Annotated in this window: 56 protein-coding genes, 1 pseudogene and 1 riboswitch (2 of these 58 cut by a window edge); of the genes and pseudogenes, 29 read left to right on the forward strand and 28 right to left on the reverse strand. The window is 73.7% G+C overall.

The window, feature by feature from the left end; genetic code table 11:
- Positions 1-130 carry the 5' end (the start) of an Rv2231c family pyridoxal phosphate-dependent protein CobC gene (gene cobC, locus ACFY60_RS14385; RefSeq protein ID WP_388611630.1) on the reverse strand. It extends 1,412 nt beyond the left edge of the window, so the window shows 130 of its 1,542 coding nt (coding positions 1-130); it begins with the start codon at positions 128-130; the stop codon falls past the left edge of the window.
- Between the two features lie 30 nt (positions 131-160).
- Here cobC and ACFY60_RS14390 point away from each other — a divergent pair, with 30 nt between their 5' ends.
- Entirely contained in the window at positions 161-889 is a 729-nt protein-coding gene (locus tag ACFY60_RS14390; RefSeq protein ID WP_388611632.1) for a ZIP family metal transporter, read from the forward strand.
- Positions 890-891: 2 nt separating this feature from the next.
- Here the strand turns inward: ACFY60_RS14390 and ACFY60_RS14395 are convergent, their stop codons facing one another.
- The 7 genes from ACFY60_RS14395 to ACFY60_RS14425 all read right to left on the reverse strand — a co-directional run bounded on the left by ACFY60_RS14395 (position 892) and on the right by ACFY60_RS14425 (position 9,394).
- Positions 892-2,256 carry a cobyrinate a,c-diamide synthase gene (locus ACFY60_RS14395; protein ID WP_388611634.1) on the reverse strand — a complete coding sequence of 455 codons (1,365 nt, stop codon included), beginning with the start codon at positions 2,254-2,256 and terminating at the stop codon, positions 892-894.
- A complete protein-coding gene (gene cobO / locus ACFY60_RS14400) occupies positions 2,250-2,858 on the reverse strand; it encodes a cob(I)yrinic acid a,c-diamide adenosyltransferase (RefSeq protein WP_309051086.1) in 609 nt (202 codons plus the stop codon). Before cobO ends, ACFY60_RS14395 begins: the two co-directional genes overlap by 7 nt.
- A complete protein-coding gene (locus ACFY60_RS14405; RefSeq protein ID WP_388611636.1) occupies positions 2,858-4,951 on the reverse strand; it encodes a putative cobaltochelatase in 2,094 nt (697 codons plus the stop codon). The genes cobO and ACFY60_RS14405 overlap by 1 nt, the downstream gene beginning before the upstream one ends.
- 151 nt (positions 4,952-5,102) lie before the next feature.
- Positions 5,103-6,611: a cobyric acid synthase gene (locus ACFY60_RS14410; protein ID WP_388611638.1), complete on the reverse strand. Its 1,509-nt coding sequence runs from the start codon at positions 6,609-6,611 to the stop codon at positions 5,103-5,105.
- Positions 6,608-7,597 carry a cobalamin biosynthesis protein gene (locus ACFY60_RS14415; protein ID WP_388611640.1) on the reverse strand — a complete coding sequence of 330 codons (990 nt, stop codon included), beginning with the start codon at positions 7,595-7,597 and terminating at the stop codon, positions 6,608-6,610. The genes ACFY60_RS14410 and ACFY60_RS14415 overlap by 4 nt, the downstream gene beginning before the upstream one ends.
- Before the next feature lie 54 nt (positions 7,598-7,651).
- Positions 7,652-7,728, reverse strand: a riboswitch (cobalamin riboswitch).
- A 157-nt stretch (positions 7,729-7,885) separates the two neighbouring features.
- Positions 7,886-8,107: a hypothetical protein gene (locus tag ACFY60_RS14420; RefSeq protein ID WP_388611642.1), complete on the reverse strand. Its 222-nt coding sequence runs from the start codon at positions 8,105-8,107 to the stop codon at positions 7,886-7,888.
- A gap of 12 nt (positions 8,108-8,119) precedes the next feature.
- On the reverse strand, positions 8,120-9,394 hold the full coding sequence (locus ACFY60_RS14425) for an inorganic phosphate transporter (protein WP_345280707.1): 1,275 nt from the start codon (positions 9,392-9,394) through the stop codon (positions 8,120-8,122).
- Positions 9,395-9,764: 370 nt separating this feature from the next.
- Between ACFY60_RS14425 and ACFY60_RS14430 the strand changes: the two genes are divergently transcribed.
- A complete protein-coding gene (locus ACFY60_RS14430; protein WP_388611644.1) occupies positions 9,765-10,892 on the forward strand; it encodes an alpha/beta hydrolase in 1,128 nt (375 codons plus the stop codon).
- A gap of 77 nt (positions 10,893-10,969) precedes the next feature.
- Complete coding sequence (locus ACFY60_RS14435; RefSeq protein ID WP_388611646.1) at positions 10,970-12,382, forward strand: hypothetical protein; 1,413 nt, start codon at positions 10,970-10,972, stop codon at positions 12,380-12,382.
- A gap of 6 nt (positions 12,383-12,388) precedes the next feature.
- Here ACFY60_RS14435 and ACFY60_RS14440 read toward each other — a convergent pair whose 3' ends face one another.
- Positions 12,389-12,790 carry a VOC family protein gene (locus tag ACFY60_RS14440; protein WP_388611648.1) on the reverse strand — a complete coding sequence of 134 codons (402 nt, stop codon included), beginning with the start codon at positions 12,788-12,790 and terminating at the stop codon, positions 12,389-12,391.
- Positions 12,791-12,862: 72 nt separating this feature from the next.
- Entirely contained in the window at positions 12,863-13,753 is an 891-nt protein-coding gene (locus tag ACFY60_RS14445; protein WP_388611650.1) for a neutral zinc metallopeptidase, read from the reverse strand.
- Between the two features lie 266 nt (positions 13,754-14,019).
- Between ACFY60_RS14445 and ACFY60_RS14450 the strand changes: the two genes are divergently transcribed.
- From ACFY60_RS14450 to ACFY60_RS14460, 3 genes are all read left to right on the forward strand, one after another.
- Positions 14,020-15,618 carry an ABC-F family ATP-binding cassette domain-containing protein gene (locus ACFY60_RS14450; RefSeq protein WP_309052809.1) on the forward strand — a complete coding sequence of 533 codons (1,599 nt, stop codon included), beginning with the start codon at positions 14,020-14,022 and terminating at the stop codon, positions 15,616-15,618.
- Between the two features lie 366 nt (positions 15,619-15,984).
- Positions 15,985-16,206: a helix-turn-helix domain-containing protein gene (locus tag ACFY60_RS14455; RefSeq protein ID WP_006123601.1), complete on the forward strand. Its 222-nt coding sequence runs from the start codon at positions 15,985-15,987 to the stop codon at positions 16,204-16,206.
- 129 nt (positions 16,207-16,335) lie between these two features.
- On the forward strand, positions 16,336-17,136 hold the full coding sequence (locus ACFY60_RS14460) for an enoyl-CoA hydratase/isomerase family protein (RefSeq protein WP_309056008.1): 801 nt from the start codon (positions 16,336-16,338) through the stop codon (positions 17,134-17,136).
- 185 nt (positions 17,137-17,321) lie between these two features.
- Here the strand turns inward: ACFY60_RS14460 and ACFY60_RS14465 are convergent, their stop codons facing one another.
- Positions 17,322-18,002 (reverse strand): hypothetical protein, encoded by a 681-nt coding sequence (locus tag ACFY60_RS14465; protein ID WP_388611652.1) that lies wholly within the window; start codon positions 18,000-18,002, stop codon positions 17,322-17,324.
- A 94-nt stretch (positions 18,003-18,096) separates the two neighbouring features.
- On the opposite strand from ACFY60_RS14465, the gene ACFY60_RS14470 reads away from it, so the two are divergent.
- The 5 genes from ACFY60_RS14470 to amaP all read left to right on the forward strand — a co-directional run bounded on the left by ACFY60_RS14470 (position 18,097) and on the right by amaP (position 20,523).
- Positions 18,097-18,573 carry an Asp23/Gls24 family envelope stress response protein gene (locus ACFY60_RS14470; RefSeq protein ID WP_388611653.1) on the forward strand — a complete coding sequence of 159 codons (477 nt, stop codon included), beginning with the start codon at positions 18,097-18,099 and terminating at the stop codon, positions 18,571-18,573.
- A gap of 112 nt (positions 18,574-18,685) precedes the next feature.
- Positions 18,686-18,877: a hypothetical protein gene (locus tag ACFY60_RS14475; protein ID WP_309052341.1), complete on the forward strand. Its 192-nt coding sequence runs from the start codon at positions 18,686-18,688 to the stop codon at positions 18,875-18,877.
- A 6-nt stretch (positions 18,878-18,883) separates the two neighbouring features.
- A complete protein-coding gene (locus ACFY60_RS14480; RefSeq protein WP_388611654.1) occupies positions 18,884-19,240 on the forward strand; it encodes an Asp23/Gls24 family envelope stress response protein in 357 nt (118 codons plus the stop codon).
- Complete coding sequence (locus ACFY60_RS14485; protein ID WP_388611655.1) at positions 19,237-19,932, forward strand: DUF6286 domain-containing protein; 696 nt, start codon at positions 19,237-19,239, stop codon at positions 19,930-19,932. Before ACFY60_RS14480 ends, ACFY60_RS14485 begins: the two co-directional genes overlap by 4 nt.
- A gap of 3 nt (positions 19,933-19,935) precedes the next feature.
- A complete protein-coding gene (amaP, locus tag ACFY60_RS14490; protein WP_388611656.1) occupies positions 19,936-20,523 on the forward strand; it encodes an alkaline shock response membrane anchor protein AmaP in 588 nt (195 codons plus the stop codon).
- 34 nt (positions 20,524-20,557) lie between these two features.
- Here amaP and ACFY60_RS14495 read toward each other — a convergent pair whose 3' ends face one another.
- The 5 genes from ACFY60_RS14495 to ACFY60_RS14515 all read right to left on the reverse strand — a co-directional run bounded on the left by ACFY60_RS14495 (position 20,558) and on the right by ACFY60_RS14515 (position 25,425).
- Positions 20,558-21,313 (reverse strand): SDR family oxidoreductase, encoded by a 756-nt coding sequence (locus ACFY60_RS14495; RefSeq protein WP_388611658.1) that lies wholly within the window; start codon positions 21,311-21,313, stop codon positions 20,558-20,560.
- A 4-nt stretch (positions 21,314-21,317) separates the two neighbouring features.
- Positions 21,318-23,102 carry a glycoside hydrolase family 15 protein gene (locus ACFY60_RS14500; RefSeq protein ID WP_388611660.1) on the reverse strand — a complete coding sequence of 595 codons (1,785 nt, stop codon included), beginning with the start codon at positions 23,100-23,102 and terminating at the stop codon, positions 21,318-21,320.
- 34 nt (positions 23,103-23,136) lie between these two features.
- Positions 23,137-23,979, reverse strand: a complete 843-nt coding sequence (locus ACFY60_RS14505) for an SURF1 family protein (protein WP_388611661.1) — start codon at positions 23,977-23,979, stop codon at positions 23,137-23,139.
- Positions 23,980-24,116: 137 nt separating this feature from the next.
- On the reverse strand, positions 24,117-24,350 hold the full coding sequence (locus tag ACFY60_RS14510; RefSeq protein ID WP_309052348.1) for a hypothetical protein: 234 nt from the start codon (positions 24,348-24,350) through the stop codon (positions 24,117-24,119).
- A gap of 64 nt (positions 24,351-24,414) precedes the next feature.
- Positions 24,415-25,425 carry a DEDDh family exonuclease gene (locus tag ACFY60_RS14515; protein ID WP_388611663.1) on the reverse strand — a complete coding sequence of 337 codons (1,011 nt, stop codon included), beginning with the start codon at positions 25,423-25,425 and terminating at the stop codon, positions 24,415-24,417.
- 164 nt (positions 25,426-25,589) lie between these two features.
- On the opposite strand from ACFY60_RS14515, the pseudogene ACFY60_RS14520 reads away from it, so the two are divergent.
- The 4 genes and pseudogenes from ACFY60_RS14520 (at position 25,590) to ACFY60_RS14535 (ending at position 29,052) form a co-directional block, all read left to right on the forward strand.
- Positions 25,590-26,302 (forward strand): annotated as a pseudogene (locus ACFY60_RS14520) (VIT family protein).
- 123 nt (positions 26,303-26,425) lie between these two features.
- Positions 26,426-27,325 carry a sterol desaturase family protein gene (locus tag ACFY60_RS14525; protein WP_388611664.1) on the forward strand — a complete coding sequence of 300 codons (900 nt, stop codon included), beginning with the start codon at positions 26,426-26,428 and terminating at the stop codon, positions 27,323-27,325.
- Entirely contained in the window at positions 27,322-27,990 is a 669-nt protein-coding gene (locus tag ACFY60_RS14530) for a lysoplasmalogenase (protein ID WP_388611666.1), read from the forward strand. Before ACFY60_RS14525 ends, ACFY60_RS14530 begins: the two co-directional genes overlap by 4 nt.
- A gap of 18 nt (positions 27,991-28,008) precedes the next feature.
- The gene (locus ACFY60_RS14535; RefSeq protein WP_388611668.1) at positions 28,009-29,052 is read left to right on the forward strand and encodes a zinc-dependent alcohol dehydrogenase family protein; all 1,044 of its coding nucleotides are present in this window, start codon (positions 28,009-28,011) and stop codon (positions 29,050-29,052) included.
- 24 nt (positions 29,053-29,076) lie between these two features.
- Here the strand turns inward: ACFY60_RS14535 and ACFY60_RS14540 are convergent, their stop codons facing one another.
- The 3 genes from ACFY60_RS14540 to ACFY60_RS14550 all read right to left on the reverse strand — a co-directional run bounded on the left by ACFY60_RS14540 (position 29,077) and on the right by ACFY60_RS14550 (position 32,587).
- Positions 29,077-29,553: a hypothetical protein gene (locus ACFY60_RS14540; protein WP_388611669.1), complete on the reverse strand. Its 477-nt coding sequence runs from the start codon at positions 29,551-29,553 to the stop codon at positions 29,077-29,079.
- Positions 29,554-29,578: 25 nt separating this feature from the next.
- The gene (locus ACFY60_RS14545; RefSeq protein ID WP_388611671.1) at positions 29,579-30,970 is read right to left on the reverse strand and encodes a CoA transferase; all 1,392 of its coding nucleotides are present in this window, start codon (positions 30,968-30,970) and stop codon (positions 29,579-29,581) included.
- Positions 30,971-31,045: 75 nt separating this feature from the next.
- Positions 31,046-32,587 (reverse strand): S8 family serine peptidase, encoded by a 1,542-nt coding sequence (locus ACFY60_RS14550; protein ID WP_388611673.1) that lies wholly within the window; start codon positions 32,585-32,587, stop codon positions 31,046-31,048.
- A 266-nt stretch (positions 32,588-32,853) separates the two neighbouring features.
- On the opposite strand from ACFY60_RS14550, the gene ACFY60_RS14555 reads away from it, so the two are divergent.
- The 3 genes from ACFY60_RS14555 (at position 32,854) to moaA (ending at position 36,018) form a co-directional block, all read left to right on the forward strand.
- Positions 32,854-33,225 (forward strand): DUF485 domain-containing protein, encoded by a 372-nt coding sequence (locus tag ACFY60_RS14555; RefSeq protein ID WP_309054298.1) that lies wholly within the window; start codon positions 32,854-32,856, stop codon positions 33,223-33,225.
- Positions 33,222-34,862 carry a cation acetate symporter gene (locus ACFY60_RS14560; protein WP_388611675.1) on the forward strand — a complete coding sequence of 547 codons (1,641 nt, stop codon included), beginning with the start codon at positions 33,222-33,224 and terminating at the stop codon, positions 34,860-34,862. The genes ACFY60_RS14555 and ACFY60_RS14560 overlap by 4 nt, the downstream gene beginning before the upstream one ends.
- Before the next feature lie 166 nt (positions 34,863-35,028).
- On the forward strand, positions 35,029-36,018 hold the full coding sequence (moaA, locus tag ACFY60_RS14565; RefSeq protein ID WP_388611676.1) for a GTP 3',8-cyclase MoaA: 990 nt from the start codon (positions 35,029-35,031) through the stop codon (positions 36,016-36,018).
- Here moaA and ACFY60_RS14570 read toward each other — a convergent pair.
- Both ACFY60_RS14570 and ACFY60_RS14575 read right to left on the reverse strand, forming a co-directional pair.
- Positions 36,001-36,234, reverse strand: coding sequence for a hypothetical protein (locus tag ACFY60_RS14570; protein WP_309054991.1), 234 nt, complete (start codon positions 36,232-36,234; stop codon positions 36,001-36,003). The genes moaA and ACFY60_RS14570 overlap by 18 nt on opposite strands.
- A gap of 212 nt (positions 36,235-36,446) precedes the next feature.
- The gene (locus tag ACFY60_RS14575; protein ID WP_388611678.1) at positions 36,447-36,791 is read right to left on the reverse strand and encodes a DUF3099 domain-containing protein; all 345 of its coding nucleotides are present in this window, start codon (positions 36,789-36,791) and stop codon (positions 36,447-36,449) included.
- Between the two features lie 181 nt (positions 36,792-36,972).
- Between ACFY60_RS14575 and ACFY60_RS14580 the strand changes: the two genes are divergently transcribed.
- Positions 36,973-37,248 carry a GlsB/YeaQ/YmgE family stress response membrane protein gene (locus ACFY60_RS14580; RefSeq protein WP_345280649.1) on the forward strand — a complete coding sequence of 92 codons (276 nt, stop codon included), beginning with the start codon at positions 36,973-36,975 and terminating at the stop codon, positions 37,246-37,248.
- Positions 37,249-37,374: 126 nt separating this feature from the next.
- Here ACFY60_RS14580 and tyrS read toward each other — a convergent pair whose 3' ends face one another.
- From tyrS to ACFY60_RS14595, 3 genes are read right to left on the reverse strand one after another with little or no spacing between them, the layout of a single operon-like run.
- A complete protein-coding gene (gene tyrS, locus ACFY60_RS14585; RefSeq protein WP_388611680.1) occupies positions 37,375-38,649 on the reverse strand; it encodes a tyrosine--tRNA ligase in 1,275 nt (424 codons plus the stop codon).
- A gap of 52 nt (positions 38,650-38,701) precedes the next feature.
- Entirely contained in the window at positions 38,702-40,093 is a 1,392-nt protein-coding gene (locus ACFY60_RS14590; RefSeq protein WP_388611682.1) for a metallopeptidase TldD-related protein, read from the reverse strand.
- Positions 40,090-41,601 (reverse strand): TldD/PmbA family protein, encoded by a 1,512-nt coding sequence (locus tag ACFY60_RS14595; RefSeq protein WP_388611755.1) that lies wholly within the window; start codon positions 41,599-41,601, stop codon positions 40,090-40,092. The genes ACFY60_RS14590 and ACFY60_RS14595 overlap by 4 nt, the downstream gene beginning before the upstream one ends.
- A gap of 206 nt (positions 41,602-41,807) precedes the next feature.
- Here ACFY60_RS14595 and fabG point away from each other — a divergent pair, with 206 nt between their 5' ends.
- The 3 genes from fabG (at position 41,808) to ACFY60_RS14610 (ending at position 43,967) form a co-directional block, all read left to right on the forward strand.
- Positions 41,808-42,512, forward strand: a complete 705-nt coding sequence (gene fabG, locus ACFY60_RS14600) for a 3-oxoacyl-[acyl-carrier-protein] reductase (protein WP_309053250.1) — start codon at positions 41,808-41,810, stop codon at positions 42,510-42,512.
- Positions 42,513-42,516: 4 nt separating this feature from the next.
- Positions 42,517-43,293, forward strand: coding sequence for an enoyl-ACP reductase FabI (gene fabI, locus ACFY60_RS14605; protein ID WP_388611684.1), 777 nt, complete (start codon positions 42,517-42,519; stop codon positions 43,291-43,293).
- A gap of 239 nt (positions 43,294-43,532) precedes the next feature.
- Positions 43,533-43,967, forward strand: coding sequence for a hypothetical protein (locus ACFY60_RS14610; RefSeq protein ID WP_388611686.1), 435 nt, complete (start codon positions 43,533-43,535; stop codon positions 43,965-43,967).
- Here the strand turns inward: ACFY60_RS14610 and ACFY60_RS14615 are convergent.
- The gene (locus ACFY60_RS14615; RefSeq protein WP_388611688.1) at positions 43,915-44,616 is read right to left on the reverse strand and encodes a FadR/GntR family transcriptional regulator; all 702 of its coding nucleotides are present in this window, start codon (positions 44,614-44,616) and stop codon (positions 43,915-43,917) included. The genes ACFY60_RS14610 and ACFY60_RS14615 overlap by 53 nt on opposite strands.
- A gap of 64 nt (positions 44,617-44,680) precedes the next feature.
- On the opposite strand from ACFY60_RS14615, the gene ACFY60_RS14620 reads away from it, so the two are divergent.
- The 4 genes from ACFY60_RS14620 (at position 44,681) to ACFY60_RS14635 (ending at position 47,240) form a co-directional block, all read left to right on the forward strand.
- A complete protein-coding gene (locus tag ACFY60_RS14620) occupies positions 44,681-46,198 on the forward strand; it encodes a CynX/NimT family MFS transporter (protein WP_388611690.1) in 1,518 nt (505 codons plus the stop codon).
- Between the two features lie 17 nt (positions 46,199-46,215).
- Positions 46,216-46,332 carry an SGM_5486 family transporter-associated protein gene (locus tag ACFY60_RS14625; protein ID WP_309054261.1) on the forward strand — a complete coding sequence of 39 codons (117 nt, stop codon included), beginning with the start codon at positions 46,216-46,218 and terminating at the stop codon, positions 46,330-46,332.
- 150 nt (positions 46,333-46,482) lie between these two features.
- Positions 46,483-46,701, forward strand: a complete 219-nt coding sequence (locus ACFY60_RS14630) for a hypothetical protein (RefSeq protein WP_309054262.1) — start codon at positions 46,483-46,485, stop codon at positions 46,699-46,701.
- Between the two features lie 20 nt (positions 46,702-46,721).
- Positions 46,722-47,240 carry a SixA phosphatase family protein gene (locus tag ACFY60_RS14635; protein ID WP_388611693.1) on the forward strand — a complete coding sequence of 173 codons (519 nt, stop codon included), beginning with the start codon at positions 46,722-46,724 and terminating at the stop codon, positions 47,238-47,240.
- Between the two features lie 154 nt (positions 47,241-47,394).
- Here the strand turns inward: ACFY60_RS14635 and serB are convergent, their stop codons facing one another.
- A complete protein-coding gene (gene serB / locus ACFY60_RS14640) occupies positions 47,395-48,609 on the reverse strand; it encodes a phosphoserine phosphatase SerB (protein WP_388611695.1) in 1,215 nt (404 codons plus the stop codon).
- A gap of 248 nt (positions 48,610-48,857) precedes the next feature.
- On the opposite strand from serB, the gene ACFY60_RS14645 reads away from it, so the two are divergent.
- Positions 48,858-51,461: an FHA domain-containing protein gene (locus ACFY60_RS14645; protein WP_388611696.1), complete on the forward strand. Its 2,604-nt coding sequence runs from the start codon at positions 48,858-48,860 to the stop codon at positions 51,459-51,461.
- 80 nt (positions 51,462-51,541) lie between these two features.
- Here the strand turns inward: ACFY60_RS14645 and ACFY60_RS14650 are convergent, their stop codons facing one another.
- On the reverse strand, positions 51,542-52,321 hold the full coding sequence (locus ACFY60_RS14650; RefSeq protein ID WP_388611698.1) for a transglycosylase SLT domain-containing protein: 780 nt from the start codon (positions 52,319-52,321) through the stop codon (positions 51,542-51,544).
- A 626-nt stretch (positions 52,322-52,947) separates the two neighbouring features.
- Here ACFY60_RS14650 and ACFY60_RS14655 point away from each other — a divergent pair.
- Positions 52,948-54,093 (forward strand): GAF domain-containing sensor histidine kinase, encoded by a 1,146-nt coding sequence (locus ACFY60_RS14655; protein ID WP_388611700.1) that lies wholly within the window; start codon positions 52,948-52,950, stop codon positions 54,091-54,093.
- Positions 54,086-54,730, forward strand: a complete 645-nt coding sequence (locus ACFY60_RS14660; protein ID WP_388611702.1) for a response regulator — start codon at positions 54,086-54,088, stop codon at positions 54,728-54,730. The genes ACFY60_RS14655 and ACFY60_RS14660 overlap by 8 nt, the downstream gene beginning before the upstream one ends.
- Positions 54,731-54,843: 113 nt before the next feature.
- On the opposite strand, the gene ACFY60_RS14665 is transcribed toward ACFY60_RS14660, so the two are convergent.
- Positions 54,844-55,111, reverse strand: the end of a protein-coding gene (locus ACFY60_RS14665) for a hypothetical protein (protein ID WP_388611703.1). It continues 524 nt past the right edge of the window; the window shows 268 of its 792 coding nt (coding positions 525-792); the start codon falls outside the window, past its right edge; its stop codon occupies positions 54,844-54,846.

Raw genomic sequence — 55,111 nt, forward strand, 5'->3', positions numbered from 1 at the left:
CCCGCGAGTCCAGCGTGGCGAGCGCGCGCACGGCCCCGGCCGTCACCCCCGCCTCCCGCAGGCACTCCGCCACCAGGGCGAGCACCTCCGCCGCCGACACGCCCGACCGGCCGCCCACGCCGACGTGCACGGACGCGCCCCCGTCCGATACCAAGGGGCCATGGCTGTCGTCGTCGCGCTCGGCGCGTTCCTCATGACCCTCTTCGGCGGGTGGGTCGCGCAGCGCGTCACCGACCGGCGCCACCTCGTCCTCGGCCTCGCCGGCGGACTCATGCTCGGCGTCGTCGGACTCGACCTGCTGCCCGAGGCGCTGGAGGCCGCCGGGGACGAGGTGTTCGGCGTCCCCGAGGCCCTGCTGCTGTTCGCCGGCGGCTTCCTCCTCGCCCACGCGGTGGAGCGACTGCTCGCCGTCCGCCGCGCCGGCCACGGGGTGACGGCCGGGGAACGGGTCCCGCAGGTCGGCATGACCGCCGCCGCGGCGATGGTCGCCCACAGCCTCATGGACGGCATCGCCCTCGGCGCGGCCTTCCAGGTCGGCGGCGGCATGGGCGCCACCGTCGCCCTCGCCGTCATCACCCACGACTTCGCCGACGGCTTCAACACCTACACGATCACCAGCCTCTACGGGAACGCCCGCCGCAAGGCCCTCGCGATGCTCGCCGCCGACGCCGTCGCCCCGCTCCTCGGTGCCGCGTCCACCCTGCTGTTCACCCTTCCGGAGGAACTTCTCGGGGGTTATCTCGGATTCTTCGGCGGCGCCCTGCTCTACCTCGCCGCCGCCGAGATCCTCCCCGAGGCGCACCACGACCACCCCGCCCGCTCCACCCTGCTCTGCACGGTCGCGGGCGTGGCCTTCATCTGGCTCGTGGTGGGCCTCTCCGGACACTGAACTCACCCGCAGCGCTCCACGAACCGCGCGGCGACCCCCGGCGCCCCCGCCCAGTGCGTGTGCACGTAACTGGCGTGCACCCCGCCCTGGACGAAGCCCTCGACCCGCCGCTCAGGCTGCCGCAGCCCCCAGGCGGGCGAGGCGCCGGCGCCCGGCTCGATCACCGTCCGGTGGAACTCGTGGCCCCGCATCCGGGTCCCCGCGGCGGCCAGCACGCTGTCGCTCACGGCCACCGCGTCCCGGTAACCGAGCGTCAGCCGCTCCGACATCCGCGCGTCGGCGTCCAGCACGCCGCACATGGGCCGCCCGTCCAGCGAACGCGCCAGATAGAGCAGGCCGGCGCATTCGGCGGCGACCGGCGCGCCCGAGGCCGCGAGGTCCGCCACGGCCTTCCGCAGCGGCTCGTTGGCGGACAGCTCGGCCCCGTACACCTCCGGGAAACCGCCTCCGACGACGAGCCCGGAGGTCCCCTCCGGCAGCGCCTCGTCCCGCAGCGGGTCGAAGGTCACCACCTCGGCACCGGCGGCCCGCAGCAGCTCGGCGTGCTCGGCGTACGAGAACGTGAACGCCGCCCCGCCGGCCACCGCCACCAGGGGCGCCCGCCGCCCGGCACGGCCGGCTCCCGCCGACTCGGACGCTCCCGCCGCCGCCGGATCCCACGCCTCCGTACGCAGCTCCGGCGCGCTGCGGGCCAGCGCCAGCAGCGCCTCCAGATCGCAGCCCGCCCGGACCTGTTCCGCCTGCGCGGCCACCGCCTCCACCGCCAGCGCCTGCCGCTCCGCGACCGGCACGAGGCCCAGGTGCCGCGAGGGCGTCGCCACACCGGGCGCCCGCCGCAGGACGCCGAGCACCGGCACCCCCGACTCGCCGAGCGCCTCCCGCAGCAGGTGCTCGTGCCGGTCCGTGGCCACCTTGTTGAGGATCACCCCGCCGATCCGGACCTCCGGATCCCAGGACGCGAAACCGTGCACCAGCGCGGCCACCGACCGCGACTGCGAGGAGGCGTCCACGACCAGCACCACCGGCGCCCTGAGCAGCTTGGCCACCTGCGCGGTGGACGCCAGCTCGCCCTGGTCGGCGGCCCCGTCGTACAGACCCATGACCCCCTCGACCACCGCCAGGTCGCAGCCGCGCGAGCCGTGCGCGAACAGCGGGGCGACCAGCCCGGTCCCGCACATGTACGCGTCGAGGTTCCGGCCCGGCCGGCCGGTCGCGAGCGCGTGGTAGCCCGGGTCGATGTAGTCCGGGCCGACCTTGTGCGGGGAGACGGCCAGACCACGCCCGGCGAACGCGGCCATCAGGCCGGTCGCCACGGTGGTCTTGCCCGCGCCCGAGGACGGCGCGGCGATGACGAGACGTGCTACCACTCGATGCCCCGCTGGCCCTTCTGACCCGCGTCCATCGGGTGCTTCACCTTCGACATGTCGGTCACCAGGTCCGCGAAGTCCACCAGCTCCTGGGGGGCGTTGCGGCCGGTGATGACCACGTGCTGCTGCCCCGGACGGTTCCTCAGCACCTCCACCACCTCGGCGGTGTCGATCCAGCCCCAGTGCAGCAGGTACGCGAACTCGTCCAGGACGTAGAACTTGTACCGCTCCTCGGCGAGGTCCCGCTTGACCTGCTCCCAGCCCTCGCGCGCCTTCTCCTCGTGCGACTGCTCGCCCTCGGCGACCTCGCGCTGGATCCAGGACCAGCCCTCGCCCATCTTGTTCCAGACGACCGTGCCGCCCTTGCCGGTCTCGCCGAGCGCCTTCAGCGCGTTCTCCTCGCCGACCCGCCACTTGGCGGACTTGACGAACTGGAACACCCCGATCGGCCAGCCCTGGTTCCAGGCGCGCAGCGCCATGCCGAAGGCGGCGGTCGACTTCCCCTTCCCGACGCCCGTGTGGACCATCACCAGCGCGCGGTTGCGCCGCTGGCGGGTGGTCAGTCCGTCGTCCGGAACGACGGTCGGCTGTCCCTTGGGCACTACGCGGCCCTCCTCATCGAGTCCTTCGGGCTGTTGCCCTGTCCCTGTACGTCCCTGACGAGCCCGGCGATCGCGTCGGCGCGCAGCTCGTCCAGCGTCACCGCGCTTCCGCCCAGATCACGGGCGAGGTTCCCGGCGAGCCCGAGCCGGACCGGCCCCGTCTCGCAGTCCACGACCACCGCGGCCGTGCCGTCGGCGGCGTGCAGCCGTGCGGCACGGGCGGCGAGCGCCACCGGGTCGGCGCCGCCGCCGGTCGCCCGGCCGTCGGTCACCACCACGAGCAGCGGACGCCGCGAAGGGTCCCGCAGCCGCTCCACGCGCAGCACGTCATGGGCCTTCAGCAGCCCCGCCGACAGCGGGGTGCGTCCGCCCGTCGGCAGCTTCTCCAGGCGGGCGGCGGCGGCGTCCACCGAGGAGGTCGGCGGCAGCGCGACCTCGGCGTCCCGGCCCCGGAAGGTGACGAGGCCGACCTTGTCGCGCCGCTGGTAGGCGTCGAGCAGCAGCGACAGCACCGCGCCCTTCACGGCGCTCATCCGCTGCCGCGCCGCCATCGACCCGGAGGCGTCCACCACGAACAGGACCAGATTGCCCTCCCGGCCCTCCCGGACCGCCTGCCGCAGGTCGTCGCGCCGCACCACGAGCCCCGGTCCGCTGCGCCCGCGCGCCCGCTGGTGCGGGGCGGCGGCCCGTACGGTCGCGGCGAGGTGCAGCTTGGTCAGCGCGCCCCGGGGCCGGGTGTCCCCGGTGGTACGGCCCTGCTCGGTACGGGCCCGGGAGCGCCGCCCCGCCGCGCCCTCGCCGAGGCCGGGCACGCTCAGCGCCTTCGTACGGAAGGGCTCGCCGGCCGGGGCGGCGGCGCGCTCACCGGCGCCGGGGCCGCCGCCCCGCGGAGCCTGCGCCGGGGCCTCCCCGGGCGCCGGGGACTCCTCGGGCGCGCTGGTCTCGTCGGGCGTGGAGGACTCGCCGGGCGCGGGGCCCTCGCTCTGCGGCGGAATCCCGCCCCCGCCGCCCCCGGGCCCTCCGTCGTCACCGGGACCACCGTCACCCGGGCCGTCCGGCTCCGGGTCCCCGTCCGGCTCCTCGCCCCCGAACCGCTCCAGCGTCTCGTCGAGCTTGTCCTCGTCCAGGCCGGGCGCGTCGAAGGGGTTGCGCCGGCGGCGGTGGGGGAGCGCCAGCAGGGCCGCCTGCCGCACGTCCTCGGAGGTGACCTCCGTCCGGCCCGCCCACGCGGCGAGCGCGGTCGCGGTCCGGGCCATGACGATGTCGGCGCGCATGCCGTCCACCTCGAAGGCGGCACAGGTCGCGGCGATCTGCAGCAGGGCCGCGTCGCCGAGCGCCACCTTCGGCAGCAGCTCCCGGGCGGCTGTGATCCGCTCCCGCAGCGCGGTCTCCTCGTCCGCCCAGCGGGCGGCGAACCCGGCCGGATCGTCCTCGAACGCCAGCCGCCGCCGGACGACCTCCACCCGCTGCTGCGGGTCCCGCGAGGCGGCCACCTCCACGGTGAGCCCGAACCGGTCGAGCAGCTGCGGCCGCAGCTCGCCCTCCTCGGGGTTCATGGTGCCCACGAGCAGGAAGCGGGCCGCGTGCCGCACGGAGACGCCCTCGCGCTCGACGTGGGAGGCGCCCATGGCGGCGGCGTCGAGGAGGACGTCGACCAGGTGGTCGTGGAGCAGGTTGACCTCGTCCACGTAGAGGATGCCCCGGTGGGCGTCGGCGAGCAGGCCCGGCTCGAAGGCCTTCACACCGTCCGCGAGGGCCCGTTCGATGTCGAGTGCACCGACGAGCCGGTCCTCGGAGGCACCTACGGGCAGCTCGACCATGCGCGCCGGGCGGGCGCCCGGGGTGCCCCCGGTGTGGGGCCCGTCCGGGCAGTCCGGGTCCGGCGAGTCCGGATCGCAGCTGAACCGGCACCCGGCGACGACGGCCACCTCGGGCAGGAGTTCGGCCAGCGCCCGGACGGCGGTCGACTTCGCGGTGCCCTTCTCGCCCCGGACGAGAACACCGCCCACGGACGGGCTGACGGCGTTCAGCAGCAGCGCCAGCCGCAGGTCGTCCATGCCGACGACGGCGGTGAACGGAAAGCGGGTGCTCATCGGGTGGTCACTCCTTCGGAAGGCTTGTGCTCGGCTCGGGCGTGCCCGGCCCGGGTGGGCGCCGGGAGGGAGGGCCCGCTCCCGGCGGGGGGAACGGCCCGCCGGGGCAGGCGGCGGAGACGCGGTCCTCGCGCGTGCGGGGACGGCCCCCTCACGGCGCCCCGGGCGGCACGAACGGCAGCCCCTTCGGGGCCCCCTCCTCGATGAGCCGCAGCAGTGCGTCCGTGTCGGCGTGCTCCTCGATCAGGTCACCGAGCCGGTCGAGCTGCTCCTCGCGCAGCGCCCCGAAGGAGGTGTCCGGGGCCGGGACGAAGGCCCGCCCGGCCGCCGCGGCGACCTCCCGCAGGAAGGCGCGGCGGAAGCCGTCGCTCTCCAGGGAGCCGTGCCAGTGGGTGCCCCACACGGCGCCGACGCGGCAGCCGTCCAGGAACGGCTCCCCGCCCCGTACGTCGGCGAGGCCGTGGTGGATCTCGTACCCCTCGACGCGCTGCCCGAGGGCTTCGCCCACCGGCCGGGCGAGGGTCTTCTCGCGGGCGAAGCGGACCCGCACGGGCAGCAGCCCCAGGCCCTCGACGGCGCCCGCCTTCGACTCGACCTCGTCCTCGATGTGCTCGCCGAGGGCCTGGAAGCCGCCGCAGATGCCGAGCACCGGCCGGCCCTCGGCCGCCCGCCGCGCGAGGGCCGCCGCGAGGCCCCGCTCGCGCAGCCAGGCCAGCGCCCTGACCGTGCCCCGGGTGCCGGGCACGACCACCAGGTCCGCGTCGGCCAGCTCCTCGGGCCGGTCCACGAACCGCACGATCACCCCCGGCTCGGCCGCCAGCGCGTCCACGTCCGTGAAGTTGGACATGAGCGGTACGGCGCAGACGGCGACCCGCAGCACGTCCGCGCCGACCGGCGGGGCCACCACCGACTCGCGGACCGCGCCCCGCAGGGAGACGCGCAGGCCGTCCTCCTCGTCGATGCCGAGGCCGTGCGCGTACGGCAGGACGCCGAACGTACGGCGGCCCGTCAGGCGGTACAGCATGTCGAGGCCCGGCTCCAGGAGGGTCACGTCACCCCGGAACTTGTTCACGAGGTACCCGGCGACGAGCTCCTGGTCCTCGGGCGCGAGCAGCGCCGTCGTACCGAAGAACTGGGCGAAGACCCCGCCCCGGTCGATGTCGCCGACCACGACGACGGGCAGGCGCGCGGCCCGCGCGATGCCCATGTTCACGATGTCGGTGCGGCGCAGGTTGATCTCGGCGGGGCTGCCCGCCCCCTCGCAGATCACGGCGTCGTGCGTGGCCCGCAGCTCCTCCAGGCAGGCGACGACCGGCTCGAACAGCTCCTTCTGCCGGTTGCCGTGGTAGCCCCGGGCGCTCATCTCGCCCACCGGGCGGCCCATGAGCACGACCTGGCTGGTCCGGTCGCCGCCCGGCTTGAGCAGCACCGGGTTCATCAGCGCGGTCGGCTCGACGCGGGCGGCCTGCGCCTGCATGGCCTGGGCCCGCCCGATCTCGGCGCCCTCGCGGGTCACGAAGGAGTTGAGGGACATGTTCTGTCCCTTGAACGGCGCGACCTTGACGCCCTGCCGGACCAGCCAGCGGCAGATGCCGGCCGTGACGACGCTCTTGCCCGCGTCGGAGGTCGTCCCGGCGACGAGCAGCCCCCCACCCCTCACTTCGTCCTCCGCTTCAGCGTGTCCGTGATCAGCCGGCCGCCCGCGCAGGCGGCCAGGGTCAGCCAGGTCACCCGGCGCGAGAGCCGGACCGCCCGGTCGATGTCGGCGACCTCCACGGGCCGCCCCTCCCCGTTGAGGACGGGCCGGTGCTCGACCCGCCCGCCGTACGAGAGCGTCCCCCCGAGCCGTACGCCGAGAGCGCCCGCGAAGGCGGCCTCGACCGGGCCCGCGTTGGGGCTGGGATGCCTGCCCGCGTCGGCCCGCCAGGCCCGTACGGCCCCGCGCGGATCGCCCCCGGCGGCGGTGGCCAGCGCGGCCGTCAGGCGGGCGCCCGGCCAGCCGGCCAGGTCGTCCAGGCGGGCCGAGGCCCAGCCGTAGCGGCGGTGGCGCGGGGACTTGTGGCCGACCATCGCGTCCAGGGTGTTGACCGCCCGGAAGCCGAGCAGCCCCGGCACGCCGGCGACGGCGCCCCACACGAGGGCGCCGACGACGGCGTCGGAGGTGTTCTCGGCGACGGACTCGACGACCGCGCGGGCCATCGCGGGACCGTCCAGGGACTGCGGGTCGCGTCCGCACAGGTGCGGCAGCCGCTCCCGGGCGGTCTCCAGGTCCCCGGCGGCGAGCGCCCCGCCGATGGCACGGGCCTCCCGGCCCAGGGTCGTACCGCCGACGACGGCCCACACGCAGGCCGCGGTCAGGGCGGTGGAGGCGGCGCGGCTGCGCCGTACGGAGCGGGCGGCGGCGGCGCCGAGCGCCACGGCGGAACCGGCGCAGACGGCGGTGTGCAGCGCGCCCCAGCCGCGGTGGTCGTGGTGCAGACGCCGCTCCACGGCAGCGGCGGCCCGGCCGAAGGCGGCGACGGGGTGACCGCGCCGGGGGTCTCCGAGGAGCAGATCGGCGGCGAGGCCGGCGGCCGCTCCGTACGCGAAGACACCGGCGGCCCCGGAAGGGCCGGCTTCGGACAGGCTGCGGATGCGGCCGGGCATGGCGCTGTGTCCTCACTCAGGGTCCGCGCCCTGGCTCGACGTGACCGGCGGGGGGAGTTCCTGGCTCCCGGACCCCTGGGGGCCCGGTCACAGTGGCGGGACCGCGCCGGAATCGCACCGGACTTCCTCTTCCTTGCCGCCGTAATGGCCTCGGCAGTCCACCACGCCCCGAGAACGCCCGTCAACTCACCCTTGACCTGCGACGGGTCACTGTGCGAAGCACCACAGACACGACGGCCGGGCGGCCCGCACCCGAGGTGCGGACCGCCCGGCCGTCAGGTCGTCGTGTCAGGCGACGATCAGAAAGATGCCGTACGCGACGGCCGCCGCGCAGAGCGCGAAGCAGGCGTAGGCGCCGGTGCGGGCCAGGGTGGCGGAGCCGCCGTTCGCCGCGGCCTCCTCCTGCTTGGTGAGGCCGACGATGCCGAGGGAGAAGAGGCCCACCAGGGCGACGGTCGCCACGAGGCTGACTCCGAAGACGGAGCCGAGGGCTGCCCAGTCGATCTTCATGTCGTTCGTTCCTTACACCGCTGCGGCGGGGGCCGGGGGAGCGGCCGGGTCCGTGGGGACCCGCGCCGGGATGGTGGTCTTGAGGTCCTCGTCCGCGACGGCGGCGACCGAGCCGGCCGGCGGCGGCGGGGTGACGGCCGCGATCGCGGTGGTCACGACGCCGGGGGTGCCGGAGCCGCCGTCGAGGTCGTCGTCCGTGACGTTGTGGTGGTCGACCGGCTTGCGGCGGGACAGCGCCCAGATCACGGCGGAGCCGGAGACCAGCAGGATCGCGACGGCGACGATGCCCCAGGTGCCCTGCTGGGTGAGGAACTCGGCGCCGGCGCCGACGAGGCCGGCGGCGGGCAGGGTCAGGCCCCAGGCGACGAACATCCGGGTGGCGGTCGACCAGCGGACGACACCGCCCTTGCGGCCGAGGCCGGCGCCCATCACGGCACCCGAGCAGGACTGGGTGGTGGAGAGCGAGAAGCCCAGGTGCGAGGAGGCCAGGATGACCGTGGCGGCGCTGGTCTGGGCGGCGAAGCCCTGCTGCGGCTGGAGGTCGGTGAGGCCCTTGCCCATGGTGCGGATGATGCGCCAGCCGCCGAGGTAGGTGCCGAGGGCGATGGCGACACCGGCCGAGACGATGACCCACAGGGGCGGGTTGGCGCCCGGGGCGACGACGCCCTGGGTGACCAGCGCGAGGGTGATGATGCCCATCGTCTTCTGCGCGTCGTTGGTGCCGTGGGCGAGGGAGACGAGACCGGCGGAGGCGATCTGGCCGGCGCGGTAGCCCTTGGCCGTGGCCTTCGCCTCGCGGTTGGCGTTGATCTTGTACGTCAGGCGGGACGCGGCCATCGCTGCCAGACCGGCGACGAGGGGGGCCGCCACGGCCGGGATGAGGACCTTGGTGACGATGGTCGAGCCGTTGACGGCCGACCAGCCGGCCGACGCGACCGCGGCGCCGATGAGGCCGCCGAACAGCGCGTGGGAGGAGCTGGAGGGCAGGCCCACGAGCCAGGTCAGCAGGTTCCACAGGATGGCGCCGACCAGGGCCGCGAAGATCACTTCCGTGCGGATGCCCTGTTCGTTGATGATGCCGCCGGAGATCGTCTTGGCCACCTCCACGGAGAGGAAGGCGCCGACGAGGTTGAGCACGGCGGACATGGCCACCGCCGTCTTGGGCTTGAGCGCACCGGTCGAGATGGTCGTGGCCATCGCGTTGGCGGTGTCGTGGAAACCGTTCGTGAAATCGAACACGAGAGCTGTCACGACCACAATGGCGAGCAGCAGCGTGATGTGTTCCATTTACCCAGGCAATCGTTTGACGTCAGTGGCTCGTCGAACGTAAGCAACCTGGGTGAACGGAAGGTGAACTGGGGCGGGCAGCGTGGTGTCCCGAACCGGTGTCAAGGGATTCCGTTTTCCGGTGCCGCCACCCCTGTCCACCATCCGAACACCCCGGAACCCCGGGTAATCCGTGCGCCTGCTGCCCTCCCACCCCCCGCCGCCGTCCGGGCCCCGGGGGCCCCGTCCGCCCCCTGGACGGATTCAGCCGGACGAGCGACGGCCCGACGAGACCCATGTCACCCGCCCGAGGGGGCCGCCCGCGGAGAACGGCGCCGCGCGACCGGCCCGTCGGGTGGCATCGAAGGGGCGCGCTGCGGACACTGGGAGCGTGCGCCCGGCTACAGCGACGGCAGCGGCCGTCACCACACTGATCGGTGTCGGCGCGGCCGCGGTCGCGGCCGGCCGGTACGCCAGCGACGTCGCCCTCAGGGCCTCGTCCGGACATCCCCTCCCGGGAGACCCCCGGCTCACCGTGCACGCCACGGGACCGGAACGGATCACCCTCACCCGCAGCCTCGCGTCGCTGCGCCCCGGTACGTACGGAGTGGCGGCGCCCGGCCTGCACGCGGTCGTCGGCCCCGTCCTCGAACGGGTCCCGCACACCGCGGACACCGTCGTCCGGCGCCTGGAACGGGTCGAGCTCGGCACCCTCGGGACCGGCGCCCGAATCCGGCTCACCCCGCAGCTGCACGTCGGCACCCCCCTCACCGCCTTCGGGCTGCCCTACGAGGACGTCGAGATCCCCGGCGAGCTGGGGCCGCTCCCGGCCTGGCTGGTGCCGGCCCCCCGGACCACCTGGGTGATCGCCCTGCACGGCCTCGGCACCACCCGCGAGCACCCGCTCAACCTCGTCCCCTTCCTCGCCCGCCGCAAGATCCCCGTCCTCGTCCCCGCCTACCGCGGCGACGCGGGCGCCCCCGCCTCGCCCGACGGCCTCGCCCACCTCGGCGACTCCGAGTGGCGCGACGTCGACGCCGCCATCCGCTACGCCGTCCGCCGGGGCGCCGCCAAGGTCGTCCTGCACGGCTGGGGCACCGGCGCCTCGATGGCCCTGCGCGCCGCCGCCGAGTCCGGCGTACGGGACCGGATCGCCGGCCTCGTCCTGGACTCCCCGGTCCTCGCCCGCGAGACCACCCTGCGCAACCTCGCGACGGCCCACCGGATCCCCGGGGTCCTGCTGCCGCTCGCCGTCCGGGCCGCCCGCGCCATGACCGGCACGCCCGCGGGCCGTTCCCCGGCCGCCCCGGCGGCGGCCGATCCGCGCGTCCCCACCCTGATCCTGCACGGGCCCGACGACACGCTCGCCCCCTGGGAGCCGTCCGTCGAACTCGCCGCCCGCAAACCCGGCCTCGTCACCCTGGTCACCGTGCGGCACGCCCCCCACGCCGCCATGTGGAACGCCGACCCGCTGCGCTACGAGGAGGCCGTGCGCCGCTTCCTCACCCCGCTCATGTGACGGTCCGCCGGGGCCCGCTCCCACGGCACCGGACATTCCGATTGGGCTTTCGGGCCGTCAGCGGGAAGACTGCCCCCGTGACGTCTCGAAAGCCCGATGAACCATTGGCGCGCAACTCCAGACTCCGACTCGTCCGTCCGCGGGCGCTGGCCACCGCCCGACGGGCGGTGACCACCCGGCGCACCCGCCCGGCACCGCGGCCGCCGGAGGGGACTCCGCCCCGCGCGGAACTCGCCCGCCAGGCGCGGCACGTCCTCGCCGACGCCGTACGGATCGCCCGCTGGGCCGCCGTCGAGCGCGGCGCGGGGCTCGCGGCCCGCCCCGGCTCCGGGACCGTCCCCGCCCAGGAACGGGCCGCCACGGCCCTCGGCCTGACGCCCGGCCAGGTCCGGGCCGGCTGGGACCGCGCCCGCCTCGCCGGGCTCGTCGAACTGCACGGCGACACCGCCCGCCCCGGCTGGCGGCTGCGGGCCTGGGACCGCGACGACTCCGCCGTCCTGCGCGGCTGGGTCGCCCTCTTCGACGCCTGGTCCCTGGTGCACCCGGCCCCCGCGGGCGTGGAGGCGAGCGCCGTCGCCGAGGTCGTCGAGGCCGTCCCGCAGGTCCTCTCGCTGCTCCAGCTCTCCCAGGGCCCCGTCCCCGTCCCGTCCCTCCTCGACCTGCTCGGCCAGCGCGTCGAGGAGCTCCGCGAGGAGCGCTGCGAGGTCCCGGACGCGGCGGACGCCCCCGGTCAGGACGCCGGGCCCGGCGCGCCCGAGGGACTCCCCGCCCTGCTCGACTGGGCCCTGGAGGGTCTGGCCGCGGTGGGCGCGCTCACCCTGGACCCGGGCCGGGAAGGCCGCCAGGCCACCCTGACGCCGCTCGGGAACTGGGCGGTCTGGGTCAAGCTGGAGCAGATCTGCGTCGCCGCGCAGAGCCCCGCCGGCAACATCGAGCAGTCCGCCGAGGACATGCTCCGCGGCTGCGCCCGGCTGACCCCCGGCCCCGCCCGCGACGAGTACCGCGCCTGGCTCGCGGCCCGCACGCTCTCCAGCGCCGTCTCGGAGCTCCTGGCCGTCGCCCGGGGCGAGGACGCCCTGCTGCGCGGGCTGGCCTTCGAGGCGCTGCGGGTCGTCGGCGCCCCCGCCGAGGCCGAGGTCCGGGCCGCCCTGGCCGAGCCCTCCCTCCGCCCGTACGCGCTGCTCTGGCTCGCCGAGTACGAGGGGGCCGACCCCGACGACGCGCAGGAGGTCCTCACCCGCGAGGAGGCGACCTGGCTCTGGGTGGACACCGCCGCCGCCGTGGCCGACCACGGCGAGAGCGACCTGCTGGTCCGGCACCTGGACTCCGCCGTGCAGGGCACCGTCCCGGCCCTCCTCGACGAGGTACGGGCCGTCGGCCACCCCCGTACCGTCCAGGTCCTCGTCGCGCTGGCCGCCGCCCACCCCGACCCGGCCCTGGCCAAGGCCGTCCGCAGGGCGGCCTTCCAGGTCCACACCGGGGGCGCCTGACCGGCCCTACGCGGCGGCGCCGGGGGTGTACGTGCCGAAGCTCCAGATGTTCCCCTCGGCGTCGCGGGCGATGTAGTCGCGCGAGCCGTAGTCCTGGTCCCGGGGCGGCATGACGATCTCCACGCCGTGGGCCACGGCCCGCGCGTGGTGCTCGTCCACGTCGTCCACGTGGACGAAGACGCCGACCGGCCCGCCGCCGGCCGTCAACCGGTCGAACTCGCTGCCGGTGCCCCGGCTGCCGAGCATCACCATCCCGTTGCCGTACGTCAGCTCGGCGTGCGCGATCAGCCCGTCCTCGCCCTCGTACACGGCCGCGGCGGTGAAGCCGAAGGCCTCCGTCAGCTGGGTGATGGCCGCCTTCGCGTCCCGGTAGGCCAGGGTCGGGCAGATGTGGGGTGCTGCGGGCATCGCGCTCACGTCCTTTCGTACGCCGCGGGCCGGGGTGACCCGCGTTCCTGTCCGGCAGCGGTGCGCGGACGATCAGCGGAAGGTGTCGCACCGGGCCATGTCGCCGGTCCGGAAGCCCTGCTGGAACCACTGCTGCCGCTGGGCGGCCGAGCCGTGGGTCCAGTTCTCCGGGGTCACCCGGCCCTGGAACTTCTCCTGGATCCGGTCGTCGCCGACCGCCGCCGCGGCGTCCAGACCGTCGCGGATGTCCGCTTCCGTCAGGCGGGTCAGCAGCGGCCGGCCGGTCCGGTCGTCGGGCGTGGTCGTCGCGTGCCGCGCCCACACCCCGGCGTAGCAGTCCGCCTGCAGCTCCACCCGCACCGCGTTGGAGCCGGCGCCGGTCCGCCCGTCCTGCGCCCGGCCCAGCGTGCCGGTGAGGTTCTGGACGTGGTGCCCGTACTCGTGGGCGACCACGTAGGCCTGCGCGAACGGCCCGCCGCTCGACCCGAAGGTGGTGCGCAGCTCCTGGAAGAAGCCCAGGTCCAGATAGACCCGCCGGTCGCCGGGGCAGTAGAACGGGCCGACCGCCGAGGTGGCGGTTCCGCAGGCGGTGCCGACCTGCCGGGTGAACATCACGGTGGGGGCGTCCGCGTAGCGCCCGCCCCGGCGCGCGTACTCGCCGCGCCAGTAGTCCTGGACGCTGTTGACGACGGCGACGATCCGGCAGTCCTCGCGGGTGTTGGCGTCCGAGCCCTTGCGGCAGGCCTGGTTCACCTGCGCCTCCGAGGAGGAGGTGACGGCCGGCTCGTCGCCGCCCGAGGAGAGCCCGAGCTGGTCGGGGCCGATCCCGAAGAACAGGCCCAGGATCAGGGCGACGACGCCGATGATCCCGCCGCCGACGGTGGCCCGCCCGCCGGGCAGGCGGCTGCCCCGGACGTCGCGTACCTCCGAGGTGTCCAGGTCGGCGTCGTCGTCGAACTGCACGGTCCACCACCCTCCGCGTCGCTGTCGCGGCGGTGGCCGCCGCTCTGCGCCGAGTATCGGCCCCTCCCGTGCCGTCCGCCCCTTTTGCGGCGCGTGCGCGGGAAGGTGAGAAAGTCGGCATTCGCCTACCCCCGGCCCGCGTGGCCGAAAACCAGTTGCAGGGGGCCGTTAGACTGGCCGCATGGCCTTTCTCCTCATGGATTAGCGGCGTCGAAGCCCTTCCCAGCCGTCCTTCCGCCGTTTCCCCATCGTCCTGGAGTCTGTCCGTGATCACCGCTTCCGGCATCGAGCTGCGCGCCGGCGCCCGTGTCCTCATCGAGTCCGCCACCTTCCGCGTCGCCAAGGGCGACCGCATCGGTCTCGTCGGCCGCAACGGAGCGGGGAAGACCACGCTCACCAAGTGCCTCGCGGGCGAGGGCCAGCCCGCCGCCGGCACCATCGCCCGCTCCGGCGAGGTCGGCTACCTCCCGCAGGACCCGCGCACCGGCGACCTCGACGTCCTGGCCCGCGACCGCATCCTCTCCGCCCGCGGCCTCGACGTCCTGATCCGCAAGATGCGGCAGAACGAGGAGCGCATCGCCGGCGGCAGCGGCGCCACCCGCGAGAAGGCGCTCAAGCAGTACGAGCGCCAGGAGACCGAGTTCCTCACCAAGGGCGGGTACGCCGCCGAGGCCGAGGCCTCCACGATCGCCGCCGCCCTCGGCCTGCCCGACCGGGTCCTCGCCCAGCCGCTGCACACCCTCTCCGGTGGTCAGCGCCGCCGCATCGAGCTGGCCCGCATCCTCTTCTCCGACGCCGACACGCTGCTCCTCGACGAGCCCACCAACCACCTCGACGCGGACTCGATCGTCTGGCTGCGCGACTACCTGAAGACCTACCGCGGCGGCTTCATCGTCATCTCCCACGACGTCGACCTGGTCGAGACCGTGGTCAACAAGGTCTTCTACCTGGACGCCAACCGGGCGACCATCGACGTCTACAACATGGGCTGGAAGCTGTACCAGCAGCAGCGCGAGGCCGACGAGAAGCGCCGCCGGCGCGAGCGGCAGAACGCCGAGAAGAAGGCCGCCGCCCTCAACGCCCAGGCCGACAAGATGCGCGCGAAGGCCACCAAGACCGTCGCCGCGCAGAACATGGCCAAGCGCGCCGAGCGGCTCCTGTCGGGCCTGGAGGACGTCCGCGTCTCCGACAAGGTCGCCAAGCTCCGCTTCCCCGAGCCCGCGCCGTGCGGCAAGACCCCCCTGACGGCCGAGGGCCTCTCCAAGTCCTACGGTTCGCTCGAGATCTTCACCGATGTGAACCTCGCCATCGACAAGGGCTCCCGCGTCGTCATCCTCGGCCTCAACGGCGCCGGCAAGACGACGCTGCTCCGCCTCCTCGGCGGGGTCGAGAAGCCCGACACCGGCGAGGTCACCCCCGGCCACGGCCTCAAGCTCGGCTACTACGCCCAGGAGCACGAGACCCTGGACCCCGACCGGACCGTCCTGGAGAACATGCGCTCCGCCGCCCCCGACCTCGACCTGGTCGAGGTCCGCAAGGTGCTGGGCTCGTTCCTCTTCTCCGGCGACGACGTGGACAAGCCGGCCGGGGTGCTCTCCGGCGGCGAGAAGACCCGGCTCGCCCTCGCGACCCTGGTCGTCTCCTCGGCGAACGTGCTCCTCCTCGACGAGCCCACCAACAACCTGGACCCCGCCAGCCGTGAGGAGATCCTCGGCGCGCTGCGCACCTACAAGGGCGCGGTCGTCCTGGTCACCCACGACGAGGGCGCCGTCGAGGCGCTCGACCCGGAGCGCATCATCCTGCTCCCGGACGGCGTCGAGGACCTGTGGGGCCCGGACTACGCGGACCTGGTGGCGCTCGCCTGATCCCGGGCTCCGGTTCCGGGGGGACCCGCCCGGGGACCGGTGATCGTTCCGGGCTGGATCATTCGGCTCATGGGTGATCCTTCATCTGGGTGAGGACGTCTCGTACCCGACGGCGCGGAGCTCTGCCGAATCCTTCCGGCAGACCCGCGCCGTACGTGTGTCCGCCGCGCGCCGCTGACCTGCTGCTTCCGTCGGCGGGGGCTTCCGGGACGGCCCGGCGAGCGACCGGAATATGACCTTCCGGTTGTGGTGGTGGTGTATCCGTCCGCAAATCCGGCAGGACGGACCTTGTCGAATGGGTGGCCAGGACGTCCGGGAGGGGTGATCATGAGAAGTCCAGAGCGCACTTCCCATGAGGAGGCACGGGTGGCCGAGACTCTGAAGAAGGGCAGCCGGGTGACCGGCGCCGCGCGCGACAAGCTCGCGGCAGACCTGAAGAAGAAGTACGACTCCGGTGCGAGCATCCGGGCGCTGGCCGAGGAAACCGGCCGCTCCTACGGATTCGTCCACCGGATGCTCAGTGAGTCCGGAGTCACGCTGCGCGGACGCGGCGGGGCGACACGGGGCAAGAAGGCGGCCTCGGCCTGACACCGGGGCGGCCCGCCGTCCACCGGGTGCCTCCCGGTGGACACCCGGTCGGCCGTACGGCCGACCGGGTGGTTACTGTGCAGTCACTTAGCATCGGACGCAGTGCTGCACCGTAACCGGAGGCGCCCCATGACCACGCTCGACGACACCGGACTCGTATTCGACAAGGACGGTGTTCGGCTCACCGTCGAGGACGCCGTTGCCACGGTGACCCTGACCAATCCGGCGAAGCGCAACGCCCAGTCTCCCGCTCTGTGGCGGGCGTTGACGGAGGCCGGACGGTCACTGCCGGGCAGCGTGCGGGTCGTCGTCCTGCGCGGGGAGGGCAAGTCCTTCTCCGCCGGGCTCGACCGGCAGGCGTTCACGCCCGAGGGCTTCGACGGCGAGCCGTCCTTCCTCGACATGGCCCGGGGCTCGGACGAGGACCTCGACGCGGTCATCGCCGAGTACCAGGAGGCGTTCACCTGGTGGCGCCGCGCCGACCTCGTGTCGATCGCGGCCGTCCAGGGCCACGCCATCGGCGCGGGCTTCCAGCTCGCCCTCGCCTGCGACCTGCGGGTCGTCGCCGAGGACGTGCAGTTCGCCATGCGTGAGACCAGCCTGGGCCTCGTCCCGGACCTCACCGGTACGCACCCGCTCGTCTCGCTCGTCGGCTACGCCCGCGCGCTGGAGATCTGCGCCACCGGCCGCTTCGTCCACGCGGACGAGGCCGAGCGCATCGGCCTGGCCAACATCGCCGTCCCCACCGCCGAACTGGACGCGGCCGTACGGGACCTCACCGACGCCCTGCTGGCCGCGCCGCGCGCCGCCGTGGTCGAGACCAAGGCGCTCCTCCAGGGTGCCGCCGCCCGCTCCTACGAGGACCAGCGCACCGCCGAACGCGCCGCCCAGGCCCGTCGCCTGCGCGACCTGGCGGGCCTCGGCGACTGACGGGCCCATACGCCCCACCCCCGGGGCCGGTCCGCGGTGTCCGGCCCCACCCGGGCGCCGGGCCCGGTCCCCGGGTCTCGCGCACCGGGGAGCGCGCCCGGCGCGCCCGTGCCGGGCCGCCGCCCGCCGTGCCCCGGAGCTCCCGGGGCGCACCGGCGCGCGCCCGTCCACCGGATCAGCCGCCCTCAGGGGCGGACGTCCGAGATCAGCACCGTCACCTGGGTGGCCTGCGGCACGCTCGCGTGCACCGCGGCCCGCACGGCCTGGGCCACCTCCGGGAGACGGTGACCGGCCCTCGTCGCCACCTCCACCCGTACCCGGCCGTCCTGGTCGCGGTGCACCGCCGGGCCCACCGTGTCCGTCACGCCCGCCACCCCCGTGACCCGCAGCGCGGCCAGGGCCACCGGATCGTCCCCCGCCGGTGCCGCCGGTGCCGCCGGTGCCGGCGGGGGAGCGGCGGGCTCCGGCGCGGGGGCCTCGTCCAGGAGGTCGGTCACCCGCAGGTCCACCTCCGCCACCCGCAGGCCCAGGCCGCCCGCCGCCGCGAACAGGGCCTTGCGCAGCTCCTCCGTCAGCTCCGGCAGGGGCCGCCCGGCGACCACCGCGATCTCGCCCGCGATCCGCAGCCGGCCCGGCGGCAGCCCGCCCGGCGGCACCGGGAACGGGCCGTCCTCCTCCGCACCGAGGAGCCCGGTGCGGAACCCGCACGGCACCACTCCCCGGACCGAGGAGGCCGCTCCCTCCAGTGCCTCCCGTACCGCGCGCTCCGCGATCCACACGCCGTCCGCCGCCTCCCCGAGCGGCAGCAGCCTGCCCGGAGCGAGGCGGCCGCGTACCGCCGCCGTCCAACCCTCAGCCGTCGTCATATGACCCAGCCTGCCGTATCCCCGGGGCGAGACCGGGCAACCACCCTTAATGTGGGCAAAGAACCCCGAAATCTCCCAGAAGGGGCGTATTGCGATGACGGACACCGCACACTCCGGCAACCCCACGGCGGACGAACCACGCCGTACCTCCGGGTCCAAACGGGGCGGCGGCGACCCGGCCTCCCGGGGCAGGACCACGATCGCCGACGGCGTCGTGGAGAAGATCGCCGGACTGGCCGCCCGGGACGTCGTCGGCGTCCACGCCATGGGCAGCGGCCTCTCCCGCACCTTCGGCGCCGTCCGCGACCGGGTCCCCGGTGGGGGCGGCACCAAGGCGAGCGTCACCCGGGGGGTGAAGGCCGAGGTCGGCGAGGTGCAGACCGCCCTCGACCTGGAGATCGTGATCGAGTACGGCGTCTCCATCGCGGACGTCGCCGGCGCCGTCCGCGAGAACGTCATCGCCGCCGTCGAGCGGATGACGGGCCTCGAGGTCGTCGAGGTCAACATCGCGGTCAGCGACGTGAAGCTGCCCGAGGACGAGGAAGAAGAGCCGGAGCCGCGGCTCCAGTAGCCGCCGCCGTCCGGCACGGCCGCGGCCGCGCCGCACGCCGTACACCCGCGCGGTGTACGGCGTGCGCCACGCCCGCCCGCACGGCCGGACGACCGAGGAAAGGGACGCATAGATGAGCATGGCGCTGGTCGGCCTGGTGGCCGGCATGGGCCTCGGCTTCGCCGGATACTTCGGCGGTTTCGGGGCGTTTCTGCTGGTCGCCGCATTGGGCGCGATCGGGTTCGTGACCGGCCGGTTCCTCGACGGCGACCTCGAACCGGGGGAGCTGTTCCGGGGCCGCGAACGCGGCGAACGACGGCGGTGACGGCGGGTGACGGCTGACCTCGCACCGCACCCGGTGCGCGAGCGTGGCGCGACCACGATCGCGGACCGGGTCGTCGCCAAGATCGCCGCGCAGGCGGCACGGGAGGCGCTGGACAGGATCCCGGAGGGAGGATCGCCGCCGCACGCCTCGGTCGACGTCCACCGCGACGTCGCCCGGGTCTCGGTCAGCCTCGACCTCGACTACCCCACCGACGTCGGGCGCCGCTGCCGCGCCGTCCGGAGCCGGGTACGCAGCCGGGTGGAGGAACTCGTCGGCATGGAGGTCCACGAGGTCTCCGTCCACGTGGAACGCCTCCACTCCGCGCAGACCCGGCCGACCGGGCGGAGGGGTGATCTCGCATGAGCGGAACGACCCCGCCGGAGCGCGGGCCCGGAGAGGAGACGGAGCACGAGCCGAGGGCCGCCACCACGAGCGGCACCGGAACCGGCACCGCCGGTTCTTCTCCCGTGCCCTCCTCGGTCCCCGTCCTCACCGACGGCGCGGCCCCACCGCCGGCCCGCCGCTTCTGGTCGGTACGGCGCGTCCCGGCCGCGCTGCTCGCGGCGGTGATCCTCCTCTGCGCGGCACTGCTGCTGTACGACGTGGCGGCGGTACGGGCCGAGCACTCCGCCATGGCCTGGCGCCGCGACCTCGCCGACGACCTCGCGACCCGGCCCCTGGACAACGCCTGGGTCCTCGCGGGCGCCGCCCTCGCCGTCCTCCTCGGCCTGTGGCTGCTCGTCCTGGCGCTCACCCCGGGGTTGCGCGCCGTCCTGCCGATGCGCGCGGCCCACTCCAACCTGCGGGCCGGGCTCGACCGGGAGGCCGCCGCGCTGACCCTGCGGGACCGGGCCATGGAGGTCTCCGGCGTCCAGTCCGCCCGGGTGGCCGTCGGCCGTACCAAGGTGAGCGCCCGCGCGGTCTCGCACTTCCGGGACCTCGACGAGGTGCGCGCCGACGTGGAGCGGGCCCTGGCCACGGGGATCGACGCGCTCGGCCTCGCCCACCGTCCCACGCTGTCCGTACGGGTGGCCCGGCCGCCCAGGAAGGGGTGAGCCGTGCCGGCCGTCCTGCGTCGCGTCAACCGGGTCCTGATCGCCCTCGTCGGGCTGCTGCTGCTCCTCGGCGGCGGCGCGGTCCTCGCCGCCGGTTTCGATGCCCCGGTCCCGTCGTGGTGGCCCTGGTCGGGCCGCTCCGACGTGCTCCTGTCCACCGCCGACCGGCGCGCCTGGCGGGACCACTCCTGGTGGTGGCCGGCCGCGATCGCCGCCCTGGGCCTGCTGGTGCTGCTCGCCCTCTGGTGGCTGCTCGCCCAGTTCCGGCGGGCCCGGCTCGCCGAGGTCCTCGTGGACACCGGCGACGGCGAGGCGGCCGTGCTGCGGGGGCGGGCCCTGCAGAACGTCCTGGAGGCGGACGCCGCCGCCCAGGACGGGGTCGCCCGGGCCAAGGTCGCCCTCACCGGCCGCCGCACCGCTCCCCGTACCCGCATCGCGCTGCTCCTGGAGCCGCACGCCTCCCCGGACGAGGCCCTGGCCGGCCTCGGCAGCCAGGCCCTGGAGCCCGCCCGCAGATCGGCCGGTCTGCCGGCGCTGCCGGCGGAGGCCCGGCTGCGGGCGGTCCGGCACCGGGCCCGCAGGGTCAGCTGAGGGCAGGCCTCCGGGCCGCCCGGCCCGGCGCGGTTCAGAAGCCGTGCCGGGCACCGCCGTCGACCGGGAGCATCAGGCCGGTCAGATACGAGGCGGCCGGGGACAGCAGGAACGCCGCGGTGCGCCCGAACTCCTCGGGCGTCCCGTAGCGGCGCAGCGGGATCGCCGCCTCGTTCGCGGCCCGTGCCGCCTCCGCGTCGCCCGTCAGGGCGTCCAGGGACCGCACCCGGTCGGTGTCGATCCGGCTCGGCAGCAGGCCGATCACCCGGATGCCGCGCGGCCCCAGGTCGTTGGCGAGGGACTTCGCGAAGCCGGCGAGCCCGGGGCGCAGGCCGTTGGAGATGGTCAGGCCCGGAATCGGCTCGTGCACCGAGCCCGAGAGCACGAAGCCGATCACGCCGCCCTCGGTCAGCGTCTCGGCCGCCGCGCGGGCCAGCCGCACCGCACCGAGGAAGACCGTGTCGAAGGCCGCCGCCCACTGCTCGTCGGTGTTGTCGGCGCCGAAGCCCGGCGCCGGGCCGCCGACGCTGATCAGGACGCCGTCGAGAGCACCGAACCGGGCGCGGGCCTCGGCGATCAGCCGGGCCGGCGTCCCGGGGTCCGTGTTGTCCGCCGCGAGGCCCGCCGCGCCCTCGCCGAGCGCGGCGACCGCCTCCGCGACCGACGTCTCCTCGCGTCCGGTGACCAGCACCCGCGCGCCCTCGGCGAGCAGCGCCTCCGCCGAGGCCCGGCCGAGCCCGCGGGTCGCGCCGGTCACCACGTACACACGGTCCTTCAGTCCAAGATCCATGGTCCTATCCTGCCGCCTCGTCCCCGGCCAGCGCGAGGGCCGTGCCCACCAGGCCGATGTGGCTGAACGCCTGCGGGAAGTTGCCGAGCTGGCGGCGGGCCACCGGGTCGTACTCCTCCGCCAGCAGCCCCACGTCGTTGCGGAGCGTGACCAGCCGCTCGAAGAGGGCGCGGGCCTCCTCGCGCCGACCGGTCAGCCACAGGGCGTCCGCCAGCCAGAACGAGCAGACGAGGAAGGTGCCCTCCTGGCCCGGCAGGCCGTCCACCGCGCCCGAGTCGGGGGTGTAGCGGCGTAGGAAGCCGCCGTGCATCAGCTCGGCCCGGACCGCGTCGACCGTCCCGACCACCCGGGGGTCGTCCGGGGGCAGGAAACCCACCTGCGGGATGAGGAGCGTGGCGGCGTCCAGCTCGCGGGAGCCGTACGACTGGGTGAAGGTGTTGCGGTCCGGGTCGTAGGCCTTCGCGCAGACATCGGCGTGGATCTCGTCGCGCAGCGCCCGCCACCGCGCCGGGTCCCCGGGCAGCGAGGGGTCCCCCTCCAGGGTGCGCACCGCCCGGTCGGCCGCGGCCCAGGCCATCACCTTCGAGTGGGTGAAGTGGCGGCGGGGCCCGCGCACCTCCCACAGCCCCTCGTCGGGCTCGCGCCAGTTCGACTCCAGGAAGCCGAGCAGACTCAGCTGGAGGTTCCAGGCGTGCCGCTGCGCCGGGATCCCGGCCTCCCTCGCCCGGTACAGGGAGTCCATGACCTCGCCGTACACGTCGAGCTGGAACTGCTCGACCGCCGCGTTCCCGGTCCGTACCGGCAGCGAGTCGGCGTAGCCGCGCAGCCAGGGCAGCGTGGTCTCGGGGAGCCGGCGCTCCCCGGCGGGCCCGTACATGATCTGGAGGTCGGCCGGGTCGCCGGCCACCGAGCGCAGCAGCCAGTCCCGCCAGGCGGCGGCCTCCTCCACGTACCCGGCGTCGAGCAGCACCCCGAGGGTGAGGGAGGAGTCGCGCAGCCAGCAGGCGCGGTAGTCCCAGTTCCGGACGCCGCCGATCTCCTCGGGCAGCGAGGTGGTGGGGGCCGCCATGATCCCGCCGGTGGGGGCGTAGGTCAGGGCCTTGAGGGTGATCAGGGAGCGGACGACCGCCTCCCGGTAGGGGCCCTGGTAGGTGCAGCGGGACACCCACTCCCGCCAGTCCGCGAGGGTGTGGGCGAGGGACTCGTAGGGGTCCACGAGAGCGGGCCGGGTCTCGTGCGAGGGGTGCCAGGTGAGGACGAAGGCCACCTTCTCGCCGGCGGCGACGGTGAAGGAGGAACAGGTGGCGTGCTGCTGGCCCCAGGTCTTCACCGGCGGTTCGCTGCGCAGCCACACCGCGTCCGGCCCGGCGACGGCGACCCGGTGGCCTTCGGAGCGGCGCACCCACGGCACGATGGAGCCGTAGTCGAAGCGGAGCCGCAGGACGGAGCTCATCTCGACGGAGCCGCTGACCCCCTCCACGATCCGCACCACGTCGGGCGCCCGGTCGCGGTGCGGCATGAAGTCGACGACCTTGACGGTGCCGGTGCGGGTCTCCCAGTACGTCTCCAGGACCAGCGAGTCCTCCGCGTAGCGGCGCGTGGTGCAGCGGGTCGCACCCTGCGGGGCGATCCGCCAGTGGCCGTTGTCCTCGTCGCCCAGGAGGGCGGCGAAACAGGCGGCGGAGTCGAAGCGGGGGAGACACAGCCAGTCGATCGACCCGTCGCGTCCGACGAGCGCGGCGGTCTGGAGATCCCCGATGAGGGCGTAGTCGTCGATACGTTGCGTCACGCTTTGGGCTGTTCCCGCAAGTGGGGAGGGTCAATCAAATGGACGACGTGGCCTGCGTCGCGGTGCCGCCCGCGCCGGGCGGTCCGGCCGTGCCGCCGTCACCGCTCCCGCCGTCGGCCCCGGTGCGGGCGGCGGCCTCCCGGTCCCGCTTCTCCCGGCGTACCAGGACGAACCAGCCGACCGGCACACCCGCCGCGAACAGCCACCACTGCACGGCGTACGCCATGTGCGCGCCGATCGAGTCGTGGTCGGGCTCCGGGACCTGCTCGGGCGTGCCGCCGGCCGGCGCGGGTCCCGTCTGCTCCATGTAGCCGCCGAGCACCTCGCGGCCCGTCAGTTCGGCCTGCTGGGCGCTGCTGATCAGCATGACCTGACGGTCCGGCAGGCCCTTGAGGTCCTTGATGCCGCTCGCGCCGGTGGTCTCGTCGGCCTTGAGGCGGCCGGTGACGGTGACCTCGCCCCGGGGCGCCGGGGGCACCGGCGGGTAGGAGCGCTGGTCACCGGCGGCCGGGATCCAGCCGCGGTTGACGAGGACGATCCGGCCGTCGCGCAGCACCAGGGGGGACAGGACATGGAAACCCACCCGGTCGTCGGCGGAGGTGCGGCGGCGGACGACCACCTCGTGGGCGGTGTCGAAGGTGCCGGTGGCCGTGACCCGGCGCCACTGGTCGGCGCGGGGGACGGTGTGACCGGGGGAGGTGAGCTTCTCGACCGGTACCGGCTCCGCCCGGAGGTTCTCCTCGATCAGGGCGTTCTGGGCGACCCGGCGCTCGTGCCGGTGGAACTGCCAGAAGCCCAGCTCGATCATCACCGGGATGAGGACGAGGGCGACGAGGGTCAGGATCACCCACTGCCGGGACAACAGGAAGCGGTACACCCCATGACCGTACAGCGCGGGCCATGGGGTGTACGCACGGGGGGTTCGGGTGGCTTGCCCCGCCTCGCCCCGCCCAAAATCGTTTCTTCACTTCCCTCGGCGGGCCCGGGTGTCTCCCGGTCCCGGGCCGGTCCGGCTCACACCCTGTCCACGATGCCCGCCTTTCCCTCCGCCCGGGCGCAGTGCGCGCCGCAGTACCAGGTGCCGTCGACCTCGACGCCCTGTCCGATGATCTGGACCCGGCAGTGCTCACAGATGGGCGCCATGCGGTGGATGGCGCACGCGAAGCAGTCGAAGACGTGCACAGCACCCTGCGCATGGACTTCGAAGGACATGCCGTAATCGTTTCCGCAGACCTCACAACGTGCCATGCGCCACAGGGTGGGGCCCCGGGCGGAATCGTGCCGCGCGGCACGCCCGCCGGGGGCGGGCGCGTCACCCGTCTGCCGGGGCCACGTCCCGCAGGAGCTGCACGTAGGCCGCCTCGTCGACGACCGGCGTGCCGAAGGACTTCGCCTTCAGCGTCTTGGACGTGGCGGCCTCCGGGTCGTTGGTGACGAGGAGGCTGGTGAGCCGGGAGACGCTCGTGGCGACGTGCAGCCCGGCCTCGACCGTCCGGTCCTCCAGGAGCTCGCGGTCGACCGAGGTGTCCCCGGAGAAGGCGACGCGCATCCCCTGCTTGAGCGGGGCGCCCGTCTCGTACCGGCCGGGGTTCGGGTACGGGCACGGCGGGCGCTTGCGCGAGGGACGCCAGCCGCCCGCCCGGTACCCGCTCGGGTGCGAGGCCGCGTACCCCGTGGGGCCCGTGGCCTGCCGGCCGATCGCGGGCCGCGCCGCGTCCGGGGTCCACTCGGTCAGCGGGCGGCACTCCAGGAGCGGCAGCCGTACGTTCCGCTCGGCCGCCGCGTGCAGGCTCGGCCGGAAGGCCTCCGCGAGCACCCGGGCGTCGTCCAGCGCGTTGTGCGCCCGCCGCTGGACCACCCCGAAGTGCGCGGCGAGCGACTCCAGCTTGTGGTTGGGCAGCGGCAGCGCGAGCTCCTTGGACAGCGCGATGGTGCACAGCCGCTGCCTCACCGGCGCGGCGCCCCGGGCGCGGGCGTACTCGCGGGCGATCATCTGCCAGTCGAACATGGCGTTGTGCGCGACCAGGACGCGGCCCTCCAGGCGCGCCGAGAACTCGGCGGCGATCTCCGGGAAGAGGGGCGCGCCCTCCAGGACGTCACTGGTGAGGCCGTGGATCCAGACCGGTCCGGGATCGCGTTCGGGGTTGACGAGCGTGTACCAGTGGTCCTCGACGTTCCCCTGCGCGTCCAGCCGGTAGACGGCAGCCGACACTATCCGGTCGTCACGGGCGAGGCCGGTGGTCTCCACGTCGACGACCGCGTACCCCTGCGGGTAGGCGGCCGGCCACGTCGGTGCTGTCGTACGGTCGTCGAGCATGGTCACTGAGAATACGGCCCGCGACCGACAGTCCCGCCCCCGGTGTCCCGGATGTCCCTGATGTCCGGTGAAGCCCCTTCAACTCCTCCGGTGCGGCGACGCCTTGCCGCCCGCCCGCGCCGGGCGGGCCGGTCCACGGCCGGCGGCCGCCCGGATGCGACGCTCCTGGGGTGACCGAACCCGCCGCGCACGACGACCCCCGCGGCGGCGGCCTCGGTACCCGGCTCAACTGGCTGCGGGCCGCCGTGCCCGGGGCCAACGACGGGGTCGTCTCCACGGCGGGACTGGTCGTCGGGGTCGCCGGGGCCACCGGGTCCCGGTCCACGCTGCTCACCGCCGGGCCGGCCGGGCTCCTCGCCGGGTCATGTCGATGGCGGCGGGGGGAGTACGTCTCCGTCTCCACCCGGCGGGACTCCGAGAAGGCCGCCCTCGCCGAGGAGCGGCGCGAGCTGCGCGAGCGGCCGGAGGCCGAACTCGACGAGCCGGCCGGGCTCCTGACCGAGCGTGGTCTCTCCCGTGACGTGGCGCGCGAGGCGCCGAACAGCTGACCGCGCGTGACGCCCTGCGCGCCCACGCGCGCGTGGAGCCGGGCATCGACCCCGACGCCCTCACCCACCCCTGGCACGCGGCCGGCGCCGGCTTCCTGGCCTTCACGGCCGGTGTCCTGCTGCCCCGCCTGTCGATCGTCCTGCCCCCGGCGCCCGACCGGCTGTGGGTGACCGTCCTCTCGGTCCTCGCCGCCCCGGCCCTCACCGGCTGGTGGTCCGCCCGTCTCGGCGAGGCCCCCGCCGGCCGCGCCGTCCTGCGCGACACCGGCGGCGGCGCCCTGGCGATGGCGGTGACCTACGCGGCGGGCTCCCCGCTCGGCGCGGCGGGCGTCTGAAACCCCGCCCGGCACGCGGACCCCCGTTGTCGGAAGGTGCCAAAGCTTGCTGACAAGCCGTCTCGCATACTTGTTGGTAACAACCTCTAGCGGCGCCCGCCGCCCGCCTCTACCGTCGACCGCATGCCGAACCTGCCCGATGTCGTGCTGTGGTCCATACCGGCGTTCGTCCTGCTCACCGTCGTGGAGATGGTCAGCTACCGCCTCCACCCCGACGAGGACGCCGCCGGGTACGAGGCCAAGGACGCCGCCACCAGCCTCGGCATGGGACTCGGCAGCCTGGTCTTCGACGCCCTGTGGAAGATCCCGGTCGTCGCGATCTACACCGCCGTCCACGAGCTCACCCCGCTGCGCGTCCCCGTCCTGTGGTGGACGATCCCGCTCATGCTGCTCGCCCAGGACTTCTTCTACTACTGGCAGCACCGCGGCCACCACGTGATCCGCGTCCTCTGGGCCTGCCACGTCGTCCACCACAGCAGCCGCAAGTTCAACTTCACCACCGCGCTGCGCCAGCCGTGGACCAGCCTGACCTCCTGGCCGTTCTACCTGCCGATGATCGCCCTCGGCGTGCACCCGGCGGCCGTCGCCTTCTGCTACTCCGTCAACCTGGTCTACCAGTTCTGGATCCACACCGAGCGCGTCGGCCGGCTGCCGCGCCCCTTCGAGTACGTCCTCAACACCCCCTCCCACCACCGCGTCCACCACGCCTCCCAGGGCGGCTACCTGGACCGGAACTTCGGCGGCATCCTCATCGTGTGGGACCGGATGTTCGGCTCCTGGGTCGGCGAGACCGAGCGGCCCGTGTACGGACTCACCAAGAACATCGACACGTACAACCCGCTGCGCGTCGCCACCCACGAGTACGCCGCCATCGCCCGCGACCTGCGCGCCGCGCGCGACTGGCGCGAACGCGCCGGACGCGTCCTGCGCGGCCCCGGCTGGCAGCCCGCGCCGCACCCGGCCGGCGCCCCGGGCGTCCCCGGGACGCCCCAGGGCGGTACCGCGCCGGAGCCCGCCGCGTGACCACCCGTACCGCGCCCCCGCGAACCACCATCACCGGCACCGTCTCCCGCGCGCTGCTCGCCGCCTTCCTCCTCGCGGCGGCCGCCGACCTGATCGCGCTCCTCGCCGGCGCCGAGACCGGCCACCGGATCGCCAAGCCGCTGCTGATGCCCCTGCTCGCCGCGTACGCCGCGAGCCGCGGCGCCCCGAAGCTCCTGCTCACCGCGCTCCTGTTCGGCTGGGGCGGCGACGTCCTGCTGCTGTTCGACGCCGAGCCCGCCTTCCTCGCGGGCATGGGCTCCTTCGCCGCAGGACACGTCTGCTACCTCGTCCTCTTCGGGCGCAGGCGCACGTCCCCGCCGCTCGCCGGCCTGTACGCGGTGGCCCTCGTCGCCACCGTCGCCCTCCTGTGGCCCGACCTCCCGGCCGGCCTCCGCGTCCCCGTCGCCGGCTACTCGCTGCTCCTCGCCGCCATGGCCTGGCGGGCGAGCGCCCTCGGGGCCCTGGCGGGCGCGGGCGGCGCCCTCTTCCTGCTCTCCGACACCCTGATCGCGACCGGCGTCGCCGACTGGCCCCAGCCGCCCGTCCCCGACTTCTGGATCATGCTCACGTACCTGGCGGCGCAGTACCTGCTCACCGCCGGAGCCCTGCGCGCGGGTTACGGTGAGGGCCGTACCACGGACTGACAGCGAGGACCACCCCCCATGCGCGCCACCACCATCCACGCCCCGTTCGACCTGCGGGTGGAGGAGGTGCCCGACCCCGTCGTCCAGGACCCCACCGACGCCGTCGTGCGCGTCCTGCGCGCCTGCGTCTGCGGCAGCGACCTGTGGGCCTACCGCGGCGAGTCCCCCCGCCGGCCGGGCCAGCGCATCGGCCACGAGTTCCTCGGGATCGTCGAGGCGGCCGGCGCCGACGTGACCGCCTTCCGCGCCGGCGACCTCGTCGTCGCCCCCTTCGTCTGGTCGGACGGCACCTGCGACTACTGCGCCGACGGCCTCCAGACCTCCTGCCCGAACGGCGGGTTCTGGGGCACGCCCGGCTCCGACGGCGGCCAGGGCGAGGCGGTCCGCGTCCCCTTCGCCGACGGCACCCTCGTCAGGCTGCCCGCCGACGCCGCCTCCGACGACCACCTGCTGACCGCGCTGCTCGCCCTCTCCGACGTCCTCGGCACCGGCCACCACGCGGCCCTGGGCGCCGGCGTCCGCGAGGGCTCCACCGTCGCCGTCGTCGGCGACGGGGCCGTCGGCCTGTGCGGCGTCCTCGCCGCCCGCCGGCTCGGCGCCGAGCGGATCATCGCCCTCGGCCGGCACACCGCCCGCACCGACATCGCCCGCGCCTTCGGCGCCACCGACGTCGTGGCCGAGCGCGGCGAGGCCGCCGAGGCCGCCGTCCGCGAACTCACCGGCGGCCAGGGCGCCCACGCCGTCATCGAGGCCGTCGGCACCGAGCAGTCCATGCGCACCGCCGTCGGGATCGTCCGCGACGGCGGCTCCATCGGCTACGTCGGCGTCCCGCACGGCAGCGGCACCGGCCTCGACCTCTCCGTCATGTTCGACCGGAACATCTCCCTGCGCGGCGGCGTCGCCCCGGTCCGCGCCTACATCCCCGAGCTGCTTCCGGACGTCCTGGACGGCACCGTCGACCCGTCGCCGGTCTTCGACCTCACCGTCGGCCTCGACGGCGTCCCGGACGGCTACCGCGCCATGGACGAGCGCACCGCCCTCAAGGTCCTCGTGAAGCCCTGAACCGCCCGGAGCCCCGGCCCGCCCTCACGCCCACGCGTTGAAGAGGACGCCCCCCAGCGTGCCGATGCCGTAGGCCCGGACCTGGCGCCACTCGGCCCGGGACAGCACCGAGGTGTCCACGGCGGCGAGCGGCAGCCCGAGCCGCTCGCCGTCCAGCACCACGAAGCCCGCGTCGGTGAAGACGGAGGCCCACGGCGGCGGCGCGGCGAACTCCTCGTCGTACCAGTTCCGGCGCTCCCGGGCGAAGGCGATCCAGGGGTGGTGGGCGTGGCACAGCACGACGGTCTCGCCCGTCCGGTGGACGACCGACGCGGTGTGGAAGGTCCGCGGATACTCCCGCGGCTCGATCTCGCCCACCCGGCCCCCGGCGGCCCGCGCCGCGGCGTGCAGGGCGCCGCGGAACGCCCGCGGGTCGGTCTCGGGCAGCGCACCGTCCCCCGGCGCGCGGAATCCTGTCGCGCCCCGCGGCAGCGTGCAGCGGGGCTTCCCCTCGTGGCCCATGCCGCTCATCCTGCCCCGGACGGCCTCAGCCGCCGGCACCGGGCGCCGGACCGTCGCCGGAGGGCACCGGCTCGCTCCACACCGGCGCGTCCGCGCCCGCCACGCCCGGCGGACGCGCCCAGTCGACGGGCCCGCCCTCGTACGTCACGGGCGACCGCGCGTACCGCAGCAGGCCGAGCGGGCCCCGCGACTCCGTGAGGTACGGCTCCGGGTCGACGGGGCCGGCCGCCGGGCCGGGGAGGGCGGGGGAGCGGGGCAGGCCGTGCGTCAGCCAGTGGCCGGTTCCCGCGAGCGCCACGCGGACGAGCCGGGTGCCGCCGTCCCGGTCCTGCTCGGTGAGGGTACGGAGCACGGCCGCCGCGAGCAGGTAGCCGGTGCCGTGGTCCAGGGCCTGCGCCGGCAGAACCCCGGGCTCCTGGGCCGAGCCCTCCACGACGGCGATGCCGGTGGCGACCTGGACCAGGCTGTCGAACCCGCGCCGCTCCGCCCAGGGCCCGCCGTCGCCCCAGGCGGAGAGCCGGGCCGTCACCAAGCCCGGCCGGTGGAGTCCGAAGCGCTCGAGGGCGCCCGGCCGGTAGCCGGTGACCAGCACGTCGGCCGCGTCCAGGAGCTCGTCGAAGGTCCGCCGGTCCGCGCGGCGGTCCAGGTCCAGCGCGGCCGTCCGCTTCCCCACGTCCGTGTCCGCGTGCTGGTCGGGCAGTTCCGGATTGCCCGGCGGGTCGATCCGCAGCACGTCCGCGCCGAGCAGCGCGAGCGTCCGGGTCGCCACCGGGCCCGCGACGACCCGCGTCAGGTCCAGGACCCGAAGCCGGCCCGTACGGCGCCGGGGTGCGGCCCCGTCGAGCCGCTCCCGGGAGACCAGGGGGCGGGCCGCCACCTCCCGGCCCTGCGGGTGCGCGGCCCACTCGGCGGGCGTGCGCAGGGCGACGGCGAGGCCCCCGGCCGCGTACACCGCCGTCTCGACGTCCACGGCGGTCCGCCCGCCGATCGCCGCCGCCACCGCCTCGGCGGCCCCGGGCCCCTCCGGCACGCCGAGTGCCTCGCGCAGCGCCGCCTCGTGGTGCGGGTAGTTGGCGTGGGTACGGACCCAGCCGTCGGCCGCCCGCCAGAACCGGGAGAGCGGCGCGAAGCCGACCGGCACCCGTCCGTTCACCCGCAGGTGGCGCTCGCTCACGAAGGCGGTGGCGACGGCCCCGTCGTCCACCCGCACCGGCCCGGGCAGCCCCGCGCGTTCGAGGGCCGCCAGCCCGGCGACCGCGACGGTCGCCCGGGCCAGGTCCATCACCGGCAGGCGGGCCGGCAGCCGGCCGGGCGCCCCACCGTACGTGACCCGGTCCAGGAGCGCGGGATCGCCGCCGAGCGCCGCCCAGAGCGCCTCCGTACCCGAACGGACCGCGGGGGGTGTGTCGTTGTCCATGACCGCACTATGGCACCGAGTGCCATGCGAAAGGGCCCCGGTGTGGCGTACCGCACCGGGGCCCCTCCGCGTGCGTCAGCGGCGGACCGCGTCCAGCGCGTCGACCATGCCGGCCCCGTAGAAGCCGTTCTTGTCCTTGCCGCCCTCGCAGACGGCGTCGACGGTGCCGTTGCCGTCGATGTCGTACGGGTTGGTGCAGGCGCGGTCGTCGGCCTGCGCGTACAGCAGCGCCTTCAGCGCGGCCGGGCTCGCCTTCGGGTGCGTCGACTTCAGCAGCGCGAGCACGCCGGCGGCGTGCGGCGCGGCCATCGACGTGCCGGCCTTGTAGACGTACCCGCCCTCGACGGTGGTCGAGAGGATGCGGCCGTTGACGGCCGGGGCGTCCGGCGTCTGGTACTCGGTGCGGTCACCGCCCGGGGCGGCGATGTCGACGACGCCCTGGCCGTAGTTCGAGTAGGAGGCCTTCAGGTCCTTGGCGCCGGTCGCGGAGACCGTCACCACGCCCGGCAGCATGGCCGGGTAGTCGAGGCAGACCTTCGGGTCGATGAGCCGGTCGACCTCGGTGCTGTCGTTCGGGCTGCTCTTGTCGAGGATCGAGTCGGCCGCCAGGTCGAACTTGGAGTTGCCGGCCGCCGCGACGTTGACCGTGCCCTTGCGCTCCGCGTAGCGGGACGCGCGGGTGACCGCCTCGATGAGGGCCTTCTGGTCCTCGTCGGTCTTGCAGGCGAACATCCAGGGGTCGGTGTAGTAGCTGTTGTTGGTGATCTCCACGCCGTGCTCGGCCGCCCACACGAAGCCGCAGACCACGGCCTCCGTGTAGAAGAAGCCGGCCGGGGTGGACACCTTGATGCCGGAGACCTTGACGCCGGGGGCGACACCCGTGATGCCGACGCCGTTCTTGGCGGCGGCGATCGTGCCGGCGACGTGCGTGCCGTGGTCGCTCTCGCCCGCGCCCGGGCGCCACGAGCCGGGGGTGGTGTCCGGCTTGCCCGACACGCAGTTGGCGGAGGCGGCGGCGTCGAAGTTCGGCGCCAGGTCGGGGTGGGTGTCGTCGACACCCGTGTCGATGACGCCGACGGTCACGCGCTTGCTGCCGAGCGTCTTCTGGTGGGCCCGGTCCGCCTTGATGGCCGGGAGGTCCCACTGCAGGGGCTCCAGCGGGTCCTGCTCGTCCGAGGCGGTCGCCGCGGCGGCCCGGGCCTCGGCCGGCGAGAGGGCCTGCGCGCCCTCGTCGACGGCGGTGTCGGACTGGACGGAGAGCGGAGCGGTACGGGTGGCACCGGCCGACACGACGCCGCGCGCCTGCCGGATCGTCTTCGCGAAATCGGCGTTCCGCGAGTGGACGACGATCACACCTATCTGGTCGTAGGCGATGACGATCTCACCGCCCGCCGCGGCGATGGCCTTCTTCACCGAGGCGGCGGTCCAGCGGCCCCCCTCGACGTTGACCACGTACGACAGCTTCGGACCGTCGGCCGTCGCGGTGGCCACCGCGGGGGCGTCGCTCAGGTCCGCGGCGGAGGCGGCGCCGGAGGGAAGGAAGCCGAGCGAGGCCGTGAGCGCGAGACCAACAGGCAGGGCAAGAGCCCGGCCGCGCCTCGATCCCAGATGAGCCATGGGTTCTCCACATCATCCGTGTACTGCCCGCGCGGGGTTGCGCTTGGGCAGGTGCATGACGACGGAAGTTATCGCTGTTCATCCCGGGGATTCAATGAGTTGAGAAGACTTCATGAAGAACTGTGCGAAGAAACCATCCGGGTGAACCGCGTCGCTTCCCGCTCCGTGCCGTTGTGCAGGGGAGGAGTTCCGCCCGGAGCCGCGCGCTCCCACCGTGGCGGGACCTCCCGCACCGCCCGTCCGCCCCGCGTCACAAGGAGATTTCCGTGGCCACCGAAGCACCGCCGCCCACGAACGGTACGGAGACCGACAGCGGTCCCGGCCGCCCCACGACGGAGCACTTCGTCGAGGTGCAGAAAAGCCCGGAATTCGGTGAACTGCGCCGTACATACCGTTCCTTCGCCTTTCCGCTGACCGTTGCCTTCATCGCCTGGTACCTGCTGTACGTGCTGCTCTCGAACTACGCGGGCGGCTTCATGGGCATCAAGCTCCTCGGCAACATCAACGTGGCCCTCGTCCTCGGCCTCGGCCAGTTCGCGACCACCTTCCTCATCGCCTGGCTCTACTCCCGGCACGCCGCCGAGCGCCTCGACCCCCGCGCCGAGGCCATCAAGTCCCGCATGGAGGGCGACGCATGAGCACCCCCGTCCTGCTCGCCGCCGACAGCGCCACCACCGAACACCGGCCGCTGATCATCGCCCTGTTCGCCGCCTTCGTCGTCGCCACCCTGGCCATCACCGTCTGGGCCGGCCGGCAGACCCGCAGCGCCGCCGACTTCTACGCCGGCGGAGGCCAGTTCACCGGCTTCCAGAACGGCCTCGCCATCTCCGGCGACTACATGTCCGCCGCGTCCTTCCTCGGCATCAGCGGCGCGATCGCCCTCTTCGGCTACGACGGCTTCCTCTACTCGATCGGCTTCCTCGTCGCCTGGCTCGTCGCCCTCCTCCTGGTCGCCGAACCCCTGCGCAACTCCGGCCGGTTCACCATGGGCGACGTCCTCGCCTACCGGATGCGCCAGCGCCCGGTCCGTACCGCCGCCGGCACCTCCACCATCGTCGTCTCGATCTTCTACCTGCTCGCGCAGATGGCCGGCGCGGGTGTCCTCGTCTCGCTGCTCCTCGGCATCACCAGCGACGGCGGCAAGATCGCGATCGTCGCCCTCGTCGGCGTCCTGATGATCGTCTACGTGACGATCGGCGGCATGAAGGGCACCACGTGGGTCCAGATGGTGAAGGCCGTCCTGCTCATCGCGGGCACCCTCCTCATCACCTTCCTCATCCTGCTGAAGTTCGACTTCAACCTCTCCGACCTGCTCGGCGCCGCCGCCACCAACAGCGGCAAGGGCCAGGCCTTCCTGGAGCCCGGCCTCAAGTACGGCACCAGCGCCGTCTCGAAGCTCGACTTCCTCTCCCTCGGCATCGCCCTCGTCCTCGGCACCGCCGGCCTGCCCCACATCCTGATCCGCTTCTACACGGTGCCGACCGCCAAGGCCGCCCGTAAGTCGGTCAACTGGGCCATCGGCATCATCGGCGCCTTCTACCTGATGACGATCGTCCTCGGCTTCGGCGCCGCCGCCCTGCTCAGCGGCGACACCATCAAGGCGTCCAACAAGGCCGGCAACACCGCCGCCCCGCTCACCGCCCTGGAGGTCGGCGGCGGCGCGGACTCCACCGGCGGCGCGATCCTCCTCGCCGTCATCTCCGCCGTCGCCTTCGCCACCATCCTCGCCGTCGTCGCCGGCCTGACCCTGGCCTCCTCCTCGTCCTTCGCGCACGACATCTACGCGAACGTGATCAAGCGCGGGAAGGCCACCGAGAAGCAGGAGATGCGGGCCGCCCGCTGGTCCACCGTGCTCATCGGCATCGTGTCGATCGCGCTCGGCGCCCTCGCCCGCGACCTCAACGTCGCCGGCCTGGTGGCCCTCGCCTTCGCCGTCGCCGCCTCGGCCAACCTGCCGACGATCCTCTACTCCCTCTTCTGGAAGCGGTTCACCACCCAGGGAGCCCTCTGGTCGATCTACGGCGGACTGATCTCCTCCGTCGTCCTCGTGCTCTTCTCGCCGGTCGTCTCCGGCGGCCCGGCGTCCATGTTCAAGGGCGTCGACTTCCACTGGTTCCCGCTGGAGAACCCCGGCCTGGTCTCCATCCCGCTGGGCTTCCTCCTGGGCTGGCTCGGCTCGCTGCTCTCCAAGGAGGAGCCCGACGTGGGCAAGTACGCCGAACTGGAGGTCAAGTCCCTCACCGGGGTCGGTGTCGCCGCCGCCGTCAAGCACTGACCGGGCGCGGCGGACCGTATACATTCCGCCGTCACCGGCCGGCCGCGTCGTAGAGTTCTACGACGCGGCCGCTCCGGTCCTCGTGACAATCTGCCCTGCTGCTCGCCCGCGCGCTCACGTAGGCTCGGAGACAGAAGCGACACCGGATATCGGGGAGGGGGCCCACGTGCTCATCGACACCTACGGCCGAGTGGCCACTGACCTGCGCGTTTCCCTCACAGACCGGTGCAACCTGCGCTGCACCTACTGCATGCCCGAGGAAGGCCTGCAGTGGCTCGCCAAGCCGGACCTGCTCACCGACGACGAGATCGTCCGCCTGATCCGCGTCGCCGTCACCGACCTCGGCGTCACCGAGGTCCGCTTCACCGGCGGTGAGCCCCTGCTCCGCCCCGGCCTCGTCGGGATCGTCGAGCGCTGCGCCGCCCTCGAACCCCGCCCCCGGATGTCGCTGACCACCAACGGCATCGGGCTCAAGCGCACCGCCACCGCCCTCAAGGCCGCCGGGCTCGACCGGGTCAACGTCTCCCTCGACACCCTGCGCCCCGACGTCTTCAAGACCCTCACCCGCCGCGACCGGCACCGGGACGTCCTCGACGGCATGGCCGCCGCCCGCGACGCCGGCCTCACCCCGGTCAAGGTCAACGCCGTCCTCATGCCCGGACTCAACGACGACGAGGCCCCCGACCTCCTCGCCTGGGCCATCGAGCAGGGCTACGAGCTCCGCTTCATCGAGCAGATGCCCCTCGACGCCCAGCACGGCTGGAAGCGCGACGGCATGATCACCGCCGGCGACATCCTGGCGTCCCTGCGCACCCGCTTCACCCTCACCGCCGAAGGGGCCGAGGAGCGCGGCTCCGCCCCCGCCGAGCGCTGGACCGTCGACGGCGGCCCCCACACGGTCGGCGTCATCGCCTCCGTCACCCGGCCCTTCTGCCGGGCCTGCGACCGCACCCGGCTCACCGCCGACGGACAGGTCCGCACCTGCCTCTTCGCCACCGAGGAGACCGACCTGCGGGCCGCCCTCCGCTCGGACGCCGACGACGCCGCACTCGCCGCGATCTGGAAGCGGGCGATGTGGGGCAAGAAGGCCGGCTCGGGCCTCGACGACCCGAGCTTCCTCCAGCCCGACCGACCGATGTCAGCGATCGGCGGCTGACTCCCACTCGCCCAGCGGGACGACGTCCTTCAGAAAGCCCCGTACCCCCAGGAACTGGGAGAGGTGCTCGCGGTGCTCCTCGCACGCGAGCCACGTCTTGCGCCGCTCGGGCGTGTGCAGCTTGGGGTTGTTCCACGCCAGCACCCAGACGGCGTCGGCGTGGCACCCCTTGGCGGAACAGATCGGCTTCTCGTCGCTCACGGGACCTTGGATCACGCGATCATTGGATCACACGAACGGCGTCCGGCAAGGGCGATGCCGAGCAGCCACGGGGGGAGCTGCCCGGCATCGGTCCGTCGCTCCGACGGGGGATGCGGAGCGCGTAGGAAGTATGTCACGGCACCTGGGGTGCGGTGCAGCGGAACGTCATGATTGATCTGAGCTTTTCTTGAGCTTTCCCGGCCCCGCCCCGGCGGTCCGCCGGCCCGTCAGTCACGGGTGTACGGACGCTCCGCGCCGGCCTCCGCCACCGTTTCGCCCGGACCGAGTGCCGGACGCACCGGAGCCGGTACGAAGGTGGAGGGGAGCGACGGCGCCGACTCGCGCCCCGCGTTGGCGATCACCACCGCCACATAGGGCAGCAGCACACCCAGCGCCAGCGCCACCACGGCCACGTGCCGCTCCACGTTCCACAGCACCGCCGCCGCGATCACCGACAGCGTCCGCACCGTCATCGAGATGACGTACCTCCGCTGCCTGCCCCGGACGTCGTCCGCGAGGCCCTGCCGGGCCCCGGTGATCCGGAAGACCTCGGTCCCGCCACGCTTCCGCATCGCCTTCCACCACCCACCGCTCGCGCCGGAGCCTCCCCGGTCCGGACCTTCTTCCACGGTACGCCGGGCCCGCGGAACGTACGAGGCCGGGGCACGGATGGCGGCGCCCGACATGCGCCGTACGGTGGACGGGCCGAGACTGGGCCCACATGCGTGAAAAGCGTCGTATCAGGAGGCGACCATGCACTGGCTCTGGGCAATCATCGTGGGTCTCGTCCTCGGTCTGATCGCCAAGGCGATCCTGCCGGGGAAGCAGCAGATCCCCCTGTGGCTGACCGCCGTCTTCGGCATCCTCGGCAGCATCCTCGGCAACGCCGTCGCCACGTGGATCGGCGTCAACGACACCAAGGGCATCGACTGGACCCGTCACCTGCTCCAGCTCATCGGCGCCGTCGCCGTGGTCGGAGTGGGCGACATGCTGTGGGCCTCCATGAAGGGCAGCCGGCGACGCGCCTGAGCGGGCCGCGGCGACCGGGACCCCGGCGGCCGCGGCGCCCGCGCACGAGAACCGGGAGGCCCGGTACGGCACCTCATGTGCCGTACCGGGCCTCCCGGCCGTGTCCCGCCGTCCGCGCGGCCGGGCTCAGCCCTCCGCGCCGGCGAACTCGATCGCCGCCAGGTTCTTCTTGCCGCGCCGCAGCACCAGCCACCGGCCGTGCAGCAGCTCCTCCGGCGCCACCACGGCGTCCTCGGCGGTCACCTTCACGTTGTTCACGTACGCGCCGCCCTCCTTCACCGTGCGCCGCGCCGCCGACTTGCTCGGTACGAGACCCACCTCGGCGAACAGGTCCACGACCTGGCCCAGCTCGGACACGCGCGCGTGCGGCAGCTCGGACAGCGCGGCGGCCAGCGTCGCCTCGTCCAGCTCCGCCAGCTCGCCCTGACCGAACAGCGCCTTCGAGGCCGCGATCACGGCCGCGCACTGCTCGGCCCCGTGCACCAGCGTGGTCAGCTCCTCGGCCAGCGCGCGCTGCGCCGCCCGGGCCTGCGGCCGCTCGGCCGTCTGCGCCTCCAGCTCCTCCAGCTCCTCACGGGACCGGAAGGACAGGATCCGCATGTAGGTGGAGATGTCGCGGTCGTCCACGTTCAGCCAGAACTGGTAGAAGGCGTACGGCGTGGTCATCTCCGGGTCCAGCCAGACGGCACCGCTCTCGGTCTTGCCGAACTTGGTCCCGTCCGCCTTGACCATCAGCGGGGTCGCCAGCGCGTGCACCTCGGCACCCGGCTCCAGCTTGTGGATCAGGTCCAGACCCGCCACCAGGTTGCCCCACTGGTCGCTGCCGCCCTGCTGGAGCGTGCAGCCGTAGCGGCGGTACAGCTCCAGGAAGTCCATGCCCTGGAGCAGCTGGTAGCTGAACTCGGTGTAGCTGATGCCCTGCTCGGACTCCAGCCGGCGGGCGACGGAGTCCTTGGTCAGCATCTTGTTGACCCGGAAGTGCTTGCCGATGTCCCGCAGGAACTCGATCGCCGACATCCCGGCGGTCCAATCCAGGTTGTTCACCATGACCGCCGCGTTCTCCCCCTCGAAGGAGAGGAACGGCTCGATCTGCGAACGCAGCCGGTTCACCCAGTTCGCGACCGTCTCCGGATCGTTCAGCGTCCGCTCGGCCGTCGGCCGCGGGTCGCCGATCTGCCCGGTGGCCCCGCCGACCAGCGCCAGCGGCCGGTGCCCGGCCTGCTGGAGCCGGCGGACCGTGAGCACCTGCACGAGGTGCCCGACGTGGAGACTGGCCGCGGTCGGGTCGAAACCGCAATAGAACGTGACGGGACCGTCCGCGAGAGCCTTGCGCAGGGCGTCCTCATCGGTGGACTGGGCGAAAAGCCCGCGCCACTTCAGCTCGTCGACGATGTCCGTCACGGTCGTCAGTCTCCTCGGATCTGGTAGGGATGTGCGCTTCAGTCTAGGCGGGTCAGACCCCCTGGCTGACCGAGCTCATGTTGAAGTCCGGCACCCGCAGCGCGGGCATCGCGGCCCGGGTGAACCAGTCGCTCCACTCGCGCGGCAGCGTCTTCTCCGTCCGGCCCGCCTCCGAGGCCCGCGACAGCAGGTCCACCGGCGACTCGTTGAACCGGAAGTTGTTCACCTCGCCGACGACCTCGCCGTTCTCGACGAGGTACACGCCGTCCCGGGTCAGGCCGGTCAGCAGCAGCGTCGCCGGATCGACCTCGCGGATGTACCAGAGGCAGGTCAGCAGCAGGCCCCGCTCGGTGGCGGCCACCATCTCCTCCAGCGACCGCTCCCCGCCGCCGTCCAGGATCAGGTTCTCGATCGCGGGCGCCACGGGCAGGCGGGTGAGCCCCGCGGAGTGCCGGGTCGTGACCAGCCGCTCCAGCTTCCCGTCCCGCACCCACTCCGTCGGTGCCAGCGGCAGACCGTTGTCGAAGACCGACGAGTCGCCCCCGGAGGAGTGCGCGATCACGAACGGCGCGGACTCCAGGCCCGGCTCGTTCGGGTCGCTGCGCAGGGTCAGCGGCAGCGGGGACAGCGTCTCCCCGAGCCGCGTCCCGCCACCCGGCTTGGAGAAGACCGTACGGCCCTCCGCCGCGTCCCGGCCCGCCGACGACCACATCTGGGAGATCAGCAGGTCGGCCACGGCCGTCGGCGGCAGCAGCGTCTCGTACCGCCCGGCCGGCAGCTCGATCCGCCGCTGGGCCCAGCCGAGCCGGGTCGCCAGGTCCGCGTCCAGCGCCGCCGGGTCCACGTCCTTGAAGTCCCGCGTCGAGCGCCCCGCCCACGCCGAACGTGAGCGGTCCGGCGACTTGGCGTTGAGCTCCAGGGTGCCGGTCGGCTGGTCGTGCCGGAGCCGCAGCCCCGCCGACGTGCCCAGGTAGGTGGAGGTCAGCCGGTGGTGGGCGAAGCCGTACAGTTCCCGGCCGCCCGCCCGGGCCCGCGCGAAGGCCTCCCCGAGCGCGGGCGCGAAGTCCGCGAAGACCGCCGAGGACGTCTCGGCCGGCGCGTCCGTGAAGTCGGGCGAGGCCGGCACGTCCCGCACCAGCGGCTGCGCGTCCTCCGCCGGGCCCGCCGCTCGCGCCGCCTCCTCGGCGGCCCGCACCAGCGGCTCCAGGTCCTCCGCCGTGACGGCCGACCGGGACACCACTCCGGACGCGGTGCCCTCGCTCCCGTCGACCGTGGCGATCACGGTGAGCGTCCGGCCCCGGGTGACCCCGTTGGTGGTGAGCGCGTTGCCCGCCCAGCGCAGGTTCGCCGAGGACTCCTCGTCCGCGATCACGACACACCCGTCGGCGCGGGACAGCTCCAGGGCCCGTTCGACGATCTCGTACGGCTTGCTGACGCGGCTCATCGACCGGCCTCCTGCGTCGTGTTGAGAATGTTGACACCCCGGAACAGGGCGGAAGGGCAGCCGTGCGAGACCGCCGCGACCTGCCCCGGCTGGGCCTTGCCGCAGTTGAAGGCGCCGCCGAGGACGTACGTCTGCGGGCCGCCGACCTGCTCCATCGAGCCCCAGAAGTCCGTCGTCGTCGCCTGGTACGCGACGTCCCGCAGCTGCCCGGCCAGCCGGCCGTTCTCGATGCGGAAGAACCGCTGCCCGGTGAACTGGAAGTTGTACCGCTGCATGTCGATCGACCAGGACCGGTCACCGACCACGTAGATCCCGCGCTCCACACCGCCGATCAGGTCCTCCGTCGACAGACCGCCCGGGTCCGGCCGGAGCGACACGTTCGCCATGCGCTGCACCGGCACGTGCGCGGGGGAGTCCGCGAAGGCGCACCCGTTGGAGCGGCCGAGCCCCGTCAGCTTCGCGATCCGCCGGTCCAGCTGGTAGCCGACGAGCGTGCCGTCCTTCACCAGGTCCCAGGTCTGCGCCTCGACGCCCTCGTCGTCGTAGCCGATGGTCGCGAGCCCGTGCTCGGCGGTCCGGTCGCCCGTCACGTTCATGACCGAGGACCCGTACGTCAGCTTGCCGAGCTGGTCGAAGGTGGCGAAGGAGGTGCCCGCGTACGCCGCCTCGTACCCCAGCGCCCGGTCGAGCTCGGTCGCGTGCCCGATCGACTCGTGGATCGTCAGCCACAGGTTGGACGGGTCCACGACCAGGTCGTAACGCCCGGCCTCCACGCTCGGCGCCCGCATCTTCTCGGCGAGCAGCCCCGGAATCTCCTCCAGCTCCTTGTCCCAGTCCCAGCCGGTGCCCGTCAGGTACTCCCAGCCCCGGCCGACCGGCGGCGCGATCGTCCGCATCGAATCGAACTCACCGGTCGTGCCGTCCACGGCCACGGCCGTGAGCTGCGGGTGCAGCCGCACCCGCTGCTGGGTGGTGACGGTGCCCGCCGTGTCCGCGTAGAACTTGTTCTCGTGCACGGTGAGCAGCGAGGCGTCGACGTGCGCCACCCCGTCCGCCCGCAGCAGCCGCGCGCTCCAGTCGGCGAGCAGCGCGCTCTTCTCCTCGGAGGGGATCGTGAAGGGGTCGATCTCGTACGAGGAGACCCACACCTTGTCCGCGTGCACCGGCTCGGCGGCCAGCTCCACGTACTCGTCCGACCCGGCCGCCGCGATCACCTGCGCGGACAGCTTGGCCATCGCCACGGCCTGCGAGGCCACCCGCGCGGCCGCGTCCATGGTGAGGTCGACCCCCGACGCGAAGCCCCAGGCCCCGCCGTGCACCACGCGGACCGCGTAGCCCAGGTCCGTGTCGTCGGAGGAGCCGGACGGCTTGGCGTCCCGCAGCCGCCACGAGGCGCTGCGCACCCGCTCCAGGCGGAAGTCGGCGTGCTCGGCGCCGAGCGCGCGGGCCCTCGCGAGCGCCGCGTCGGCGAGCGCCCTCAGCGGCAGCGCCGTGAAGGTTTCGTCGATCGTATGGGTCCCAGATGGCACAGCTGTCTCCCTGTCGTGCGATGCCGGTCGCCCCTGATCATGTCGCGCTTTCGGCCGCGCCGCCCGAGGTTTCTGTAGGGACCCGACAGCGACATCCGTACGCGACTGTCAGGGCCCGATTCTCCGGATCGCGGAAGGGCCCGATAGGTTTTCGGTAACCAGACAGCTATCGAAAGGGTGATCCGTTGAGCCGCTCGGTTCTCGTCACCGGAGGCAACCGGGGCATCGGCCTGGCCATCGCCCGCGCGTTCGCCGAGGCCGGCGACAAGGTCGCCATCACGTACCGCTCCGGTGAGCCGCCGGCCGGCTTCCTGGCCGTCAGGTGCGACATCACCGACGCGGAGCAGGTGGAGCAGGCCTACAAGGAGATCGAGGAGAAGCACGGTCCGGTCGAGGTCCTCGTGGCCAACGCCGGCGTGACGAAGGACCAGCTCCTGATGCGCATGTCCGAGGAGGACTTCACGTCCGTCCTCGACACCAACCTCACCGGCACCTTCCGGGTCGTCAAGCGCGCCAACCGCGGAATGCTGCGGGCCAAGAAGGGCCGTGTCGTCCTCATCTCCTCGGTGGTCGGTCTGCTGGGTTCCGCCGGCCAGGCCAACTACGCCGCGTCCAAGGCCGGTCTGGTCGGATTCGCCCGCTCCCTGGCCCGTGAGCTCGGCTCGCGCAACATCACTTTCAACGTCGTCGCGCCCGGCTTCGTGGACACCGACATGACCGCCGTGCTCACCGACGAGCAGCGCGCGGGCATCGTCTCCCAGGTCCCCCTGGGCCGCTACGCGCAGCCGGAGGAGATCGCCGCCGCGGTGACCTTCCTCGCGTCCGACGACGCCTCGTACATCACTGGAGCCGTCATCCCGGTTGACGGCGGATTGGGCATGGGTCACTGATCACATGAGCGGAATTCTCGAGGGCAAGCGCATCCTGATCACCGGTGTGCTGATGGAGTCCTCCATCGCCTTCCACACCGCGAAGCTGGCCCAGGAGCAGGGTGCGGAGATCATCCTCACCGCGTGGCCCCGGCCGTCGCTCACCGAGCGCATCGCCAAGAAGCTGCCCCGGCCCGAGAACGTCAAGGTGCTGGAGCTCGACGTCTCCGACGACGAGCACCTCGCCCGCCTGGAGGGCCAGGTCCGCGAGCAGCTCGGCGACCGCCTGGACGGCATCGTCCACTCCATCGGCTTCGCCCCGCAGGACGCCCTCGGCGGCAACTTCCTCCAGACCCCCTTCGAGTCGGTCGCGACGGCCATGCACGTCTCCGCCTTCTCGCTGAAGTCCCTCACCATGGCGCTGCTGCCCCTGATGAACCAGGGCGGCTCGGTCGTCGGCCTGACCTTCGACGCCCAGTACGCCTGGCCGCAGTACGACTGGATGGGCCCGGCCAAGGCCGCTCTGGAGGCGACGAGCCGCTACATGGCCCGTGACCTGGGCAAGCAGAACATCCGCTGCAACCTGATCTCCGCCGGCCCGATCGGCTCGATGGCCGCCAAGTCCATCCCGGGCTTCAGCGAGCTCGCCGCCGTCTGGGACAGCCGCTCGCCGCTGGAGTGGAACCTCGCCGACCCGGAGCCGGCCGGCCGCGGTGTCGTGGCGCTGCTCTCCGACTGGTTCCCGAAGACCACCGGCGAGATCATCCACGTCGACGGCGGTCTGCACGCGATCGGCGCCTGACGCCTGCCCGTCCGGGACCGGCGCCGAGCCGCCCGGCGGTCCGAGGGCCGTACGGTCCGCCTCCTTCGGGGGTGGCCGTACGGCCCTCGCGGCGTCACCGGGCGCTCACCCCGGGGCGCGGGTGTCCGCCGAACGGGTTTCTGACCAGGCGTTTCGCTCCCAAGTCGAAAAGTCACCCGAATCCCCCCAGACTGGTCGGAGCGTGATGTTCCGGCTACTGCCGGGGAGGAGGTACGGACATGCGCGTGATATCCAGCGGCTTCGCCGCGTTCGCCTCGGTCGCCGCCCTGCTCGCCGGGCTCGCCGTCGCCGCCGAGGTCCGCGCCGCACCCGCCCCGGCGGGGGAGTCGGCGGCATCCGTACGGCCCGGGGAGCGCGCGGCCGGGAAGCCCGCGGGCGAGGATCCCGAGAACTTCGGTGCCTCCTGCCGCACGGTCGTCCAGGGGTCCCGCGTCACCGCCTACTGCCGCAACCCGTACCCCGTGACCGACCGGGTCCGCCTCCACGTCGAGTGCGCGCGCTGGTGGGACCTCGACACCGACAGCGCCCCCGTCGACGTGGCCCCCGCCGACTACGCCCGGGTCACCGCGCGCTGCTGGAAGGAGGTCGCGGCCGCCTGGCTCACCCACCAGCCGGTGGAGCCGCCTCCCGCCCGGGGCTCCGCAGGCACATGAACGGGTAGCCGGCCGCCTCCGTGGCGGCCCGCTCCGCGTCCCCGTCCCGGATCGCGTCGACGAGCCGCGCGTGGTCCATGTGGTTCTCCGGCCGCAGCTCCCGCCCCACGTCGTCGCGCAGCCAGTCCCGCAGCACATCGCCCAGGTCCGCGTACAGCTCCGTGAGCACCTCGTTCCCGGACGCGGCGACCACCGCGTGGTGGAAGGCCGCGTCGGCGGTGACGAACCGCTCCGCGTCCCCGGACTCCCACGCCTCCTCCCGCCGTACGAGCAGGGCGTCGAGCTGCTTGAGGTCCCGCTCCGAGCGCCGCAGGGCCGCGAACCGGGCCGCCGCCGACTCCAGCGTCGACCGCAGCTCGGCCACGTGCCGGGGGTCGGAGCCGGCGAAGCGCCGGTGCATGACGCCGGCGAGCTCGCTGGTGGCGACGACGTACGTCCCCGAACCCTGCCGGATGTCGAGCAGACCGTTGTGGGCGAGGGCCCGGACCGCCTCCCGGACGGTGTTGCGGGCGACGCCCAGCTGCTCGACCAGCTCGGGCTCGGTCGGGATCCGGGAACCCACCGGCCACTCGCCGGAGGTGATCTGGTTCCGCAGCTCGGCGATCACCTGATCGGAGAGCCCCGTGCGGCGGGGATGGCCGAGGGCCATTGGAGCACCGTCCCATTCGTTCGAGATTGGACAACCAATCATCCCATGATTCTATGATGGTTCCATGCCAGACGAGCCGAAGACCCTCGACCCCACCGCGCGGCCGGCCGCGATCCCCGCCCCCGCCCCGGCACCCGGGACCACCGCCGGCTCGACCGGAAGCCCTGCCACCGCCGAGGGCGCCCCCGCCCCGGCACCGACGGAGCGCACCCGGCCCGCCCCCGCCGCCCGGCGCTGGACCCTGGGCCTCGTCACCGTCGGACTCGTCCTGGCCGCGCTCAACCTGCGCCCCGCCATCACCAGCCTCGGCGCCCTCCTCGAGGAGGTCAGCGCGAACCTCCACATGAGCGGCACCGTGGCCGGAGTCCTCACCTCCGTCCCGCCGCTCTGCTTCGCGGTCTTCGGCATCACCGCGCCCCGCCTCGCCCGCCGCTTCGGCCCGGCCGCCGTCGTGTGCGCCGGCATGGCCACCATCTTCGCCGGCCTCGCACTCCGGCCCCTCGCCACCGGCACCGCCGCCTTCCTCGCCGCCAGCGCGCTCGCCCTCATGGGCATCGCCGTCAGCAACGTCCTGATGCCCGTCATCGTCAAGCGGTACTTCCCCGACCGCGTCGGCTCCATGACGGGTCTGTACTCCATGGCGCTCGCCCTCGGCACCTCCGTCGCCGCCGCGGCCACCGTCCCGATGACCGACGCCCTCGGCGGCGACTGGCGCCTCGGCCTCGGCGTCTGGGCCGCCCTCGCGGCCCTCGCCGTCCTGCCCTGGCTCCCCGTCCTGCGCGACCGCGACCGTGCCCCGGCCGGGGGGCGGAGCCGGGATCGTACGGGGGAGAGCGGTACGGCTTCCAGCGGTACGGCGCCGGACGCGGGCCCGCGCTCCGAGCCGGGCCCCGGATCCGGCCCGGGTACGATGCCGGGCCGGGGAACGGCCCACGGCTCCGCGCGCGAGGCGCGGGGGACGGACGGCGCCGCCACGGCCCCCGCCCCCGGGGAGGCCCCCGCGCCCCGCGTCACCCGCTCCCGTACCGCCTGGGCGCTCGGCTGCTTCTTCGGCCTCCAGGCCACCGGCGCCTACATCACGATGGGCTGGATGCCGCAGATCTTCCGCGACGCCGGCGTCCCCGCCTCCACCGCGGGCGTGCTCCTCGCCGTCACCATGGTCATGGGCGTCCCCCTGGCCTTCGTCATCCCGCGCCTCGCGACCCGGATGCGGACCCAGGGCCCCATCGCCGTCGCCCTCGCCACCTGCGGCCTCGCCGGCTACACCGGCCTCCTCCTCGCCCCGGCCGCCGGAGCCTGGCTCTGGGCGCTGCTCCTCGGCGTCTCCAACTGCTCCTTCCCGCTCGCCCTCACCATGATCGGCATGCGCTCGCGGACCGGTGCCGGAGTCGTCCGCCTCTCCGCCTTCGCGCAGAGCGTCGGCTACCTCATCTCCATCCCCGGACCCCTCCTCGTGGGCGTGCTCTACCAGCACAGCGGCGGCTGGGGCCTGCCGATCGCCCTCATGGGCGGCCTCATGGTGCCCCAGATGCTCGTCGGCATCCTCGCCGGACGGGACCGGACCGTCGAGGACGAGTGCTGAGATGCGAGACTGGGCCCATGCCAGTCCTCGAACCCAATCCCCAGAACGGCCAGAAGAAGCTGCTCGTCGTGCTCGGCGCGATGCTCGGCATCACGGTCCTCATCGCCGTCGTCGCCACCCTCGCCTCCCCCTGACCGGGCAACCCGCGGGGGCTGTCCCCCCTGTCCCTTAGGGGGCGCGTCTCAGGGACACATGGGTGGATCACCCGATGGGCCGGTGCGCCCGTGATCCCTACGGTGGAGACACCGCGGAAAGCGGATCCCCACCACCCCTCGGAGGCGGCCGTGCCGACGCGCTCGCACAGCAGTGACCCCACCCCGTCCGCGGGCGTCGACACCCGGCTGCCCTGGTGGGCCCTCGCCCTGCCGGTGGCCGCCTTCACCACTCTCCTGCTCCTCGTGTCCGGGCCGGGCGAGACCCACGCGGCCTCCGGGGAAGCGGGGGTCGAGCGGGTCCTGGAGCGCGTCCAGCAAACGCTCTCTCTCCGAGTCAACGGAGCCTGATCCGTGCGAAGCTGGGGACCATGAGCGTCGAAACACCCCGCAGGATCGTGCTGCTCCGGCACGCGAAGGCAGACTGGCCCCAGGTGTCCGACCACGAGCGCCCGCTCGCCGAGCGCGGACGCCAGGACGCCCCCGTCGCGGGCCGCCGGCTCGCCGACGCCGGCCACCGCTTCGACCTGGCCCTCTGCTCGACCGCCGCCAGAACCCGCGAGACGTGGAAACTGGCCGTGCACGAGCTTCCCGAGCGCCCGAGGACCGTCTACGAGGAGCGGATGTACGAGGCCTCGCTCGGCGAGCTCATCGCCCTGCTCAACGAGGTCCAGGACGACGTCCACGACCTGCTGCTCATCGGACACAATCCCGGCATGCACGCCCTCGCCGACGCCCTGTCCGGTGAGGCCGAGGGCGACCTGCTGACCCGTATGAACCGCAGCGGCTTCCCGACCGCCGCCTTCGCCGTGGTCACCTTCGAGGGCACCTGGAAGTCGGTGGAGCACGGCGTGGGCCGCCTCGTGGACTTCTGGGCCCCCCACGCCTGACCCCTGCCCCGACCGCCCCCCGCTCCGCCCGACCGGGCCCGCCGCCTCGCCCGTACGGTCCTCCGAGCCGTACGGCAGGCCTTCCGACCCGTACGCGAAGGGGCCCGGCCGTCTCCCGACGGCCGGGCCCCTCCGCACGCTCCGATCCGGACACTCAGGGCGAGGGCACCTCGCCGCCGTCCGCGGCCTCGACCTCTTCGCGGGTGATCCCCAGCAGGTAGAGCACCGTGTCCAGGAACGGCACGTTCACCGCCGTGTGCGCGGCCTCCCGCACCACCGGCTTGGCGTTGAACGCCACCCCGAGCCCGGCCGCGTTCAGCATGTCCAGGTCGTTGGCCCCGTCACCGATCGCCACGGTCTGCGCCAGCGGCACCCCGGCCTCGGCCGCGAACCGGCGCAGCAGCCGCGCCTTGCCCGCCCGGTCCACGATCTCCCCGGTCACCCGGCCCGTCAGCTTGCCGTCCACGATCTCCAGCGTGTTGGCCTGCGCGAAGTCCAGGCCGAGACGTTCCTTCAGATCGTCCGTGACCTGTGTGAATCCGCCCGAGACCACACCGACCTGGTAGCCGAGCCGCTTCAGCGTACGGATCAGGGTGCGGGCACCGGAGGTCAGCCGGACCTCCGCGCGGACCTTGTCCACCACGGAGGCGTCCAGGCCGGCCAGCAGCGCCACCCGCGCGTGCAGCGACTGCTCGAAGTCCAGCTCGCCGCGCATCGCCGCCGCCGTCACCTCGGCGACCTCGTCCTCGCAGCCCGCGTGCGCCGCGAACAGCTCGATGACCTCGTCCTGGATCAGGGTCGAGTCGACGTCCATGACGACCAGCCGCTGCGCCCGCCGGTGCAGCCCCGCCGACACCACGGCGACATCGACGCCGACCCGGTGCGCCTCGGTGGCCAGGGCGGTGCGCAGCGGTTCCGTCTCGCAGCCCGAGACGGCGAACTCGACCGCCGTCACCGGGTACTTCGCCAGCCGGAAGATGCGGTCGATGTTGCCGCCGGCCCCGGCGATCCTGGCCGCTATGGCCGCCGTCTGCTCGGCCGTCAGCGGGTGCCCGAGCACCGTGACGTGGGAGCGGCCGTGGCCGCGCGGCCGGTTGTCACCCGTGCCCGAGATGATCTCGGCCTGCAGTTTCAGGGACTCGGCCCAGCTGTGCACGGTGGCCCGCAGCTCCCCCTGGGAGGTGACGGTCGGCTCGGTGACGAGCGCGCACAGGACGAGGCGGCCGCGGGAGACGACCTGCTCGATGTCCACGACGTCGACGGAGAAGGCGGCGAGGGTGTCGAAGAGTCCGGCGGTGATCCCGGGACGGTCCTTCCCGAAGATCTTGACGAGAAGGGTGGGAACGTCTGAGTTCTGCGATGCGCTCATGGTGGTTCCACCGTATCGGGCACGGCGTGCCACCCGGCCCCCCGTCCCGCCCAGCGGACACCCGTCCGGTCCCTCACCCCGCCCGCCGGGCCGCGGCCGGGCGGCCCCGGGGGCCCGGCGGAGCGCTCCCGCCCCGGGTCTTCACACGGCCCGACTTCCGGATACGGGACCGGGCCTGAAATAGTTCCCCCCGGATGATTCGCCATCCCTGGACTCCCGGTGACCGGGGGTACATCGGGGGACAAGTAGTGGGGCATGGAGTGCCAGAACTCGTACTGGAATTGAACGGCAGGACCTGGACCCTCGATCCGGCCAGGTCGTACACCCTGGGCCGTGATCCGCAGGGTGACCTGGTCATCGACGACGCCAGGGTCTCGTGGCGCCACGCCACGATCAGCTGGGGCGGCCGGAGCTGGGTCATCGAGGACCACGGCTCCACCAACGGCACCTTCGTCCACGGGCAGCGGATCCAGCAACTGGAGCTCGCCCCGGGCACGGCCGTCCACCTCGGCAACGCCACCGACGGCCCGCGGCTGGATCTCACCGCCGTCGGCCCGGCCGCGCAGCAGGCGCCGATGCCCGCGCAGCAGGCCCACGCCCAGGCCCCTGCCCCGCACGCCCAGGCCCCCGCCGCCCACGGCGCCGCCCCGGCCGACTGGGCCGCCGCGCAGGCGCCGCAGCACCAGGGCTGGCAGCAGCAGGCCCCGCAGCCCGCGGCCGCACCGCCCCAGGTCCCGCACCAGCAGGTCCCGCAGCACCACGCTCCCCAGCAGGTGCCGCAGCAGCAGGGCCCGGCGGGTGGCCACGGCCCCGGCGCCGCGGGGGCGTCGTCGGCCTACGCCGACCGCAGCCCCACCACCTTCCACCAGCTGTCCCTCGGCCACGTGATGCGCATCGGCCGCGCGCTCGAGAACGAGCTGGTCGTCTCCGACCTCCAGGTCTCGCGCCACCACGCCGAGTTCCACGCGACCCCCGACGGCCGCTTCGAGATCCGCGACCTGGGCTCGCACAACGGCACCTACGTCAACGGTCAGCCGATCCCCAAGGGCGGCACCGCCCTCCTCGGCCCCCAGGACATCGTCGGCGTCGGCCACTCCACCTTCCGGATCGTCGGCGGCCAGCTGGAAGAGTTCGTCGACACCGGCTCGGTCTCCTTCTCGGCCCGCCACCTCACGGTCACCGTCGACGGCGGCAAGCAGATCCTCAAGGACGTCAGCTTCGGCGTCCCCGAGAAGTCGCTCATCGGCGTCATCGGCCCCTCCGGCTCCGGAAAGTCCACCCTCCTCAAGGCGCTCACCGGCTACCGGCCCGCCAACGAGGGTGACGTCCTCTACGACAACCGCAGCCTCTACAAGCAGTTCGCCGAGCTGCGCCAGCGCATCGGTCTGGTCCCGCAGGACGACATCCTGCACAAGGAGCTGACCGTCCAGAAGGCGCTGCGCTACGCCGCCAAGCTCCGCTTCCCCGGCGACACCGCCGCCGCCGAGCGCGAGGCCCGCATCGACGAGGTGCTGCGCGAGCTCAAGCTCGACATCCACAAGGAGAAGAAGGTCACCTCCCTCTCCGGTGGCCAGCGCAAGCGCGTCTCCGTCGCCCTGGAGCTGCTGACCAAGCCGTCGCTGATCTTCCTGGACGAGCCCACCTCCGGCCTCGACCCGGGCATGGACCGCGACGTCATGCAGCTCCTGCGCGGCCTCGCGGACGACGGCCGTACGGTCCTCGTCGTCACCCACTCCGTCGCCGAGCTGGGCCTGTGCGACAAGCTCCTCGTCATGGCCCCCGGCGGCTCGGTGGCCTACTTCGGCCCGCCGGACGAGGCGCTGAACTTCTTCGGCTACTCCAGCTGGGCCGACGTCTTCTCCGCCTTCGAGAACTACCGCGACTACGACTGGGCGGGCCGCTGGAAGGGCTCGCAGCACTACCAGCTGTACGCGGCCGACATCGACGCCGTCGCGGCCCAGCCCGTCCAGGTGCCGCAGCAGGCCATGGCCCGCCCGCCCAAGCCCCAGGGCTGGGGCTCCCAGCTGTGGACCCTGATGCGCCGCTACGCCTCGGTCATCGCCTCCGACAAGGGCTTCCTCGCCCTCATGGTGATGCTCCCCGCGGTCATCGGCTCGGTCTCCGTCGTCATCCCCGCGAAGTTCGGCCTGGCCCCGCCCACGCCGCCCGACCGGTGGAACGGCGACGCCGGCATCATCATGCTGATCCTCGCGGTCGGCATGTGCTTCTCCGGCGCGGCCAACTCCGTCCGCGAACTGATCAAGGAACGGGTCATCTACGAACGGGAGCGCGCCACCGGCCTCTCCCGCTCCGCCTACCTGATGTCCAAGGTGATCGTCCTCGGCGTCATCACGGCCTTCCAGGGCGTGATCCTCTGCGCCATCGGCTTCGCCATCCGCGAGCTGCCCGCCGAGGGCCTGATCATGCCGCCGGCCCTGGAGCTCTGCCTGGTCGTCATCGCGCTCGGCCTCACCTCGATGATGGTCGGCCTGGTCATCTCCTCGCTGGTGAAGACCGCCGAGAAGACCATGCCGCTGCTCGTCATGTTCGCGATCGTCCAGGTCGTCTTCACCGGCATCCTGTTCAAGGTCTACGGCTCGCCCGGCCTGGAACAGTTCGCCTGGCTCATGCCGTCCCGCTGGGCCATCGCCGGCGCCGGCACCACGCTCGACCTCGGCCACCTCATGGCGCCGTGGGACCCGAAGAACCCCACCGACCTGGACCCGCTGTGGGAGCACAGCGCCGGCCAGTGGGCCTTCAACGTCGGCGTGCTGCTGTTCATGACCGTCGTCCTCGGCTTCGTCGTGGCCCGGCTGCTGCGCCGCCACGAGCCCGAGGTCATGCGCAAGTGACGACCCCGTGAGTACGCCGAAGGGCGGCACCCCCGCGTGGGGTGCCGCCCTTCGGCGTACGACAGGGGAACCGCGCCGGATCAGTAGGCGCTGTTGACGTTGTCGATCGAGCCGTAGCGGTCGGCCGCGTAGTTGGCGGCAGCGACGATGTTGGCGACCGGGTCGTACTGGTCGAACTTGGTGCCCGGCACGTGGTAGGCCTTGAAGGTCGGGTAGATGACCTGCAGCAGACCCTTGGACGGGACGCCGTTGATGGCGTTGATGTCCCAGTTGTTGATGGCCCGCGGGTTGCCGCTGGACTCACGCATGATGTTCTTGTGCAGGCCGTGGTAGGTGCCCGGGATGTCGTGCTTGTCCATGATGAACAGCGCCTCACGGATCCAGCCGTCGAGGTTGTTCGCGAAGACCGGCGTGCGGGCGGCGGCCCGGCTCGCGGCGGCCTTCGTCGCGGCACGCTTCTTCACGGCGGCCTTGGCACGGGCCTGCGCCTCGGCCTTGGCCTTCGCCTGAGCCTGGGCCTTCGCCTTGGCCGCGGCGGCGGCCTTGGCCTTCGCGGCGGCCTGAGCCTTGGCGGCGGCGGCCTTGGCCTCCGCCTCGGCCGCCTGCTGCGCCTTCAGGCCGACGGTGGCCTGCTGCTCGGTGACGCTGGCGGCCAGCGCCTTGGCCTGCGGGCTCTGGGCGTCGTACGCCCAGGCCACCTGCTGGGTGCCCGCGAGGGCCTGCGGCTCGGTTTCGGTGGAGCCGTTACCGGGGACGAGGGAGAGCGTGAGCGCCGCGGCGCCCAGAGCGGCGACGCCGGCGATCGTGGCCTTGTGGGTCTTCTTCAGACCACGACTGTGGCCAGGGGTGTTCGCAGACATGCAGGACTACCTCTTCGAATCGCTGGGGGTCGTCGCTGGGCCGGGGCGGCGCTGCGCCTGCTCGGCGGCGACGGTGGCAATTCTTAGCGGCCGCAAAATCCTGTGGCAAAGGTGTGACGTACGATCCCCGATAGTGGATCAGGGGCCCGTGCACGGGCCACCCACGCGGCCGCCCGGCCCGCTCACCCCGCACTGATACGGCCTTTACCCCTCCACTAGGGAGATTCGTAAGTGACCTGCGTCCTATGCGCGGGCTCACACCGGCCACCCGACGGTGTCACGGCACGTTGCGCCAGCAATGCGTACAGTGAGCCGCCTCCTCCTAGCGGACGACCCGCCCCGTCAGCCCGTCCGACCTAGGCCGTGTCTTTTGGATCAGGCCGGATCAGGGAGCGGCGTCTGGCGCCGTGCGTCGCAAGGCGGAGGAGGGAGTCCATGCGGAGCATCGGCGACCGACGACGACGCTGGGGGCACCTCCCGTGCCCGAAGGGCCACGGGGGAGAGGCGCGGTGCCAGGCGCCGCGAGCCCGGCAAGATCCGAAAGACACGGCCTAGGTCTCGAGTCCTGCTCCGGGGCCGTCCCCGGGCGGATACGCACCGTCACACCCCGCCGGTACGGTGAGCCCATGAGCCATCGACCGAGCTCCGGCCTGGCCGCCGTGAGCACCGCCCTCCTCGCGATGAGCCGCCATCTGGAGGTGCGCGACGTCCTGAAGACGATCGTCGCCTCGGCCCGCGAGCTGCTCGACGCCGAGTACGCGGCCCTGGGCGTCCCGGACGACCACGGCGGCTTCGCCCAGTTCGTCGTCGACGGCGTCAGCGACGAGCAGTGGCGGGCGATCGGCCCGCTGCCCCGCCAGCACGGCATCCTCGCCTCGATGCTCCACAAGGCCGAGCCCGAGCGCCTCGCCGACGTCCGCCAGGACCCCCGCTTCGAGGGCTGGCCCGACGCCCACCCCGAGATGTCCGACTTCCTCGGCCTGCCGGTCCGTGACGGGGACGGGATCCTCGGCGCCCTCTTCCTCGCCAACAAGCGCTGCTCCCGGCCCGGCGGAGGCTGCGGCTTCACCGAGGAGGACGAGGAACTCCTCGGCATCCTCGCCCAGCACGCCGCCATCGCCCTCACCAACGCCCGCCTCTACGAGCGCAGCCGCGAACTCACCATCGCCGAGGAGCGCTCCCGGCTCGCCCACGAGCTGCACGACGCTGTCAGCCAGAAGCTGTTCTCGCTCCGCCTCACCGCCCAGGCCGCCGCCGCTCTCGTGGACCGCGACCCGGCCCGCGCCAAGGGGGAGCTCCAGCAGGTCGCCGCGCTCGCCGCCGAGGCCGCCGACGAGCTCCGCGCCGCCGTCGTGGAGCTGCGCCCCGCCGCCCTCGACGAGGACGGCCTCGTCCACACCCTCCGTACCCAGATCCAGGTCCTGGACCGCGCCCACACCGCCCGGGTCCTCTTCGACAGCCAAGGGGTACGGGCTCTGCCCGCCGCCCAGGAGGAGGCCGTGCTCCGGGTCGCGCAGGAGGCCCTGCACAACGCCCTGCGCCACGCCGACGCCCGACTCGTCACCGTCTCCCTGGCCCGCGCCGGTCACGGCGCGCGGCTCGCCGTGACCGACGACGGAAAGGGCTTCGACCCCGGTACGGTCCGCAGTGCGGGCCGTCACCTCGGCCTGGTCTCCATGCGGGACCGGGCGAGCGCCGTCGGCGGACGCCTCACCGTGACCTCGGCCCCGGGCCAGGGCACCACGATCGAGATGGAGGTCCCCGGTGGCTGACAAGCCCATTCGCGTCCTGCTCGTCGACGACCACCAGGTCGTCCGCCGCGGACTGCGCACCTTCCTGGAGGTCCAGGACGACATAGAGGTGGTGGGGGAGGCCGCCGACGGCGCCGAGGGCGTCGCCCGTGCCGAGGAGCTCCGCCCCGACGTGGTCCTCATGGACATCAAGATGCCCGGTACCGACGGCATCGAGGCGCTCAAGCGGCTGCGCGGACTCGGCAACCCGGCGAAGGTCCTGATCGTCACCAGCTTCACCGAGCAGCGCACGGTCGTGCCCGCGCTGCGCGCCGGAGCCTCCGGGTACGTGTACAAGGACGTCGACCCCGACGCGCTCGCCGGCGCCATCCGCTCGGTCCACGCCGGTCACGTCCTGCTCCAGCCCGAGGTCGCCGACGCCCTCCTCGCCCAGGACGACCCGCAGGGCGGCACGGGACGCGGCTCGACCCTCACCGAGCGGGAGCGGGAGGTGCTGGGCCTCATCGCGGACGGACGCTCCAACCGGGAGATCGCCCGGGCCCTCGTCCTCTCCGAGAAGACCGTCAAGACCCACGTCTCGAACATCCTGATGAAGCTCGACCTCGCCGACCGCACCCAGGCGGCCCTCTGGGCGGTCCGCCACGGCCTCACCCCCTGACCCCGGCCCCCGGCAGCCGGGGGCGCGCCCGGCGGGCGCCGGCGGCCCTCACGCCCCGGCCCCCTCACACCCCCGCGCCCGGCACCGGGGCTCCCCGGCCCCGCCGGCAGCGGTCAGAATCCCCGCTCCCGCTCCCTCTCCTCCACATAGGAGTTGTACGCGGCGACCTGCGCCCGGCGGGCCACCCGCTCCACCGGCCGCAGCGCCGCGCCCCGCGCCGCCATCTCCGAGGCACTGACCGCGCCCCCGTGGCCGTGGCCGTACGCCAGATCCACCAGGAGACCGATCCGCCGGGCCAGCTCCAGGACGCGGACCGCCCGCGGGGGATAACCGGGGGCCAGCACCTCGCCTCCCGCCTCCGACCGCGCCCGGTACGCCTCC

The sequence above is a fragment of the Streptomyces sp. NPDC012827 genome, assembly GCF_042900905.1.
Classification (GTDB): Bacteria; Actinomycetota; Actinomycetes; order Streptomycetales; family Streptomycetaceae; genus Streptomyces; species Streptomyces gulbargensis.

Coding starts and splice junctions, on each gene's coding strand:
- ACFY60_RS14390 (WP_388611632.1), top strand. CDS start 161: ATGGCTGTCGTCGTCGCGCTCGGCGCGTTCCTCATGACCCTCTTCGGC.
- ACFY60_RS14405 (WP_388611636.1), bottom strand. CDS start 4,951: ATGAGCACCCGCTTTCCGTTCACCGCCGTCGTCGGCATGGACGACCTG.
- ACFY60_RS14415 (WP_388611640.1), bottom strand. CDS start 7,597: ATGCCCGGCCGCATCCGCAGCCTGTCCGAAGCCGGCCCTTCCGGGGCC.
- ACFY60_RS14420 (WP_388611642.1), bottom strand. CDS start 8,107: ATGAAGATCGACTGGGCAGCCCTCGGCTCCGTCTTCGGAGTCAGCCTC.
- ACFY60_RS14425 (WP_345280707.1), bottom strand. CDS start 9,394: ATGGAACACATCACGCTGCTGCTCGCCATTGTGGTCGTGACAGCTCTC.
- ACFY60_RS14440 (WP_388611648.1), bottom strand. CDS start 12,790: ATGCCCGCAGCACCCCACATCTGCCCGACCCTGGCCTACCGGGACGCG.
- ACFY60_RS14460 (WP_309056008.1), top strand. CDS start 16,336: ATGACCACGCTCGACGACACCGGACTCGTATTCGACAAGGACGGTGTT.
- ACFY60_RS14465 (WP_388611652.1), bottom strand. CDS start 18,002: ATGACGACGGCTGAGGGTTGGACGGCGGCGGTACGCGGCCGCCTCGCT.
- ACFY60_RS14470 (WP_388611653.1), top strand. CDS start 18,097: ATGACGGACACCGCACACTCCGGCAACCCCACGGCGGACGAACCACGC.
- ACFY60_RS14475 (WP_309052341.1), top strand. CDS start 18,686: ATGAGCATGGCGCTGGTCGGCCTGGTGGCCGGCATGGGCCTCGGCTTC.
- ACFY60_RS14485 (WP_388611655.1), top strand. CDS start 19,237: ATGAGCGGAACGACCCCGCCGGAGCGCGGGCCCGGAGAGGAGACGGAG.
- ACFY60_RS14495 (WP_388611658.1), bottom strand. CDS start 21,313: ATGGATCTTGGACTGAAGGACCGTGTGTACGTGGTGACCGGCGCGACC.
- ACFY60_RS14510 (WP_309052348.1), bottom strand. CDS start 24,350: ATGGCACGTTGTGAGGTCTGCGGAAACGATTACGGCATGTCCTTCGAA.
- ACFY60_RS14525 (WP_388611664.1), top strand. CDS start 26,426: ATGCCGAACCTGCCCGATGTCGTGCTGTGGTCCATACCGGCGTTCGTC.
- ACFY60_RS14535 (WP_388611668.1), top strand. CDS start 28,009: ATGCGCGCCACCACCATCCACGCCCCGTTCGACCTGCGGGTGGAGGAG.
- ACFY60_RS14540 (WP_388611669.1), bottom strand. CDS start 29,553: ATGGGCCACGAGGGGAAGCCCCGCTGCACGCTGCCGCGGGGCGCGACA.
- ACFY60_RS14545 (WP_388611671.1), bottom strand. CDS start 30,970: ATGGACAACGACACACCCCCCGCGGTCCGTTCGGGTACGGAGGCGCTC.
- ACFY60_RS14550 (WP_388611673.1), bottom strand. CDS start 32,587: ATGGCTCATCTGGGATCGAGGCGCGGCCGGGCTCTTGCCCTGCCTGTT.
- ACFY60_RS14560 (WP_388611675.1), top strand. CDS start 33,222: ATGAGCACCCCCGTCCTGCTCGCCGCCGACAGCGCCACCACCGAACAC.
- ACFY60_RS14575 (WP_388611678.1), bottom strand. CDS start 36,791: ATGCGGAAGCGTGGCGGGACCGAGGTCTTCCGGATCACCGGGGCCCGG.
- ACFY60_RS14580 (WP_345280649.1), top strand. CDS start 36,973: ATGCACTGGCTCTGGGCAATCATCGTGGGTCTCGTCCTCGGTCTGATC.
- ACFY60_RS14590 (WP_388611682.1), bottom strand. CDS start 40,093: ATGAGCCGCGTCAGCAAGCCGTACGAGATCGTCGAACGGGCCCTGGAG.
- fabI (WP_388611684.1), top strand. CDS start 42,517: ATGAGCGGAATTCTCGAGGGCAAGCGCATCCTGATCACCGGTGTGCTG.
- ACFY60_RS14610 (WP_388611686.1), top strand. CDS start 43,533: ATGCGCGTGATATCCAGCGGCTTCGCCGCGTTCGCCTCGGTCGCCGCC.
- ACFY60_RS14615 (WP_388611688.1), bottom strand. CDS start 44,616: ATGGCCCTCGGCCATCCCCGCCGCACGGGGCTCTCCGATCAGGTGATC.
- ACFY60_RS14620 (WP_388611690.1), top strand. CDS start 44,681: ATGCCAGACGAGCCGAAGACCCTCGACCCCACCGCGCGGCCGGCCGCG.
- ACFY60_RS14625 (WP_309054261.1), top strand. CDS start 46,216: ATGCCAGTCCTCGAACCCAATCCCCAGAACGGCCAGAAGAAGCTGCTC.
- ACFY60_RS14635 (WP_388611693.1), top strand. CDS start 46,722: ATGAGCGTCGAAACACCCCGCAGGATCGTGCTGCTCCGGCACGCGAAG.
- serB (WP_388611695.1), bottom strand. CDS start 48,609: ATGAGCGCATCGCAGAACTCAGACGTTCCCACCCTTCTCGTCAAGATC.
- ACFY60_RS14650 (WP_388611698.1), bottom strand. CDS start 52,321: ATGTCTGCGAACACCCCTGGCCACAGTCGTGGTCTGAAGAAGACCCAC.
- ACFY60_RS14655 (WP_388611700.1), top strand. CDS start 52,948: ATGAGCCATCGACCGAGCTCCGGCCTGGCCGCCGTGAGCACCGCCCTC.